58 protein-coding genes (1 of these 58 running past the window's edge) are annotated in these 57,671 nt (G+C 32.9%); 40 read left to right on the forward strand and 18 right to left on the reverse strand.

Features of this window, described 5'->3' with window-relative positions; genetic code table 11:
- Positions 1-585: 585 nt before the first annotated feature.
- The 18 genes from IR213_RS05165 (at position 586) to istB (ending at position 15,275) form a co-directional block, all read left to right on the forward strand.
- Complete coding sequence (locus tag IR213_RS05165; protein WP_194311249.1) at positions 586-1,695, forward strand: helix-turn-helix domain-containing protein; 1,110 nt, start codon at positions 586-588, stop codon at positions 1,693-1,695.
- A 132-nt stretch (positions 1,696-1,827) separates the two neighbouring features.
- On the forward strand, positions 1,828-2,619 hold the full coding sequence (locus tag IR213_RS05170; protein WP_194311250.1) for an SDR family NAD(P)-dependent oxidoreductase: 792 nt from the start codon (positions 1,828-1,830) through the stop codon (positions 2,617-2,619).
- A gap of 1 nt (position 2,620) precedes the next feature.
- Positions 2,621-3,589: an NAD-dependent epimerase/dehydratase family protein gene (locus tag IR213_RS05175; RefSeq protein ID WP_194311251.1), complete on the forward strand. Its 969-nt coding sequence runs from the start codon at positions 2,621-2,623 to the stop codon at positions 3,587-3,589.
- 28 nt (positions 3,590-3,617) lie between these two features.
- Positions 3,618-4,274 (forward strand): DUF6134 family protein, encoded by a 657-nt coding sequence (locus IR213_RS05180; protein WP_194311252.1) that lies wholly within the window; start codon positions 3,618-3,620, stop codon positions 4,272-4,274.
- A gap of 362 nt (positions 4,275-4,636) precedes the next feature.
- A complete protein-coding gene (locus IR213_RS05185; protein ID WP_194311253.1) occupies positions 4,637-5,131 on the forward strand; it encodes a GNAT family N-acetyltransferase in 495 nt (164 codons plus the stop codon).
- A gap of 69 nt (positions 5,132-5,200) precedes the next feature.
- Positions 5,201-5,461 (forward strand): MarR family winged helix-turn-helix transcriptional regulator, encoded by a 261-nt coding sequence (locus IR213_RS16245; protein ID WP_228479095.1) that lies wholly within the window; start codon positions 5,201-5,203, stop codon positions 5,459-5,461.
- A 434-nt stretch (positions 5,462-5,895) separates the two neighbouring features.
- Entirely contained in the window at positions 5,896-6,675 is a 780-nt protein-coding gene (locus IR213_RS05195) for a DUF3108 domain-containing protein (protein ID WP_194311254.1), read from the forward strand.
- Between the two features lie 86 nt (positions 6,676-6,761).
- A complete protein-coding gene (locus IR213_RS05200; RefSeq protein ID WP_194311255.1) occupies positions 6,762-7,181 on the forward strand; it encodes an SRPBCC family protein in 420 nt (139 codons plus the stop codon).
- Positions 7,178-7,633, forward strand: coding sequence for a MarR family winged helix-turn-helix transcriptional regulator (locus IR213_RS05205; RefSeq protein ID WP_194311256.1), 456 nt, complete (start codon positions 7,178-7,180; stop codon positions 7,631-7,633). Before IR213_RS05200 ends, IR213_RS05205 begins: the two co-directional genes overlap by 4 nt.
- A 2-nt stretch (positions 7,634-7,635) precedes the next feature.
- Entirely contained in the window at positions 7,636-8,517 is an 882-nt protein-coding gene (locus IR213_RS05210) for a PhzF family phenazine biosynthesis protein (protein WP_194311257.1), read from the forward strand.
- A gap of 74 nt (positions 8,518-8,591) precedes the next feature.
- On the forward strand, positions 8,592-9,698 hold the full coding sequence (locus tag IR213_RS05215) for a serine hydrolase domain-containing protein (RefSeq protein ID WP_194311258.1): 1,107 nt from the start codon (positions 8,592-8,594) through the stop codon (positions 9,696-9,698).
- A gap of 25 nt (positions 9,699-9,723) precedes the next feature.
- Positions 9,724-10,140 carry an ester cyclase gene (locus IR213_RS05220; RefSeq protein ID WP_194311259.1) on the forward strand — a complete coding sequence of 139 codons (417 nt, stop codon included), beginning with the start codon at positions 9,724-9,726 and terminating at the stop codon, positions 10,138-10,140.
- A 301-nt stretch (positions 10,141-10,441) separates the two neighbouring features.
- Positions 10,442-10,897: an ester cyclase gene (locus IR213_RS05225; RefSeq protein WP_194311260.1), complete on the forward strand. Its 456-nt coding sequence runs from the start codon at positions 10,442-10,444 to the stop codon at positions 10,895-10,897.
- 191 nt (positions 10,898-11,088) lie between these two features.
- Positions 11,089-11,313, forward strand: a complete 225-nt coding sequence (locus IR213_RS16250; RefSeq protein ID WP_228479096.1) for a hypothetical protein — start codon at positions 11,089-11,091, stop codon at positions 11,311-11,313.
- 23 nt (positions 11,314-11,336) lie between these two features.
- The gene (locus IR213_RS05230) at positions 11,337-12,131 is read left to right on the forward strand and encodes a serine hydrolase domain-containing protein (protein WP_228479097.1); all 795 of its coding nucleotides are present in this window, start codon (positions 11,337-11,339) and stop codon (positions 12,129-12,131) included.
- Between the two features lie 119 nt (positions 12,132-12,250).
- Positions 12,251-12,820 (forward strand): gamma carbonic anhydrase family protein, encoded by a 570-nt coding sequence (locus IR213_RS05235; protein WP_194311261.1) that lies wholly within the window; start codon positions 12,251-12,253, stop codon positions 12,818-12,820.
- 152 nt (positions 12,821-12,972) lie between these two features.
- Positions 12,973-14,520: an IS21 family transposase gene (gene istA / locus IR213_RS05240; protein ID WP_194311262.1), complete on the forward strand. Its 1,548-nt coding sequence runs from the start codon at positions 12,973-12,975 to the stop codon at positions 14,518-14,520.
- Positions 14,521-14,537: 17 nt separating this feature from the next.
- Entirely contained in the window at positions 14,538-15,275 is a 738-nt protein-coding gene (istB, locus tag IR213_RS05245) for an IS21-like element helper ATPase IstB (RefSeq protein ID WP_194311263.1), read from the forward strand.
- A gap of 73 nt (positions 15,276-15,348) precedes the next feature.
- Here the strand turns inward: istB and IR213_RS05250 are convergent, their stop codons facing one another.
- A complete protein-coding gene (locus IR213_RS05250) occupies positions 15,349-16,089 on the reverse strand; it encodes a DUF4372 domain-containing protein (RefSeq protein ID WP_228479098.1) in 741 nt (246 codons plus the stop codon).
- A 387-nt stretch (positions 16,090-16,476) separates the two neighbouring features.
- Between IR213_RS05250 and IR213_RS05255 the strand changes: the two genes are divergently transcribed.
- The 7 genes from IR213_RS05255 (at position 16,477) to IR213_RS05285 (ending at position 21,872) form a co-directional block, all read left to right on the forward strand.
- Positions 16,477-16,695, forward strand: a complete 219-nt coding sequence (locus IR213_RS05255; RefSeq protein ID WP_194311340.1) for a helix-turn-helix domain-containing protein — start codon at positions 16,477-16,479, stop codon at positions 16,693-16,695.
- Positions 16,696-16,700: 5 nt separating this feature from the next.
- Positions 16,701-17,033: a HipA N-terminal domain-containing protein gene (locus tag IR213_RS05260; protein ID WP_194311264.1), complete on the forward strand. Its 333-nt coding sequence runs from the start codon at positions 16,701-16,703 to the stop codon at positions 17,031-17,033.
- Positions 17,026-17,979: a HipA domain-containing protein gene (locus tag IR213_RS05265; protein WP_194311265.1), complete on the forward strand. Its 954-nt coding sequence runs from the start codon at positions 17,026-17,028 to the stop codon at positions 17,977-17,979. Before IR213_RS05260 ends, IR213_RS05265 begins: the two co-directional genes overlap by 8 nt.
- A 209-nt stretch (positions 17,980-18,188) precedes the next feature.
- Positions 18,189-18,785 (forward strand): hypothetical protein, encoded by a 597-nt coding sequence (locus IR213_RS05270; protein WP_194311266.1) that lies wholly within the window; start codon positions 18,189-18,191, stop codon positions 18,783-18,785.
- 41 nt (positions 18,786-18,826) lie between these two features.
- Positions 18,827-19,438, forward strand: coding sequence for a hypothetical protein (locus IR213_RS05275; RefSeq protein ID WP_194311267.1), 612 nt, complete (start codon positions 18,827-18,829; stop codon positions 19,436-19,438).
- Positions 19,439-20,044: 606 nt separating this feature from the next.
- Complete coding sequence (locus IR213_RS05280; protein WP_194311268.1) at positions 20,045-21,046, forward strand: type IV toxin-antitoxin system AbiEi family antitoxin; 1,002 nt, start codon at positions 20,045-20,047, stop codon at positions 21,044-21,046.
- The gene (locus tag IR213_RS05285; protein ID WP_194311269.1) at positions 21,021-21,872 is read left to right on the forward strand and encodes a hypothetical protein; all 852 of its coding nucleotides are present in this window, start codon (positions 21,021-21,023) and stop codon (positions 21,870-21,872) included. Before IR213_RS05280 ends, IR213_RS05285 begins: the two co-directional genes overlap by 26 nt.
- A gap of 119 nt (positions 21,873-21,991) precedes the next feature.
- Here IR213_RS05285 and IR213_RS05290 read toward each other — a convergent pair whose 3' ends face one another.
- Together IR213_RS05290 and IR213_RS05295 are read right to left on the reverse strand one after the other, a co-directional pair.
- The gene (locus tag IR213_RS05290; RefSeq protein WP_194311270.1) at positions 21,992-22,432 is read right to left on the reverse strand and encodes a helix-turn-helix domain-containing protein; all 441 of its coding nucleotides are present in this window, start codon (positions 22,430-22,432) and stop codon (positions 21,992-21,994) included.
- A gap of 88 nt (positions 22,433-22,520) precedes the next feature.
- A complete protein-coding gene (locus IR213_RS05295) occupies positions 22,521-23,783 on the reverse strand; it encodes an aminotransferase class I/II-fold pyridoxal phosphate-dependent enzyme (RefSeq protein ID WP_194311271.1) in 1,263 nt (420 codons plus the stop codon).
- A 276-nt stretch (positions 23,784-24,059) separates the two neighbouring features.
- On the opposite strand from IR213_RS05295, the gene IR213_RS05300 reads away from it, so the two are divergent.
- The gene (locus IR213_RS05300) at positions 24,060-24,836 is read left to right on the forward strand and encodes an NYN domain-containing protein (RefSeq protein ID WP_194311272.1); all 777 of its coding nucleotides are present in this window, start codon (positions 24,060-24,062) and stop codon (positions 24,834-24,836) included.
- A 1,016-nt stretch (positions 24,837-25,852) separates the two neighbouring features.
- On the opposite strand, the gene IR213_RS05305 is transcribed toward IR213_RS05300, so the two are convergent.
- Complete coding sequence (locus IR213_RS05305; RefSeq protein ID WP_194311273.1) at positions 25,853-26,296, reverse strand: hypothetical protein; 444 nt, start codon at positions 26,294-26,296, stop codon at positions 25,853-25,855.
- A 239-nt stretch (positions 26,297-26,535) separates the two neighbouring features.
- Between IR213_RS05305 and IR213_RS05310 the strand changes: the two genes are divergently transcribed.
- The 4 genes from IR213_RS05310 (at position 26,536) to IR213_RS05325 (ending at position 30,923) form a co-directional block, all read left to right on the forward strand.
- Positions 26,536-27,108 carry a non-canonical purine NTP diphosphatase gene (locus tag IR213_RS05310; protein WP_194311274.1) on the forward strand — a complete coding sequence of 191 codons (573 nt, stop codon included), beginning with the start codon at positions 26,536-26,538 and terminating at the stop codon, positions 27,106-27,108.
- Positions 27,109-27,208: 100 nt separating this feature from the next.
- Entirely contained in the window at positions 27,209-29,170 is a 1,962-nt protein-coding gene (locus IR213_RS05315) for a DEAD/DEAH box helicase (RefSeq protein ID WP_194311275.1), read from the forward strand.
- 142 nt (positions 29,171-29,312) lie between these two features.
- On the forward strand, positions 29,313-30,080 hold the full coding sequence (locus tag IR213_RS05320) for a carboxypeptidase-like regulatory domain-containing protein (RefSeq protein ID WP_194311276.1): 768 nt from the start codon (positions 29,313-29,315) through the stop codon (positions 30,078-30,080).
- Between the two features lie 465 nt (positions 30,081-30,545).
- Positions 30,546-30,923, forward strand: a complete 378-nt coding sequence (locus tag IR213_RS05325; protein ID WP_194311277.1) for a DoxX family protein — start codon at positions 30,546-30,548, stop codon at positions 30,921-30,923.
- A 46-nt stretch (positions 30,924-30,969) separates the two neighbouring features.
- On the opposite strand, the gene IR213_RS05330 is transcribed toward IR213_RS05325, so the two are convergent.
- Both IR213_RS05330 and IR213_RS05335 read right to left on the reverse strand, forming a co-directional pair.
- Positions 30,970-31,356 (reverse strand): hypothetical protein, encoded by a 387-nt coding sequence (locus IR213_RS05330; RefSeq protein WP_194311278.1) that lies wholly within the window; start codon positions 31,354-31,356, stop codon positions 30,970-30,972.
- Positions 31,357-31,501: 145 nt separating this feature from the next.
- Positions 31,502-32,158, reverse strand: a complete 657-nt coding sequence (locus tag IR213_RS05335) for a TrmH family RNA methyltransferase (protein WP_194311279.1) — start codon at positions 32,156-32,158, stop codon at positions 31,502-31,504.
- Between the two features lie 85 nt (positions 32,159-32,243).
- Here IR213_RS05335 and IR213_RS05340 point away from each other — a divergent pair, with 85 nt between their 5' ends.
- The 3 genes from IR213_RS05340 (at position 32,244) to IR213_RS05350 (ending at position 35,303) form a co-directional block, all read left to right on the forward strand.
- Positions 32,244-32,990, forward strand: coding sequence for an SIR2 family NAD-dependent protein deacylase (locus IR213_RS05340; RefSeq protein ID WP_194311280.1), 747 nt, complete (start codon positions 32,244-32,246; stop codon positions 32,988-32,990).
- 162 nt (positions 32,991-33,152) lie between these two features.
- On the forward strand, positions 33,153-34,499 hold the full coding sequence (purB, locus tag IR213_RS05345) for an adenylosuccinate lyase (protein WP_194311281.1): 1,347 nt from the start codon (positions 33,153-33,155) through the stop codon (positions 34,497-34,499).
- A 30-nt stretch (positions 34,500-34,529) separates the two neighbouring features.
- Positions 34,530-35,303: a polysaccharide deacetylase family protein gene (locus IR213_RS05350; RefSeq protein WP_194311282.1), complete on the forward strand. Its 774-nt coding sequence runs from the start codon at positions 34,530-34,532 to the stop codon at positions 35,301-35,303.
- 70 nt (positions 35,304-35,373) lie between these two features.
- Here the strand turns inward: IR213_RS05350 and guaB are convergent, their stop codons facing one another.
- A complete protein-coding gene (guaB, locus tag IR213_RS05355; RefSeq protein WP_194311283.1) occupies positions 35,374-36,846 on the reverse strand; it encodes an IMP dehydrogenase in 1,473 nt (490 codons plus the stop codon).
- A gap of 165 nt (positions 36,847-37,011) precedes the next feature.
- Here guaB and IR213_RS05360 point away from each other — a divergent pair, with 165 nt between their 5' ends.
- Positions 37,012-39,507: a cation-translocating P-type ATPase gene (locus tag IR213_RS05360; RefSeq protein WP_194311284.1), complete on the forward strand. Its 2,496-nt coding sequence runs from the start codon at positions 37,012-37,014 to the stop codon at positions 39,505-39,507.
- A 9-nt stretch (positions 39,508-39,516) separates the two neighbouring features.
- On the opposite strand, the gene IR213_RS05365 is transcribed toward IR213_RS05360, so the two are convergent.
- Positions 39,517-40,902, reverse strand: coding sequence for a DUF5723 family protein (locus IR213_RS05365; RefSeq protein WP_194311285.1), 1,386 nt, complete (start codon positions 40,900-40,902; stop codon positions 39,517-39,519).
- Positions 40,899-41,429 (reverse strand): hypothetical protein, encoded by a 531-nt coding sequence (locus IR213_RS05370; protein WP_194311286.1) that lies wholly within the window; start codon positions 41,427-41,429, stop codon positions 40,899-40,901. The genes IR213_RS05365 and IR213_RS05370 overlap by 4 nt, the downstream gene beginning before the upstream one ends.
- A 131-nt stretch (positions 41,430-41,560) precedes the next feature.
- Here IR213_RS05370 and IR213_RS05375 point away from each other — a divergent pair, with 131 nt between their 5' ends.
- From IR213_RS05375 to IR213_RS05390, 4 genes are read left to right on the forward strand one after another with little or no spacing between them, the layout of a single operon-like run.
- Complete coding sequence (locus IR213_RS05375) at positions 41,561-43,489, forward strand: vWA domain-containing protein (protein WP_194311287.1); 1,929 nt, start codon at positions 41,561-41,563, stop codon at positions 43,487-43,489.
- Positions 43,490-43,518: 29 nt separating this feature from the next.
- Positions 43,519-44,772, forward strand: a complete 1,254-nt coding sequence (locus IR213_RS05380; RefSeq protein ID WP_194311288.1) for a dihydroorotase — start codon at positions 43,519-43,521, stop codon at positions 44,770-44,772.
- A gap of 45 nt (positions 44,773-44,817) precedes the next feature.
- Positions 44,818-45,144 (forward strand): hypothetical protein, encoded by a 327-nt coding sequence (locus IR213_RS05385; RefSeq protein ID WP_194311289.1) that lies wholly within the window; start codon positions 44,818-44,820, stop codon positions 45,142-45,144.
- Positions 45,145-45,148: 4 nt separating this feature from the next.
- Positions 45,149-45,790 carry an alpha/beta hydrolase gene (locus tag IR213_RS05390; protein WP_194311290.1) on the forward strand — a complete coding sequence of 214 codons (642 nt, stop codon included), beginning with the start codon at positions 45,149-45,151 and terminating at the stop codon, positions 45,788-45,790.
- 145 nt (positions 45,791-45,935) lie between these two features.
- Here IR213_RS05390 and IR213_RS05395 read toward each other — a convergent pair whose 3' ends face one another.
- Both IR213_RS05395 and IR213_RS05400 read right to left on the reverse strand, forming a co-directional pair.
- Positions 45,936-46,436 (reverse strand): hypothetical protein, encoded by a 501-nt coding sequence (locus IR213_RS05395; RefSeq protein WP_194311291.1) that lies wholly within the window; start codon positions 46,434-46,436, stop codon positions 45,936-45,938.
- A gap of 12 nt (positions 46,437-46,448) precedes the next feature.
- Positions 46,449-47,213: an MBL fold metallo-hydrolase gene (locus tag IR213_RS05400; RefSeq protein ID WP_194311292.1), complete on the reverse strand. Its 765-nt coding sequence runs from the start codon at positions 47,211-47,213 to the stop codon at positions 46,449-46,451.
- A 98-nt stretch (positions 47,214-47,311) separates the two neighbouring features.
- On the opposite strand from IR213_RS05400, the gene IR213_RS05405 reads away from it, so the two are divergent.
- Positions 47,312-48,778: a TonB-dependent receptor gene (locus tag IR213_RS05405; protein WP_194311293.1), complete on the forward strand. Its 1,467-nt coding sequence runs from the start codon at positions 47,312-47,314 to the stop codon at positions 48,776-48,778.
- A 146-nt stretch (positions 48,779-48,924) separates the two neighbouring features.
- Here IR213_RS05405 and bcp read toward each other — a convergent pair whose 3' ends face one another.
- Complete coding sequence (bcp, locus tag IR213_RS05410; protein WP_194311294.1) at positions 48,925-49,377, reverse strand: thioredoxin-dependent thiol peroxidase; 453 nt, start codon at positions 49,375-49,377, stop codon at positions 48,925-48,927.
- Positions 49,378-49,602: 225 nt separating this feature from the next.
- Between bcp and IR213_RS05415 the strand changes: the two genes are divergently transcribed.
- A complete protein-coding gene (locus IR213_RS05415) occupies positions 49,603-50,262 on the forward strand; it encodes an endonuclease III domain-containing protein (protein WP_194311341.1) in 660 nt (219 codons plus the stop codon).
- A 16-nt stretch (positions 50,263-50,278) separates the two neighbouring features.
- Here the strand turns inward: IR213_RS05415 and IR213_RS05420 are convergent, their stop codons facing one another.
- From IR213_RS05420 to IR213_RS05445, 6 genes are all read right to left on the reverse strand, one after another.
- Positions 50,279-50,422, reverse strand: coding sequence for a hypothetical protein (locus IR213_RS05420; RefSeq protein WP_194311295.1), 144 nt, complete (start codon positions 50,420-50,422; stop codon positions 50,279-50,281).
- Between the two features lie 54 nt (positions 50,423-50,476).
- The gene (locus IR213_RS05425) at positions 50,477-51,061 is read right to left on the reverse strand and encodes an RNA polymerase sigma factor (RefSeq protein ID WP_194311296.1); all 585 of its coding nucleotides are present in this window, start codon (positions 51,059-51,061) and stop codon (positions 50,477-50,479) included.
- 239 nt (positions 51,062-51,300) lie between these two features.
- Positions 51,301-54,753 (reverse strand): hypothetical protein, encoded by a 3,453-nt coding sequence (locus IR213_RS05430; protein ID WP_194311297.1) that lies wholly within the window; start codon positions 54,751-54,753, stop codon positions 51,301-51,303.
- Between the two features lie 205 nt (positions 54,754-54,958).
- Positions 54,959-56,662 carry a family 16 glycosylhydrolase gene (locus IR213_RS05435; RefSeq protein ID WP_194311298.1) on the reverse strand — a complete coding sequence of 568 codons (1,704 nt, stop codon included), beginning with the start codon at positions 56,660-56,662 and terminating at the stop codon, positions 54,959-54,961.
- 57 nt (positions 56,663-56,719) lie between these two features.
- Entirely contained in the window at positions 56,720-57,652 is a 933-nt protein-coding gene (locus IR213_RS05440; protein ID WP_194311299.1) for a glycoside hydrolase family 17 protein, read from the reverse strand.
- On the reverse strand, positions 57,652-57,671 hold the 3' portion of the coding sequence (locus IR213_RS05445) for a glycoside hydrolase family 17 protein (RefSeq protein ID WP_194311300.1). It continues 904 nt past the right edge of the window; only the last 20 of its 924 coding nucleotides appear in the window; its start codon lies beyond the right edge, outside the window — the gene reads right to left on this strand; its stop codon occupies positions 57,652-57,654. The genes IR213_RS05440 and IR213_RS05445 overlap by 1 nt, the downstream gene beginning before the upstream one ends.

The raw sequence follows: 57,671 nt of genomic DNA on the forward strand, positions 1-57,671 counted from the left end.
AAAAAAAGTTATATAAAGAAAAAAGCTTATAACGGATGTTTAAAATCCTGTTACAAGCGTTTTTTATCGTCTAAAAAACGACGCTAATCAAAATAAGCGATGTTTTTCAGCGCCCTCTTATTTTCAAGCTGCTGTTTTTTTTAGTGCTGTGAAGTGTCTGTGGAATGGAAGGAGGCACGACTGACTGGAACAGCCGAACGAAACAAAGGGAACGACCGAAGAGAGACCGCTTGATTACTCGTGTTGTTATTAACCAAAATGATTTTAATTAACGAGGCTAAAAGAGGCTTTATTGTTGATTAATAAGATAACTAATTAAATTTTGCTTGAAGTAATTCTTTATTGTAAGTCAAGATATTTATATCACTAACTAAAAAATCACCATCATTTGTAATACAAATTAATTCATTTTCCTTTGAGTATTCTTTACAAGTTAAATAAAAGTTTCTGATTTTAATTAGTTCTTTTTTGAGTGAAGCATACAAATCACCAGATAAAATAGATTTATTAATCTCAAAAAAAATAGATTTGAAATATAGCTTAGTCCTAAATAAGTATCTTTGACACATTATAAAAATTAAAATAATGTATCAAAATATTCTTGATCCCATAATAATAATTCTTATTTGTGGCTCTCTAATTTTACTGTCATTTCTCGAAATTACTAATCCATTAAAGGTAAATAGGAGAGCAAATTTATGGTTTGGTCTTTTTTTATTATTATGGTCCACATTTTGGATGGATGAACTTTTAGAAATAATTAATTTAAAATTTTTATCTGGTACTTTCTTTTTTATAGATTTCATTCAATTTTTAACTCCAATAGCATTCTATTTGAGTGTTATTAATTTTATATCTCCAAATTTTAAATTTCAAATTAAAGATTTTAAATTTTTAATTTTACCTTTTACCTTTATAACATTTTTAATACTTCAATATAACGCATCGTATGATAATATAAATAAGTACAAGCTCGTTTTAACAGGGCTTATGGTTTTTCAAGCTCTTTTATATACAATTATTTCTTATCGTAAAATTATAATACATCAAAAAAAAATATTACTATTTTCATCCGATACTACTGATATTAATTTGAATTGGCTAGAATACATTATCATATTAATTTTATTGATATGTATCATAATAACTTCTTACACTTTGTTTGTAAACCCATTAGAGCAAAATATTTATATAAATATAATTTTTCTACTAGCGATTTATGCTATTGCATATTATTCTCTAAAACAAAAAGAAATTTTTCCTTTAAATAAAAAACAAAGGAGCGAAATAACTTTTATCAGCGAAGAGGACGTCAATGATATAAAGAAAAAAATTGTCTCTGATGAGGATTTGGTTCAAATCAAAGCCAAACTTCATTTGTTAATGCTGGATCAAAAACCTTATTTAGATAGTGATTTAAATTTAATAAAATTAGCAGAATTAATAAATACTACTCCACACCAACTTTCTTATGTTATAAATAGTGGCTTTAATGAAAATTTCTTTCTATTTGTAAATAAATATAGAATCGAAAAAGCAAAAAAATTACTCTTAGAATATGATTTTAATAACTTGTCTATTTTAGGCATTGCTTTTGAATCTGGATTTAATTCTAAAACGACTTTTAATTCAACTTTTAAAAAAATCACCAATCAAACTCCTTCTGATTTTAAAAAAAGAAGTACTACTTTATAATTTAGTAATATTTTCTAAAATACAGGGCTTATTTTCAAGTATTTAAATCAATTATAAAACTAGTACGTATTTATAAAGTCGAGCATAACGGAATTGCTTTGCTTTTACTTTTGCTTCATAAATAATTGATTTATGGTAGTAGAAAAAAATAGTGCACATCAATTTGCAGTGATAACAGGAGCCAGCCAAGGTTTAGGAAAAGCATTTGCAGAAGAGTTGGCTCAAAGAAAAATAAATATTGTTTTGGTAAGTCTTCCGAATGAAAACATTTCAAATTTGTCTAATGAAATTGCATTCAAGTACGGTGTAAAAACGGTCTACTATGAAACTGATCTGGCAATCTCGAAAAATGTAGTAGCACTATCCGACTGGCTTAATAAAAACTTTAGTGTCTATATTCTAATTAATAATGCAGGAGTTGGAGGTACCAAAAAATTTATTGATGCAGATGTTAACTATATAAATACAATATTGCAAGTTAACGTAGTTGCAACGTCAATACTTACGCATCAACTCTTACCAAATCTGATGCTTCAAAAACAATCATACATTCTTAATGTTTCAAGTATGGCAGCATTTTCGCCCATAGGATATAAAACTGTTTATCCCGCTTCTAAAAGTTTTATTCATTCCTTTTCTAGAGGATTATCAGAAGAATTAAAGAAATCAAATGTATTTGTAAGTGTAGTTAACCCTGGAGCTATGAAAACGAATAATGAAGTAAAAGCTAGAATAAAAAAACAAGGTTTTTTGGGGAAATTAACGCTATTAGATCCAAAAAAAGTCTCAAAGTATTGCATTCAACAACTATTTAGAAAAGACACACTAATTATGGTAAACCCAATTAGTTATGCCATTTTAAAAATTTTACCAATATGGATAAGATTGCCTTTAATGACAAATGCAATTAAAAGAGAAATTTAATATGGAAAAAATATTCATAACAGGAATTAATGGTCTACTTGGAACGAACCTAACATTTGATTTGTTAGAAAAAGGATATTCAGTAAAAGGATTGATACGTAACAAATCAAAGTTCGAAGGAAAAAATCATCCGAATTTAGAATTGATAGAAGGAAATTTATTCGATGATTTAACCCAAATTTTAAAAGAGATAGATACGGTCATTCATATTGCAGCAGAAACAAGTCAAAATATAATTAACTATTACGATTATTGGAAAATTAATTGCAATGCTACAAATCAATTACTGAATTCGGCTATTTTATGCAAAGTAAAAAAATTTGTTTTTGTCAGTAGTGTAAACACTTTAGGCTATGGAACATTGAATAATTTAGGTACAGAAAAAGATGAAATAAAATCACCACTCAAATCTTCTTTTTATGCACTAAGCAAATTAGAAGCGGAAAATATTTTATTGAAGGATAAGGACAAAATAAAAGTGATAATTATCAATCCAAGCTTTATGATAGGCGCTTATGATACAAAACCAAGTTCAGGTAAAATTATATTAATGGGATTGAAAAAGAAAATAATATTTTATCCACCCGGGGGGAAAAATTTTGTTGACGTAAAAGATGTATCTAGAGGCATTATTTCAAGCTTAAACAAAGGGAAAAATGGTGAAAAATACATTATTGCCAACGAGAATATAAGTTATGTTGGCTTTTTTGAAAAATTAAATAAGCTTGAAAATCAATTTCCAATAATGATTCGGGTACCTAAAGCTATTTTAATTGCAATAGGTTATTTAGGTGACGGTTTGCGTTTTTTCCAATTAAAAACCAATTTAAGTTCTACAAATATGAGAATACTTTGTATCGATAATTTCTATAATAATCAAAAATCAATATCCGATTTAGAAATGGAATATTTGCCAATAGAAGCTGCAATTAAAGATTCTATAGAGTATTTCAAAAAGAAATTTAAATAACTTTTTTAACTGATGAAAATTTAATCTAATGAATAATGAAACACTTATTAAATTTCTTGTAATTCCATTTACTTTTTTTAAAATTTACCTTACAGTTTTTAGTACATTGATTATTGAAAAACCCTTGTTAAAAACAAATTTCCTAACCTATAACATAATAAAAGATGAGAAATCTATTGGCACTATTAATATTGAAATGATCACAAAAAATGAAATTACTAAATATTCCTTTGAATCTAATGCTAAAATAAAAATTTTATTTTACAATTTGCAAATCTATGATAAGATGGACGTTACTTTTAAACAAAACAATTTACAAGAAGCAAAATTATACCGCACAAGGAACGAGAGAGTAGAAGTTAATAATACTACAACTTGGCACGGAAATTATTATAGTTTAAGAAATAAAACTGGAGACAATGGCACTATTAAAGAAGTCATACCAATTACCACCGCTAGTTTATATTTCACTGAACCCATAAATGTAAAAACTGTATTTTCAGAAAAATTTCAAAAAATAATTCCTATAAGAAACATTGGGAACAAAAAGTACAAAATGTCATTGCCTAATGGAAATTCTGTTATTTATAATTATCAAAATGGAATATGCAATTTAATAGAAGCTGAGACAGAGTTTGCATCCATAAAATTTATTTTGAATACTAATAATTTAATAGTGAAGTAAATGGTTATTATACTCTTAATTAGAATTATCTACTCGATGACAAAAAGTCAAATCACAATTATAAAACAAAAAAATAATGAACAATCTAATAAAAAAAATTACAAGTACCTTTAAAATACTCTTAAAAGTAATAGTTAACGCTTAAAGAAAAGACGCTTTAGGTATTAGACCTGAAAATTTGGTTTTCAAGAACATAAAAACTGGTAATACTTTATATGTAGTCCATAACAAAAAAAACGAAAGAGAGCCCATCAGAGCCCATACCTTTTAATTAAAATTAATATTGAATCAATGTTAATAATAATACACGTTACATCAGCATAACTAATAAATAAAATAAAATTTGAAGATAAATTAAAACTATGAAAAATATAATCACAATTGAAGAATTGAATAATTCACATTCAGAAAGTATTCTTGGGCTTATTTTGCCAATTCAGCAAATCGAATTTAATGTAGCAGTCACTTTAGAAGGACAGCCGGATTTGCTCGACATTGAAAAATATTATATAAAAGAAGGAGGAGGTTTTTGGGGGGCTTTTTTAAATGGAAATCTGGTAGGCACAATTGCACTAATTAATACGGGTCATAAAGCAGGTGCTATTAGAAAAATGTTCGTTAAAAAAGAATTTCGAGGGAAGGATCTTTTAATATCCCAACAACTTCTAAAAGCACTAAAAAATTACTGTATTTATAAACAAATAGATGATTTATATTTAGGAACTATTGATGTCTTGAAGGCAGCACACCGGTTTTATGAGAAAAATGGTTTCGAGCGATTGACAAAAGCACAATTGCCAAATTATTTCCCTACCATGATGGCCGAAAATGTGTATTATCACTTTAAAATAAAATAATATGAGTATAATTGATAAAGCAGGAATTTTGGCTATAACTAGGAGATTACAACGACAAAGCGATAACATTTGAAAAGATGGTTTGGCAATTTACAAGGCTTTGAATTAAATTTTGAACCAAAATGGTTTCCTATTATATATACACTAAATGTAAGAAAATCGGTAAATGTTGTTGAACTTGCAAATGAAATTCGATATACTCATCCTTCTACTATACTTTTATTGAAAGAATTTGAAAAAAATAAGCTAATAAAGTCTCAAAAAGGCAAAGTTGACCAAAGAAAATGCATTATTACACTTTCAGCAAAAGGAAAAGATTTACTAGACTAACCCATTCAGCAGCAGATAATACTAGCTATGAATGAAGCAACTGATACTGAAAACAATTTAATGAAAGCTATTTCAGAAGTAGAACTGGAACTGGAAAAATCCAGTTTTATTCAACGAGTAACAAGACTAAAATCACAATATTAATATGAGCTGTCTCTGTTTTAAATGATTGATTTTGAAAATTTAATTCGAGATAAATTAAAAATTAGAAGTTAATAATACTGCAATTGGGAATGAAAATTATTATAGTTTAAGAAATAAAAATGCCGAGAATACCATTATTAAACAATTCATTCTCATTACTACTTCTAGTCTATGATTTCACTGAACCTAAAGTTTAAAAACTGTATTTTTAAAAAAAATTCAAAAAATAATCTATATAAAAAGCATTTGCAAAAAAAAGTCTAAAACACAATTTGTAAACAAAAAAAATAATGAACAATTTAATAAAAAAAATTACAAGTACCTTTATAATACTCTTAACAGTAATGGTTAACGCTCAAAGAAAAGACACTTTATGTATTAGACCTGAAAATTTGGTTTTCAAGAACATAAAAACTGGTAATACTTCATATGTAGTCTATAACAAAAAAACGAAAGAGAGCCCATCTGAACGAATAACTTTAATTAAAATAAATGTTGCTTCAATAACTCATAATAATACACCCGCCATAGCGATATTACAACAATGGGATCGTGATACAATACTTCACACTTCAAAAACAATTTTTAAGTTAAGTGATTTTTCTACACTTGATCAAAAATCTTATTGGAAAAGATTAGGATATGCTTCGGACTTTAATTTTGAAACTAAAAGCATAAACTACGAAGGAAAAATTCCTGATTCTGTAAAAGTTAAATCATTTGAAATTTTTGATAAATCATTCGAAAAATACAATCTAAATTGGCATTCAGACTTGGTGATTTTTACTCTTTTACCTTATAAAGAAAACAGGACTTTTAAAATAAATTTTTATGATCCAGGATTTGGCAAACCTGAGGAAGTTTTTTATGCAATTACAAATGTTGAATCTCTTTTAAATCCTTATGGGAAAAAAGTAAAATGCTGGGTAATGGAACACAAAATTGGTTTAAAAAATGACTATCAAAAATTTTGGATATCACAAGAATCAAATGAAATTGTAAAAGAAGAAGACTACTTTAACGGGAGCTATCGTTATAAATTGAAAGTAATGTTTTCAGAATTTGATTAATTTCTAAATAATAAACTTGCATATAATAAGTGAACGTACTATGTTTGCACTTATATTATTTATTTAACCATTTAATTCGAGAAAATATGTGGACAAAAAGTCATTCAATCCTAACAACAGAAGTTTCAAAAGAACAAATGTGGAAACTCTTTGCAGATGTAAACAATTGGCATACTTGGGATGAAGGTATTGAATTTGCAAAATTAGAAGGCAAATTCGAAAAAGGAAACTACTTTACATTAAGACCAAAAGGCGGACCAAATGTAAAAGTAGAATTGTTGGAAACAATAGAAAATAAATTGTTTCTTGATGTTACAAAATTCCCATTAGCCAAAATGTATGACGAGCATAATTTTGAAGAAACAGCACAAGGTTTAAAAATCACTAATACTATAACTGTAACAGGAATTTTAGGTTTTGTATGGCGTAAAATTGTAGCTCAAAAAATTGTTGATTCCTTGCCAGTAGATATGCTACAACAAATCCAAACTGCTAAAAATCTATGAAATCCAGCGACAATACTTTTAGTGTAGAGAAAGCAGAGGACAGTTCTGGTTTTTTATTATGGCAAGTAACAAATCTTTGGCAAAGAGAAATTAAAAAAGCATTAGAGCCTTATGATTTAACACATTCTCAGTTTGTTTTAATGGCAAGTATTCATTGGCTGACATTACATAAACAAGATGTAACACAAATTCTATTATCATCACACACAAAAATTGACCCAATGACAACTTCTACTGTTTTAAGAACTTTACAATCGAAAGGTCTATTACAACGGCAAGAGCATACTACCGACACGAGGGCTAAAACAGTTGGACTAACTGAAAATGGAAAGAAAATTATCAAGCAAGCAGTAAAGACTGTTGAAACATTTGACAAGACTTTCTTTGCTGTACTAGGAAATACAACTCAAAAATTTAATGAACAGCTAGTTATATTACTTAAAAAAAAATAACTATGGACGGATCTCTAAAAATCAAAATAAAAATACTCAATGCTTTTAGTGACAATGATAAAGGCGGAAACCCAGCAGGAGTAGTTTTAAATGCTGACAATTTAACAAATGATCAAAAATTAAAGATTGCTTCAAAAGTTGGCCTATCAGAAACTGCTTTTGTTTCAAAATCAAAATTAGCAGATTTCAAGCTGGATTTTTTTACACCAACCCGACAAATAGCACATTGTGGTCACGCTACAATTGCAACTTTTTCCTATTTATCACAGTTAGGCTTAATAAAACACAAGTTCTCTTCAAAAGAAACAATTGATGGGATAAGAGAAATTTCAATTCAAGGTGAATTGGCATTTATGGAGCAAAAACCACCTGTTTACACTGAAGTGAAAGAAAGCAATGAAGTAATTTTAAAATCATTAAATATAACAAATGAAGATCTTCTTATAAATGCATCCATATTAAAAGTAAACACCGGAAATTCTTTTATAATAATTCCTGTAAAAGATGTAGCCACTATAAAGAACATTGAACCAAATTTTGATTTAATTACTAATCTTAGTGAAAAATATGACTTAATAGGTTTCTATGTTTTTTGTACTCAAACAGTAGACCCAAATCGAGACGTAAATACCAGGATGTTTGCACCAAGTTATGGCATTGAGGAAGAAGCTGGTACAGGAATGGCGGCAGGCCCACTTGCTTGTTACCTGTTTGACATTCTTAATCTTAAAAAAGATAGATTTCTTATTCAACAAGGATGGTTTATGAATCCACCGTCGCAAAGTTTAATTATTGTTGATTTATCAATAGAAAACGAAAAGATTATAAAGCTTATGGCTGGTGGAAAAGGAATTCAAAAAAAATCAATTATAGTAGAAATTTAGAGAATTTTAAATACCTAAAATTCCTTTTAGAGTTCATAACAAAACGCGCATAATTACAAATAGAAACAATTATTATGAAAAAGTATATTTTATTAAACATCCTCATTTTTTTAACATCAATTTCTTTCGGGCAATCTAAAGATCAATCTAAAATTTTTATTGACAGCATAGCGAACCAACTTATAAAAAAATCAGAAATCAAATCGTTATCTATCGGTATCGTAAAAAACAACAAAACCCAAGTATATTATTATGGTGATACCGGTAATGGTAACAAACCAAATAATTCAAATTATTATGAAATAGCTTCATTAACCAAGACTTTTACAGGTCTACTTTTGGCTCAAGCGGTTAATGACAAAAAACTAACTATCGATGATGATGTAAGAAAATATTTGAAAGGAAACTACAAGAATCTTGAATACAATGGGAAACCAATTACATTCAGATCTATTTTAACACATAAAAGTGGCTTGCCATATACCTTTCCGAACAAACCAGAAATTTTTATTAATCCCGACTATGACAAGCTACCTTTTATACTTGATAGCCTGGAAAGAAATTTCACCAAGGATAAATTCTTTCAGGAATTGGCAAAAGTAAAACTTGACACCTTGCCTGGAACTAAGTTTCAATATTCGAACGTTGGACCAAACCTTACTGCTTATATTCTTGAAGACGTTTACAAAATGGATTACCAAAAACTATTAGAAAAATATATTTTCAAATCGGCAAAAATGAAATCAACGAAATTGACATTAGCAGAAAATGAAAATAAGTACTTGGTACAAGGATACAGTACTAAAAGAATTAAAATGCCTTTTAATGGCCCTAGTATCAGAGCAGCAGGAGCTTTAAAATCAACTTTGCCTGATATGTTGAACTATATTATCTTTCAACTAAACGAAAAAAATGAAGCTGTTAAATTATCACATAGTCCAATTTGGAAAGAACAGAATGGAACTTATATGAAAGGCTATTTTTGGCAAATGGATAGTGAAAACGGTAACGACAAGATTTTCCAGAATGGAGGTTCTTTTGGAACTTCAAGTTGGCTTGAATTTTATCCAAAAGAAAAAATTGGCCTCATAATAATTACAAATGTGAGCGGGCAAGATGTTCATGATAAGCTAAGTGCTTTAACTACAAATATTTACAATAAAATAAAAGATAATAATTAAGATTCTTAAAACATCTAATAAGCAAATGAATAACGAGATAATTTTGAGAGAATTTATGAATAGTGTCTGGAACGATAAAAACTTTGCTGATATCCAAAAATATTTGTGTCAGGAATATACTATACATTTAGATAATGCTGATCCTTGGGAAGGAAAGACAATAAATCACACCGAATTTGAAACACGATTAAATTATACATTTAATTCATTCCCCGACATACACTTTGACATTAAAACAGCTGTATCAGACGGAAATTTAGTATCTATTACTTGGATTATGACAGGAACAAACACAGGAAATATAGGTGAAATTCCAGCTACAAATAAGACAATAAAAGTTAATGGAGCTACTATTTATCATTTTCTAGATGGAAAAATAAATGGTCATACACAAGTATTCGATAGGGCTGCTATTATGAAGCAATTAGGGTTTATTAAATAACTGTAATATTTAAGAAATATAAGAAATCTACAGGCCTAAAGCTATAGTTTCGTAAATATTCTTTTTAAATATGCAGTCATTGATTAAGTAACATAGCAATGTAGCTTCTCAATTTTAGATCATACATAAACTTCATAATACTTTTTTAATCTGGATAATTAATTTAGAATATTCCCCAAAGTCGAAAATAAAAATTGACTAAATGACAAAAAAACAACTTTAAAAATTAACGACCAGTTTGAATTGATGCCAAATAGTAAAACTTAATTAAATAAATATTATTAACACTAAAAATTAAAATATGATGAATAAATCTAATAGTTCGTTGACACATACGCCCGAAAAACTTGTTTTGGAGTTTTTTAACAGAGTATGGCATAGTCCACACGAACTGGACGCAATTGATGAATTAATGACCACAGATTATAGTATTACAACAGCTGGAAAAGTAGTAAAAGGAAGAAATGAGTTTAAAAACTGGGTAGGTGAATTTCAAAAACTACTTCTCGATGCTAAAACCGAAAGTATAGATGTATTCTATAACAAAAAGGAAAATAAAGTAGTTTCGAGATGGGATTGCTCTGGAAGGAATAATGGCCTTTTCGGACTTAAAGCTGACAACCGGTTTATATCGTTTACTGGAATTGCAATCTGGGCTGTAAAAGACGGTAGACTTGCCGAATGTTGGGTCGAAAGAAGCGCATATGAATTGTATCAAAATTTAATTTCTGGCGAAAAAGAGACTGATTTTGTTTAATTAGAAAGGTATCATAATTATTGGAAAATCCATAAATAATTTGCTTGATTTCTAAAACTTACCAAAATATTTACAGTAATAAAATTCTAAAACAATCGATTACTATCACAAAGAAACTAAATATCTAGAAAACTATTTACTGAATAAATGCAACCTTTTAATAATGAAAGAAACAATTTAAAAAGAAATAAATGAAGAAATCTATTAAATTAAAAAGGGCAATAATAGTATCTTTTTTATTATTTAACTGTCTATCTTTTGGACAAAAAAATGATAATTATTCCTCTAAAATTGACAGCTTAATAAAAACAACTAATGTAAGACAATTCAATGGAGTGATATTAATTACTCAAAATGGAGTAACTAAATATGCCAAAGCTTATGGGTATTCAAATTTTGAAAAAAAACAATTTTAAACATTAATAATCAATTTGAAATAATGTCAAACAGTAAACAGATAGCTGCTGTTTTAATTCTGAAAGAAGTCGAAAAAGGAAAAATAGATTTGCAATCACCAATAAAAAAATATTTGCCATTTTTAAGGCAAATATGGGCTGATACTGTTACGGTACATCAACTTTTAAACCATACTCACGGCATTGATGCTATAGATAAACCGCTAATGTTTATACCTGGATCAAATTTTAATTATGGGAATTTATCGTACATACTTTTAGGAAAAATTGTTGAGTTTTCATCTCATAAAAAGTATTCTGAAATGGCCAATGAACTTTTTAAAAAATTGGATATGAAAAATACTTTTACTTACTCTTCAAGTAAAACACATAATCTTGTTTTAGGTCATATAAATAATCAAAATAAATTTAGTGTAATAAATTCCACCCAAATTAATGAAAAATCTATTTCTGCAGACGGGATAATAACTACTGCAAAAGATCTAACAATTTGGAACAATAAGCTCCATAAAGGAAAAATATTAACTCCAAAAACTTATAAATTGATGACAACATCAAAAGTCCTTGCACAACACAATCTTTTCGGAAAAGAAAAAATACCTTATGGATATGGTATCAGAATTTACGAAAATGATTTCATAAAATACATTGGGCATACTGGATTAGGTGATGGATTTCTTTCAATCAATTTATATTTCCCAAACAAGGATATTAGTATCATAGTATTAGAAAATCAAATGAATGAAAATAAGGACTTGTCTTATTTTTTTGAAATTGAAATAAAAAAAATAGTAACGAATAGCCGCCTTTTTAATTAAAAAAACTAAATGTACAAAAGTATTGGTAGAATCTTTTGATAACAAAATATTCCATTTATTCTACTTGAAGACAAACTATTAACTAATTAAAACAAATAGTAAATTCAATAACTAATATCATGAAAAATATACAAACAATTCATCAAACGGTTACGATAATGGAAGGAGCTGTAATTAGTGGTGCCGTAACAATTGGTGCTAACACTTATATTGGTTCAGGAGCAATTATTTCTTCAAACGGTGGTACAATTGAAATTGGTGACAATACAGTCATTATGGAAGGAGCAATTATAAGAAGCAGCAAAAAATTTGGATGTTCTATAGGTAATCATGTAATTATTGGACCAAAAGCAACAATTACTGGATCTATTATAGATGATTATTGTTTTATTGCAACCAATGGCACCATCTTTCATGGTTCTAAATTAAAATCAGGAACTATTTTGGCAATAAATGGCATCATTCATATTGATACTTTTTGCCCTGAAGATACTTTTATTCCAATCAACCATATAGCATTTGGAAATCCTGCTAAAATTTATGCTCCTTCAGAGATAGGTGATTTTCATCAGGCCTTAAAACAAATTGGATTTGTAAAGTATGTTTACGATATTGACACTAGTGGCCTTTCCAATTCAGAGATTTATAAAAAAATGACCGCAAAATTTTTAGCCAATCTAGATAAATAGCCATTTTATGAGGTAAAATGGAAAAAACGGTCAAATTGACCACCTGATTCCAGAGCAAATTGACCACCAGTTTCGGAGCAAACTGACCACCAAAAAACTCCTGCTTTTTTTCATGCTGTTAGACCATAAATTCGTTAAAAAAACCACGAATTATGGCAAACAAAATAACAGACATGAGTAAGATTAGAAAAGTAATAAAATTTCATTGTAATGGTAAGAGTAAGCTGTTTATTAGCAATTACTTATCCCTTTCCAGAAATACAGTAAAGAAGTATATTTCCTTATTTGAAGCATTAGGATTAACTTTTGAGATTATCAATCAAAAAACAGATGCTGAACTTGAATTATTGTTTTCGCATAATGTGGTGGAAACAATCCCTGTAAAATTGCAAAAGCTGTATGCTTTTTTTCCGCAGATGGAACGGGAACTGAAAAAAGTTGGGGTTACCGTACGGCACCAGTGGGAACTGTATATTGCGGTGAATCCCGATGGATTCAAGAGTTCACAATTCAGGCATTATTACAAGATATGGGGCAATAAGGTCAATCCGGTAATGCATATGAATCACAAAGCGGGTGATAAAATGTATGTGGACTATGCCGGAAAAACACTTTCTATTATTGACAAAGACACTGGAGAAATCAAAGAAGTACAGTTTTTTGTAGCCATATTAGGAGCCAGCCAATACACTTATGCAGAAGCTTCGATGAGCCAACAAAAAGAAGATTTTGTAGCCTCGGTAGAGAATGCAATGCGTTTTTTTGAAGGAACTCCCGCTGCAATTGTTCCGGATAATTTAAAGTCAGCCGTAATTAAAAGCAGTCGTTTTGAGCCTACAATCAACGAAACATTAGCGGATTTAGCAGAACATTACGAAACCACTATCTTGCCTGCCAGGGCATACAAACCAAGGGATAAATCATTGGTAAAAGGAGCTGTAAAGATATTGTATAGAAGGATTTATGTGAATCTAAAAGAAGAAAAATTCTTTGATATTGATCAGCTGAACCAACAGATTTTGGATTTACTCGACTCCCATAACAACCGAAAACTCACAGGACGACCATACTCTAGGTACGAACTGTTTTTAGAAGACGAGAAACAAAAACTACGTCCGCTACCGCAAGAACGCTTTGAAATTAAATATCAATCCTTTGCAACCGTGATGCAAAACGGACACGTTCAATTAAGTCAGGACAAGAATTATTACAGCGTTCCCTACCAATACGTAAAGAAAAAAGCGAAGCTATTATATACCAAATCAACGGTCGAAATATACCACAAATACAATCGTATAGCCACACATATAAGGAATTATAAGCCTTATGTCTATACCACAAACCCGGAACATTTGGCTAGTACACATCAATTTGTGGCCGAGTGGAGCGCTTCCCGTTTCATTGAATGGGGAAATAGTATCGATACGGCAGTGGGAGACTATATCGTAAAAATAATTGAAAGCAGAAATCATCCCGAACAAGCCTATAAAAGCTGTTTAGGAATACTCTCTTACGAAAAAAAGGTATCCAAAGAACGATTAATAAATGCCTGCAAACGGGCACTTGATTATAAAATTTACAACTTTAAAACCATACAGAACATTTTAGAAAACAACTTGGACACCATTGATTTTGAACACGAGCAAGAGCAAGACCTTCCCACCCACGGCAACATCAGGGGAAAACATTATTTTAACTAATTTTAAATCCAATAAATATGAATGAATCCACAGTAACCAAAATGAAACAAATGAAGCTTTATGGAATGCATAATGCTTTTAAAACCGCTATCGAAAGCGGTAAAACAGACCATTACACACTCGATCAGTTTGTGTCAATGATTATCGATGCCGAATGGGATGAAAGGCACAACAGGCGCATTGAGCGAAGCATCAAGAACGCCCGATTCCATTACAAGTCAAACATCGAAAACATAAGCTTTGATTCTTCTCGAAATCTGGAACGAACCTTAGTGTTACGCCTTGCCGAATGTGAGTTTGTAGAAAAAAATGAAAACATTTTAATTACAGGAAGCACAGGTGTAGGCAAGAGTTATTTAGGAACCGCATTAGGTTATCAAGCCTGCATACAGGGTTTTAAAGTGAGTTATTTTAACACTTCAAAATTATTTGCCAAATTAAAAATGGCTAAAGCCGATGGTTCCTATTTACGAGAACTTGCCAAAATAGAACGGCAAGATGTTATTATTCTTGATGATTTTGGTCTCCAAGCTCTTGATAGTCATAACCGAATTACACTTTTAGAAATCATCGAGGACAGGCATAATAACGGTTCAATTATCGTTACTTCTCAAATCCCGGTACAGGGTTGGTACGACATAATTGGCGAAAAAACCATAGCCGATGCCATTTTGGACAGACTCATACATCAATCGCATAGAATTGAACTTCTCGGAGAATCGATGCGGAAGAAAAAAAGTCTAAACAAGGTATAATTTTTGAGTATATTTGAATATTAATCGACAGATGAAAAAAAGTAGTTTTTAATGGAAAACAGGGGTGGTCAATTTACTCCGAAATTGGGTGCTCATTTTGAATTGGAATCAGGTGGTCAATATCACTGGAATTTGCAATTCGAGTTACAAATCCTGTTTCTTTGTCTGTAAAATGCTTGAAAGCCTTGTAATCATTATAACCCTTATCAAAAACATAAATGGTATTGTCATCGCATTTTAGCTTTTCTAAAAAATTATGGTCGTGAGTACTCGCTGGGCTAAACCACACTAAACTTGGCACTTTTTCATCTGCATTAATTACCGTATGAACTTTAATTCCGCCTTTTCTTTTACCCTCTTTTGACTTTCTTCCAACACTACTCAAAATATCTTTAAACAAACTAATTGTTGTGCTATCGACTATTTTAACCTGCTTTTTTAGAACATCTTGAATTCGGCTGTCCGACAAAACCGAACCATACTCGAACAACAACTTATTATAGATATCTTCAAAAAAATCAATCTTTCTATTCTTGTTTGCATCTGATAAAGTGCTTCGTTTTGGAATATGACTCAACTGAAAACTTTCTGTTTTACCAGACAATCCAAGCATTGCTCCAGATACTTCTCGAAGTGAATTACACTTGGCAAAAGAACAAAATAGCATACTTATCAGATGGTCTTTACTCTTAAAACGCTTTACATATCTATCTGAATCGCTCTTTTTGACCGCATCTTTTATAATTTTATCGTCAATTAAAGAAATCAGCTGTCCGAAAACAGATTTACTGGAAAAATAATTACTTTTACTCATCGTTTTTTGTCTTTTGCAAAACCAAATTACGATTTTAATTGAGAAGCCATTTTTATGGCTTCTTTTTTATTTACTTTTATCGGACAACAATGATTAAAAAATAATAAATGTTTCAAATTTCCTCAATCATCATCCTGTTGCAACACCTTTCGATTGAATTCCAGACAAAGATTACACTTAAACTAATCATTTAAAACAAGCTACTGTTCCGTATGTCTTACAATGGTATAAATGGCATTTATAAACATAAATGTCACTCTGTATCGGAAATAGAACTAAAGAATATCTATATGCTTTTACATATAAATGTATTTTATTTAAACAAATTATATGCTTTTACATATAATTTACTATATTTGCTTAAAATCAATGCAAAAGCATATAACGATGAAGACATTAGCCGATTTTGTAAAAGAGAAAAGAAACGAAGTAAAACTCACCCAGGAAGCCTTTGCAGAACGTGCCGGAGTAGCACTTACTGTCATTCGAAAAATAGAACAAGGCAAGGAAAACCTTAACCTTGAGAAGGTAAATCAGGTACTCAAAATGTTTGGGCATACCTTGGCTCCGATGAATGCGAGAGAATTATCCAAAAATGACGATTAAATAAAATGAGAAAAGCAGCTGTATATTATAAAGAATTTCTGGCGGGCATCCTCACGGAAACGGACGACGGGGAATACACCTTCGAATACGATAAAAAGTATGTGATGGAACATCCCAAAGAAAGCATCAGCTTGACGATGCCGGTACGATCAAATACCTATACCGAAAAACGATTATTTTCTTTTTTTGAAGGCTTGATTCCGGAAGGATGGCTATTGGATATTGCGTCCAAAAACTGGAAAATAAATCCTAGCGACCGAATGGGCTTGCTCCTGGCCTGCTGCCAAAATTGCATCGGAGCAGTTAGTGTACAACCAATACCAAACGAAAATGAGTAAGTGTCTATATTGCTATGAACCATTGGAGGACAATAGTGCTGGTGACTTCCACGAGCAGTGCAGCCTAGAGTTTTTTGGTACCAAACAACCACCGGTATTCGAACATTCACTAAAACAAATGGCGGAATTGGCCAAAAATGTGGTGGAACGAAGTGTGGCAGTTCCAGGCGTACAACCCAAACTATCCCTTTCCATCGTGAATGACTCTCTGCAGGACGGAAACAAAGGGCGTCTTACCGTTGTGGGAGCCTTGGGAGGAAATTATATTTTCAAACCACCATCCGACCAGTTTCCGGAAATGCCCGAAAACGAGCACTTAACTATGCGCATTGCCGAAGCTTTCGGAATCAATACCGTAAAGTCAAGCTTGATCCGATTGCAATCGGGCGAACTGTCCTACATCACCAAACGCATCGACCGAACAGATACCGGAGAGAAAATCCACATGCTCGATATGTTCCAGATTACGGAAGCCTTTGATAAATACAAAAGCTCAATGGAAAAGGTCGGCAAAGCCATAAATGAATATTCGGATAACACCCTGTTAGACAAATTGTATTTTCTGGAATTGGGTGTTTTCAGTTTCCTCACCGGAAACAATGATATGCACCTGAAAAACTTCTCAATGATCTATTCCGGCGATATCTGGACATTGGCTCCAGCCTATGATTTATTAAACGTAGCCATAGTAAACCCGGATGACACCGAGGAACTGGCCCTAACATTAGAAGGCAAAAAGAAAAAACTACAATGGGAAAATTTTGAAAAATTAGGCATCAACCTTGGACTTAACGAAAAACAAATAAAAGGAATTGCGAAGCGGTTCCAAAAAAGTAAACCCGTAGCCATCAAATGGATCAATAATTCATTCTTATCGGAAGAGTACAAAGAGAAATACAAAACCCTGATGGAAGAAAGATACCACACCTTGTTCCAGCGGGAATAAACGCATCCTTTTTTTGGTTAATTTTACTCCACGAAAGTTGGGGCAACAGTACTTTACAGTACCTCAAATCCTACCCAAAGCCATAGATAGTGTATGAAAATCGAAAACAAGAGGTTGTGTATCTACCCAAGTCCACACCCTAAAGTCTTAGAATAAGTTAAAAATTCAAGCCCGAAAAATTTAAAGGAATAAAAAAAGAAAAGTAAATTATGGAAGATAAATTTATACAAAAAACGTTAGTGTTTGACGCCGAAAACAGCACAGGGAAAATAAAAGTTGAAAAACTTTGTGAATTGATATCCGACCATCCTTATAGATCAGAAATCTATAAAGTTTTTGATTTTGAAAATGTCAAAGACGAAATAATTTCTATTGACAATATTGACACGTTATTCAACCGTGTAGCATACTTTAACAAAAACTATAAAAGGCATAATATCTTGGCACAGAGTAAAGATGTCAATGTTTTTCAGAGTGAAAAAGCAATTGAAGGTAAAAATGAAAAGTCAATAAATTTTCATTTTGATGAATATGTTGTAATTGATGAGCTGAAGAAAGGAATGAGTGCTATTGCCATTTATGACTCGAAAAACACCTTTCTAGATGAATATGTTATGACAAAATACGCAAACAACTTATTTAAAATTGGATTGGCTGATTTGGCAAGACAAAATGTTGAATATTTTAAAGAATTGGCAAACAGCTCAGATAATTACAACAAACATAGAAGTTACAGATTGGTTGAAAATGAAGGATTAAATTATCTGAGAGGTATAACATTAATAAATATTTTGAATACGGTGTAGATTTTACTTTTGTGGTATCAATGTTAATTTTTCATAACAATATGAAAAAAAATAAAGGTACTGAGTACAAAATTAAAAGTGCGTCACTTAATGAATCTAAATTAGAAATAATTGTTGCAGAAAAATTTTTAAAGGATGCAGGATCGTTTGGAAAAGTTTCGATTGCTGCGAAAGTCACCACTAATGATTTGGGACAAGGTTCTTTAAATTTTGTAAACATCATTAATGTGGGACAAATTGAGAAACAAGGTTTTTATTTATTTCCAAAATCATCAAAATTTGAAAACCCTAAACTTATAATCTCGCACACCACAAAGCCTGAAAATGTTTTTACAAGTTTATTAGGAGTTAATAATATTCTAAACACAAGTGATAATTTCATAAAAGAATTATATGATGTAAAGTCGATTAAAACGCCTGATGAATTGAGGATGAAAATAAAAGCTAAAATAGACCATCCCCGAAGTGCATTTACAGTAATCAAAAAACTATCAGACATTTTTAAACCAAAAATTGACAATGACATTAATCATTTTTCACAACTTTTGGAAATGTGTAATAAAGCCGAGGAATTGGATATCGACTATGACCTAAAAGATAAGTTGAGGTACTTGATTTCAGATATAATTCTTTACGGATCCCCACAATCTTAAAAATAATAGGGGATTTTTTGAAACGTGATAAATAACGATTTTAAAAAGGTAAATAATTATATTCTGTTAAACAAATGCAAGTAACTGGCTTAGATGACAATAAACTAAAATCTGCATAATAAAGCTATCAAGTTTATTATGCAGATTTTTGGTTTATCAAAAAAACCTGCTAATTTAACCATATACTTTTTGTAACAAATTTTTACTCTTTTTGTTACAATTAAAGCAATTCTTTTGTCGCAAATATCTCCTATTTTTGCGACAAAATAGCAGAAATTATTCAAGTCCACATATTGAAAACAAAGCGTTTACAAAAACAAAAAAAGCCAGCAGGGGTTCGCAAAAAATGGTGTTACTAATAAATACGGAAAAAACAAAAAGGTAACCCTTGGGTAGAAATATTTTTCAATTATTAAACTAAATACATAATATACAATACATTGCACTTGGAGTTATAATATGAATTATTGCATTCAGTAAAAAAATTGAATGTAACATATTTTGCAACTTTATAACATATTTTGCAACTTTAGTAATATAATATATTACTTTTGTTCACAAATAAAACCTGTTCACGTTTCCGTGAACGTTAAAAATAAGTGAACAATGAACCCGCAAGAGATAATTCACAACGCATTAAATAACATCCAAACAAAAGCAAATATCATTGGAAAATGGAAGGATGCGGTAGGTCAAGACAGGATTGATGGGGAACTCAAACTAGAAATAGAGAACCATACAATCCGCCTTTTTACGGATATAAAAACCGAAATAAGAACTATTCATCTCGAGAAAATAGAAGAACTAGCCAAAGAATATCATCCGTTTATTGTGGTGGCGCAAAGAATATTCCCTAAAATAAAAGAGGAACTCCGCAATAGAAATATTGCCTATTTAGAAGCGAATGGAAATATTTACCTAAAAGAGGAAGGGTTATTTTTATGGATAGAAGCTAATAATCCCATTGAAATCAAAGATAAAACAACTAATAGGGCCTTTACAAAAACAGGTTTAAAAGTGGTGTATCAATTCCTGATAAACGAAGAGTGGATTAATTATACCTACAGACAAATTGCTGAAGAAACCAATACCGGAATTGGGAATGTAAATAACATCTTTACTGGTTTGAAACAAGAAGGATACCTATTACAGCTAAACAAAGAGCACTATAAATTGGAGAATAAAAAGAAGCTGCTAGAAAAATGGATAATGGAATATGAAAAACGCCTAAAACCAACACTAACAATTGGAACATTTCGTTTTCTAAAAGAAGATGATTTCTACAATTGGAAAAAGCTGCAACTACAAAACGGTAAAACTTGCTGGGGAGGAGAACCAGCAGGTGATGTATTTACAAATTATTTACGCCCTGAAGAGTTGACAATCTATACAACAGAAACCAGAGGGGATTTAATGAAAAATTATCGTCTAGTTCCTGACATCAATGGAAATGTAAAAATTTTTAAAAAGTTCTGGGAAAATGAAGATGTAAATAATAATGTAGTTCATCCATTATTGGCATATACAGATTTAATAAATAAAGGTGATAGAAGATGCACCGAAACAGCACAAAAAATATACGATGAGTACCTACAAGATAAATTTTAAACAGTTACGCCAGCAACCTCAACTTTCTGAAATGCTTTCAGCATTGGAAAGAGGTTTAAACAAATTTGATATTGACTTCTATTTGGTTGGTGCAGTAGCTCGAGATCTTTGGATGAGTGCCATTAATGATATTCCACCTAGCAGAATCACGGGAGATATTGATTTTGCTGTTTTTATTGATGACAAAGGAACCTATGATAATTTGAAAAAGTACTTAATCGAAGTGGAAGGTTTTTCACCATATAAGGGGAATGCTTTTGTCTTGGTTTGGAAAGGTTTCATACAAGTGGATTTGCTTCCGTTCGGTGAAATTGAAGACAAGAATGCGGGGGTTACCATTGAAGGTAGTGGGTTGACAAGTCTCAATATGCCCGGATTCAAAGAAATCTATGATGAGGGTTTGCCAGTAGTGGAACTGGAAGAAATACACAAATTCAAATTCTGTACACTTCCAGGAATAGTGATTTTAAAATTAGTTGCTTGGCAAGACCGACCTGAAATCAGAAGGGATGACATAAAAGATGTGAGTAATATCTTAAAACATTTTTTCGATATGTACGCAGAGGAAATCTTTGAGAACCACAATGACCTTTTTGGCGAAAATGCTTTCGAATTACATTTAATCGCCGCTAGAGTAATGGGAAGAGAGATTAACAAAATTGCTAAACGCAATGAAATACTGCACAATAGATTGAAGGATTTATTGGAAGTCAGTACAAATAATAAGGACATTGAAATAGCCAAAATTATGGCTGAATTTTATGAAAATACTATCGAAGATAATTTAGTCCTATTAGAACAGATAAAAACTGGATATTTAGAATAAACCATTCCGTTATAAACATCAAGGGCAATCCTTTAGTTTTGTCAAAGCAATAAATTTGTAATTTTAAATCAACAACCCAACCGATGAAGTGAACCTACGCGGCAATAAAAGTTAACGACTTATCGCTTGATTAGGACTTCATCGGTTTTTACTGAAAAAGCATCAGAGTAGTAATTCAGGCATAATGGCCTATTATCAAGGTTTCGATAGTTTTCAGTAGTTAGTAAGCCTACTAAACCAAAATTAGCAAAATCTTTCTTCCATTTAACAATAATACCAGAATCAGGGATATTAAATTTTATACTTGAATCTCTCAAAGACAGCAAGTCTTTATCAATTGCCTTTAATACTTTCAATATAAAATTAACAGAATAGCTTTGGTTCTTTCTTGGCAACAAACCAATATCGCCATATTGCCTATAAAATCCCACACATTTACGAATGTTAGATTCATTTAGGCCTTTTTGTGTTGAAACATAATTACAAGAATAATGTTTCTCTAAAACTAATTTTACGCATTCAAGCTTAAATGCATAATCATACTTGACTTTTCTTTCCATAAAAATACCCCCAAATAGTGTCTAACTTTTTGGGGGCAGTCTAAAAAATGAATGGATTTTTTTATAGTGACGAACTGAATCCTAAAAATTAAGCATCCAAATCAACTTTAGTTCTACTGGCAATTTCTTTATAAGTCCCGTTTTCCAGTTTCTCGCGAATAGCTTCAAAAGCCGTTAGCGTTTCATCAATATCAGCTAATGTATGAGGAGCGGTTGGGATAACGCGTAATAAAATCATCCCTTTTGGAATTACAGGATAGATAACTATTGAAAGAAAAATTCCATAATTCTCTCTCAAATCATTTACCATAATCATAGCTTCCGGCACACTTCCTTCAAGATAAACTGGTGTAACACAAGTATTTGTATCTCCAATATTAAATCCTTTACTTCTCAAACCACCTTGCAAAGCATTTACATTCTCCCATAATTTATCTTTCAATCCCGGGTTATCACGCAATAATTCCAAACGCTTCAAAGAACCAATGGTTTGAATCATTGGCAACGCTTTGGCAAACATTTGCGAACGCAAGTTGTATTTTAAATAATCGATAATTGCTGTATCGGCAGCCACAAAAGCTCCGATATTCGCCATCGATTTTGCAAACGTAGAAAAATAAACATCAATATCATCTTGAACACCTTGCTCCTCGCCTGCTCCGGCACCTGTTTTCCCAAGTGTCCCAAAACCGTGCGCATCATCAACCAAAAGACGGAAATTGTATTTCTTTTTCATTTCTACGATTTCTTTCAACTTACCTTGTTGACCACGCATCCCAAAAACACCTTCGGTAATAAAAAGAATACCTCCGCCAAGTTCAGTAGCAAGTTTTGTAGCACGTTGCAGGTTTTTCTCCATACTTGCAATGTCGTTGTGCTTGTACGTAAAACGTTTTCCGCTATGCAAACGAACGCCATCAATAATACAAGCGTGCGCATCCACATCATAAACGATTACATCATTTCTGGTAACCAAAGCATCAATGATAGACACCATTCCCTGATAGCCAAAATTCAACAAATAAGCAGATTCTTTCATGACAAAAGCAGCTAATTCTTGTTCTAATTGTTCGTGATATTTTGTATGACCAGACATCATTCTCGCACCCATTGGGTAAGCAGCACCATAAGCAATAGCTGCTTCAGCATCGGCTTTACGTACCTCCGGATGATTTGCCAAACCTAAATAATCGTTCAAACTCCAGTTCAAAATGTCTTTCCCCTGAAACTGCATTCTTGGTCCTAATTCACCTTCCAACTTTGGAAAAACAAAATAACCTTCAGCCTGTGAAGCCCATTTCCCTAATGGCCCCTTATTGTTTTGAATTCTTTCAAATAAATCTTTTACCATAATATAAATCAAGTGCTACTATTAATTTTAAGAAGTTGCAAAATTAAATATTTTATCTGTCTTATCAAATCTTTTTTAGGAGCAATTTCCAGCTCTCCATTTAATCTTTTTTCATAAAATCTTTTTTTCCAAGACTTTGCAGGAACTTCCTTTAGTCGTTCAGCAAAGTCAGGAAAAAATAGCTTTTTTCAAAAAAAGGATTTCCATTTCTATCTGGGCTAGACAATTGATTTCACAATAAACTTTGTATATTTGAAAGAATATTAGAATTTAAATATGTCACAAGATACCCAAGAATTAAAACTCGCCGTCCTTATTGATGCAGATAACGTTCCTTATAGTAATGTAAAAGGAATGATGGAGGAAATAGCAAAATATGGAACACCAACCACAAAACGTATTTATGCCGATTGGACTAAACCAAATGCCGGGGGTTGGAAAAGTGTTTTATTGGAACACGCAATAACGCCCATTCAACAATACAGCTATACTGTTGGTAAAAACTCTTCCGATTCCGCGATGATAATCGATGCGATGGATTTGTTGTATTCTGATAAAGTTGATGGATTTTGTATCGTTTCTAGCGACAGTGATTTCACACGATTGGCCATCCGACTGAGAGAATCCGGAATGAAAGTCATTGGCATTGGCGAAAAGAAAACACCCAATTCCTTTATTGTTGCCTGCGACAGATTCATTTATATAGAAGTTCTGGACGGCGCCATCAAAAAGAAATTACCAAAACGCACTATAACTCCTGCCACAGATTCTAAAAAACCAGTTGAAAAGGAAGTTGTAAACAAAATTGACAATCAAACCATAGAACTTATAGAAGACACATTAGAAGCAATTGGCGATGAAGATGGCTGGGCTTTTCTTGGCGACGTAGGAAACCTTATTGTAAAGAAAAAACCCGAATTCGACCCTCGAAATTACGGCTTTTCAAAATTGACGCCAATGCTAAAATCGCTATCTGATATTCTAGAAATCGACGAAAGAGAATCAGACAAAAAAGGAATCAAACACGTTTTTGTGAGGCTACGTTATAGTTAGAAATAAGTTAAAAATAAAAAAAGGAGGCCTTTTTACAGACCTCCAATCGTAGATTTTGATTTACCATTATCAACTTCACACCTTACGGCAGCTGACTATTGAATAACCTTTCTTATGCAGATTGTATACTCAAGTAATTAATCAAAACCACACTCAAATGTACAATTTATTTTTATTCAATCATTTATATTTCAACACTTTAACAACGTATTAACACTACTGTTTTATGAATTACGAATAATGTATTTGAACCATTGAAATTCAAATTATTTTATTTATAATAGGCTTTTTAATTCGAATAGAAAAAACCAAAAAATTTCTGAACGCTACTTCCAAATTACAAGTTATATATAAACAAAAAAGGAGGCCTTTTTACAGACCTCCAATCGTAAATTCTGATTTACCATTATTGACTCATACCGTTACTGATATGGCCGATTATGAGTTGCACTATTCCAATATGAAATAGACATTCTCAAGTAATTAATCAAAACCACATTCAAATGTACAAATTATTTTTACATAACTAACTTAAATTAAATGCTTTAACAACACATTAACGCTGCTATTTTTAGAATTATAAATAATGCATTTGAACCAGTGAAATTCAAAATATTTTATAAAAAAATAAGTGCTTCATTTAAAATATAAAAATAATAATTACATCATTCAACTATCTAATCAACAGCCACCTAAAAAAAAAGGAGGCCGTTTATAGGCCTCCAATTGTAGATTTTGATTTACCATTATCAACTTCTACCTTACGGTACCGCTGACTATTGAATAACCTTCTCTGTTCAGATTGATATACTCAAGTAATTAATCAAAACCACATTCAAATGTACAAATATTTTTATTGTAAAATAAACAATATCAATACTTTAACAATAAATTATGAAATTTTATTTATCTCCTTTAAAACTATTTCTTTTTGGAATAACTATATTGTATGCGATAAGTCAATACCCATGCAATTTGCCGCAGGTTTAATAAAAAACAATCCGCTTCCTAAATTATCATCTTGTAAAATACAGATTAAATGTACCTGATTTTCCTCCGTATGTTCCATCAATTTTTAATATTAATTCGGTAGTATTCAGGCTTGCAACATTAAAAGTTCCATTAAAACTAGAACTGGTGACATTAATTGTTACGGTATTTCCGCTTTGTGTCCAAGTCCCATCCCTTCCATTAAATACACAATTCAATGAATAGTCACCGTATTTCACAGCACCTCCAGTTAAAAAATCAATATAGTCTTTATTACATCCATCCTCATTTTTAAAATAAGATGTTGAGTAAGGAATTGTAATCCCAATGGAAGTTGCTGTTGATTTGTTAAAAACCCATTTCCCACCAATTAAATTCAGATCCACAGATCCGCTATCATCTTTAGTGCAAGAAGTAAAAATCATTACTAAAGTTAATGCCGAAACAAATAGTATACTTATTTTTTTCATTATTTTGAATATTGGTTAGCGTACAATAATAAGCAAAAAATTCATAAACAAAAACTACGTCTGCTTATCTACTCACAACACTGATGAATAATAAGTTAAAACTTAAAATTTTAATTAAATCCCGAAAGAAATCTCATTCCTAAGAGAAACATCTTGATAATTTTTCAATTAAAAATCACATATAACGCTCTATTTTTAAAAGAGTGTATCTTTGTCATTCATCAATTCTGAAACAAAAAATGAAACTCGTTTTTGCCACCAACAACAAAAATAAAATACTCGAAGTCCAACATATGCTCCCTTCAACTATTGAGATTATCAGTTTGGAAAGCATCGGTTGTTTCGAAGAAATTCCGGAAACGGCAGCTACTATCGAAGAAAATGCCATCATGAAAGCCAATTATGTCACTTACAACTACGGCTACGATTGCTTTGCTGATGACACCGGGCTGGAAGTGGAAGCCTTAAACGGCGAACCAGGCGTATACTCAGCTCGATATGCCGGCGAACAGCGCAGTTCTGAAGACAATATGAATAAATTATTAAATGCTTTATCTAATGAACCCAACAGAAATGCCCAATTCAAGACCGTAATCGCCTTAAACCTAAACGGGAAACAGTATCTTTTTACAGGAATTGCAAAAGGTAAAATCACATTGGAAAAAACAGGAAATCAAGGTTTTGGATACGATCCCATCTTCAAACCTGAGGGTTACGAGGTTACTTTTGCGCAACTTTCACTCGAAGAAAAAGGGAGAATTAGCCATCGAGGTAAGGCAACGGAACAACTAATTGCATTCTTAAAAAACTAACTAATTGATTTTCAAATAACAATAAAATATTAAATCTGAATTTTCCATTAGATTATCTCGTTTATTAGCAGTATTTTTGCACCAAATTTTAAAAACATATATGAATAAATTTGAACAATTAGGATTGAGTGAATCGCTACAACGTGCGATTATCGATCTAGGATTTGAGAATCCGACCGAAGTACAGGAGAAAGCGATTCCCCTATTATTGGAACAAGACATTGATTTAGTTGCGTTGGCTCAGACAGGGACAGGGAAAACGGCAGCTTTTGGTTTTCCAGTCATTCAAAAAATTGATGCCAACAACAGAAATACACAGGCGTTAATTTTATCACCTACCCGCGAACTATGTTTGCAGATTACAAACGAGATTAAAAACTACTCAAAATACGAAAAAGGTATTAATGTAGTGGCAGTTTATGGTGGTGCGAGTATTACAGAACAGGCTAGAGACATCAAAAGAGGCGCACAAATCATTGTGGCTACTCCAGGTAGAATGCAGGACATGATTAACCGAGGATTGGTAAACATTACCCAGATTAATTATTGTATCCTTGACGAAGCAGATGAAATGTTGAATATGGGTTTCTACGAAGACATCGTAAATATCCTTTCAACAACTCCGGACGAAAAAAGCACTTGGTTATTCTCGGCTACAATGCCGGCAGAAGTTGCCCGAATTGCGAAACAATTTATGCACAATCCGTTAGAAATAACTGTTGGCGCTAAGAACTCAGGTTCAGCAACGGTTTCACACGAATTTTACTTAGTAAATGCCCGTGACCGTTACGAAGCTTTAAAACGATTGGCCGATGCTAATCCAGACATTTTCTCAGTAGTTTTTTGTAGAACGAAACGTGATACACAAGCTGTTGCCGAAAAATTAATTGAAGATGGTTACAGCGCTGCCGCTTTGCACGGAGATTTATCTCAGGCACAGCGCGATGGTGTAATGAAATCTTTTAGAGGTCGCCAAATCCAAATGCTTGTCGCTACTGATGTGGCTGCTCGTGGAATTGACGTTGATAATATTACTCACGTAGTAAACTATCAGTTACCTGACGAAATAGAAACTTACAATCACCGTTCAGGCCGTACTGGTCGTGCTGGAAAATTGGGTACTTCTATCGTCATTGTAACCAAAAGTGAAATTCGTAAGATCTCTTCTATCGAAAGAATTATCAAACAGAAATTCGAAGAAAAAACAATTCCATCCGGAATCGAAATCTGCGAGATCCAATTGTTGCACTTAGCGAACAAGATTAAAGATACTGAAGTTGATCACGAAATTGACAACTACCTTCCTGCTATCAACAATGTATTAGAAGGATTATCGAAAGAAGAATTGATTAAGAAAATGGTTTCTGTTGAATTTAACCGTTTCATCAATTACTACAAAAAAACTAGAGACCTTTCTTCTCAATCTTCAGGTTCTGAAAGAAGAGAGCGTGATGACAGAGATGGTGCCCCAAGAGAAAATAACAATGGTGGTGCCACAAGATACTTTGTGAACATTGGTTCCAGAGACAACTTCGACTGGATGACCTTGAAAGATTATTTGAAAGAAACATTAGACTTAGGTCGTGATGACGTTTTCAAAGTAGATGTAAAAGAAGGTTTCTCTTTCTTTAACACAGACCCAGAACATACTGATAAAGTAATGGAAATATTAAACAACGTACAATTAGAAGGACGTCGTATCAATGTGGAAATTTCTAAAAATGACGGTGGCGGAAGACGCGACCATAACGGAAGAAGTTCCGGTGGTTTTGGCGGAGGTCGTTCAGGTGGTGACAGAGGTTCAGCCCCAAGAAGAGAAGGAAACTTTGCCCCAAGACGTGAAGGTTCTGGCGGAGGATTTAGAAGCGACAGAAGTTCTGCTCCACGTGAAGGTGGTTTTGGACCAAGAAGCGCATCAGCTCCAAGAACTGGCGGTTTCTCTGATAGAGCTCCAAGATCCTCAGAAGCTCCAAGACGTGACGGTGGTTCTTCAGAAAGACCAGCAAGACGTTCTGAAAGTTTTGGTGACGCACCAAGAGAAAGAAGACCAAGAAGAAGTTAAATCCTCACCCTAGCCCCCCTCTCCAAACGAGGGGGGAATTATGGTATTGAAAATTAATTCATTTGTTAATTTTCTTATAATTATATTGAAACTACAAAATATTTAATCCCGTTTTATTACTTTTAAAGTTTTAAATCAGTTTATGAAATATTTTGTAGTTTTCTTTTTTTTAATACTCTCCTCAACAGCTTTTTCGCAAGTCATTGAACCAGGTCAAACCGTAACCGGTACTATTCTTAATGACAACACGAAATTTCCATTGCCAAATGTAAATATCATCAACATTAATAAAGTTAGAGGTACAACTACGGATGATAGAGGTAATTTTGAACTTGCTGTTTCCGTAAATGATACTTTGCATATTAGTTGTATTGGATTTCAATCCCTAAAAATTAAGGTTACCAATGACTGGGTAAAAACCAAAACCACTACAATTCAACTTACCGAAAAAGCCTATGCGCTCGAAGAAGTAATCGTAGGACGATACAACTTAACCGGCTATATCGAAGTGGATTCTAAATTGATTCCAGTAAAAGAAAATTATCGCTACAGCATTTCAGGTTTGACCGAAGGTTATGAAGCTGGTGAATATTCGCCAAATGCTTTCGGAAAAGTGATGGGTTCCATTTTTAATCCTGCTGATGCACTATATAATTTCTTTGGAAAAAAACCTACTGAACTTAAAAGGTTGAAAGAAATGAAAAAAGACGATACCGTTCGAAATCTTTTGGAAACCAAGTATGATCGTGAAACCATTGCCGTATTGCTGGGTGTGGACAAAAAGGAAATTCCTGAAATTCTCGAACGTTGTAATTACTCCGAATCGTTTGTAAAAACCGCCAATGACCTGCAAATTCTGGATGCTATCAGCTCCTGTTATGAAGAATATAAAATCCTGAAACGGAAATAATAATCCGATAAAAACAAGTGTAATCCTTGATTGTGCAAACGGTCAGGGATTTTTTACGCTAAAAACAGTTATAGATTACCAGAGATACTAATTCGTTTTTCTTAATCCCATTTGAAAGACACAGATCTAAAAAAAGATGAACTCAAAAACAAAACCACTTAAATCAATAATCAAATAGTAGCGTTTGCAAAGCGTTCTTTCTCTGAAGATTGTAATTTTAGAAAATAATTTTCAATCAACATAAACAAAGGTTTACCTAATAGCTTTATCTTACCGTGCGATGACCAAATTCTTTTTAGCGATTTACATAACCACTTATAACAACGGTTTTAAAAAATTGCTAGGGAATTGCTAGGGGAAAATATAATTTTCATAACTTCGTTTTGTTCTAATGTAAAAAGAAGCGTTTCAAAAGTTGCACCTTTTTAAAGCACTAGAACATTAACAATTTAAAAACATAAGACTATGAAACAGAAAATTATTTTTGTCATAAGCCTACTTTTTGGACTTATGTTTATCAACTCAGGACTAAACAAGTTCTTTAACTACATTCCTGCTCCAGCAGACCTTCCGGAAAAATTGGTCAAAACTATGAAAGCCTTTATGGAAATTGGCTGGCTATTTCCGCTTGTAGCAGTTGCTGAAATCCTTGGTGGTATTCTTTTTATAATTCCAAAGTTCAGAGCACTTGGAGCCGTTGTCATTTTTCCTATAATGATTGGAATCCTTTTAACTCATATCCTAACAGCACCTTCTGGATTACCTATTGCATTAGTGCTGTTTGCTATAAACTTATGGGTGATTTATGAGAATAGAGATAAATACCTTCCAATGGTGAAGTGACAATCTATTTATTGCCATTCATAAAATTAAACACGACTAATAAAGTTTAATCTATTTCAATTCCAATTTCTTCCAGAATTTCAAAAAGATAGACACTTTGACTTGGATCATATTTCTCAACCCCACTTTGATACCACTTCGAAATTATATTCAGTTGAAATAAAGTATAATCATCTGTATCTTCTATACTTAGTCCAAGCAAACCTGCAAGAAGAAATTCTTCTAAAACTTTAATGGTAACCGTACGTTGAGGGATTCCTTTTGAAATTTGTCCGTTCATTTCCTCATAATCCATCCTCCCGGAATTAAATCCCGAAATAAAAGCGATACTGTTTTTTTTACTGTCAATTTGCAAAAAAGGATCCTGACCATTTGAATATCCTTGAAAATAATCTTGTCTATAGGTAGTACTAAATATCTTTTTCGTTCCCATGAAATGAACTGTTTAAAAATTTCTAACCAAACATATAAACAATATCTTATTAATAATATTAAAATCGTTAAAAGGGAAAAATACCCTTTAAATAACAAGGGCAATGCAGTTTGTCGATAAAAAAACAGGAAGAATAATGATTTTTCTATAATTCAGAAAAATACCTTTCTTCGATTCTTTTGATGTCTTTTATGGAATTTTTGGCCCAAGCCAATCTTTTTACCAAGATTTCTTCTTCGGATAAATGCCAATCAATATCTGAATTTCGCAGTCGGTTCATCAGATTCTGGATAATAATTGCTGCCGAAACCGAAATATTCAAACTTTCAGTAAAACCAACCATTGGAATTTTAAGAAAACCATCAGCTTTTTGTAAAATCTCCTCCGACAATCCATCTCGTTCCGTTCCAAAAAACAAGGCACTGGGTTTCGAAATATCAAAATCATCCAGCAAACAATCATTCTCGTGTGGTGTTGTCGCAATGATTTGGTAGCCTTGACTTTTCAAAGTATCGATGCAATTTGTAACATTGTCAAATTTATTAATGTCAACCCATTTTTGGGCACCCATCGCAATTTCTTTGTCGATGCTCTTGCCGTAACGCTGTTCGATCACGTTCAATTCCTGAATACCAAAAATCTCGCAACTGCGCATCACCGCACTGGCATTATGCATTTGAAAAATATCTTCCACGGCAATTGTAAAATGCTTGGTTCTGTTTTCCAATACTTTCAGAAACTTGCTTTTTCGGTTTTCGGTCAGGATGTTTTCGAGAAAAGTGAGGTAATTGAGATCAATCATATTACGGAATTATTTTTGGTAAAAATAGTAAAAAAGAGTAATTTTAAATATCTAATTTTGTCATTATAAAGAAAAGAGGAATAGCATGAAAAAGAAACTAGTCGTACTAACCGGAGCCGGAATTAGTGCCGAGAGTGGCATCAAAACCTTTCGCGACGCCGGAGGACTTTGGGAAGGACACAATGTTATGGATGTGGCAACACCGGAAGGTTGGCATAAAAACCCAAAATTAGTGATGGATTTTTACAACCAAAGACGCCAACAATTACATGAAGTGCAACCCAATTTAGGACACGAAATTTTAGCCGAATTAGAACAAGATTTCGAGGTTTTCATCATTACCCAAAATGTGGATAACCTTCACGAAAAATCAGGAAGTTCAAATGTGTTGCATCTTCACGGCGAATTGTTAAAAGTTAGAAGCACAGTAAACAGCAACTACATCCTGGATTGGCAAGGCGATTTAAATTTTGGCGATGTCGATGACAACGGAAATCAATTGCGGCCACATATCGTCTGGTTTGGTGAGGAAGTTCCAGCCTTGGAAGAAGCCGTGACAATTGTCGGAAATGCTGATATTCTGGTCATCATTGGCACTTCCTTGCAAGTTTATCCGGCTGCAGGTCTTATGAATTTTGCTAAAACAACAATTCCGGTTTTTTATATTGATCCAAAACCTGCAGAAATTTACAATTTACAAAATGACATCAAAGTGATTGCAACTACAGGCTCAAAAGGAATGGAAATCGTTCAAAAAGAGCTTAAAAAATTACATTATCAAAGTAGAACAGGCCTATTTGTCATTTCGCCGAAGGAGACTCGAACGAAGTGAACAGGGGAACAAATCTCATCACGAGAGAACTAATGCGATTTACTTCGCCTGTTCTGGCATAGCTCTCGGGTCTCCTTCGTCGAAATGACAAAAAATATCCAACACATAACTCAAAACTTATAACTTATAACTATTTTTGCGCTTTCTAACAACACAACAACAATGACTACATTAAACGAATTAAACGCCGTATCGCCAATCGACGGTAGATACAGAAGCAAAACAAGTTCACTTTCAAAATTCTTTTCTGAAGAAGCTTTAATCAAATACCGCGTATTGGTAGAAATTGAATATTTTATTGCGCTTTGCGAAATCCCATTACCTCAACTTGCAGACGTAAACCCAAATTTATTCGAAAGTTTGCGCAACATCTATAAAAACTTCTCTACCGAAGACGCTCTTTGGATAAAAGAAACCGAAAAAGTGACCAACCACGATGTAAAAGCCGTGGAATATTTTATAAAAGACGCATTCGAAAAACTGGGATTGTCTCAATATAAAGAGTTCATCCACTTTGGACTTACTTCACAAGACATCAACAATACCGCAATTCCACTTTCGACAAAAGAAGCTTTCGAGAGAGTATATATGCCGTCGTTGATTTCTTTGACGTCCAAATTGAAAGATTTAAGCATTGAATGGAAGGACATTCCAATGCTCGCTAAAACACATGGACAGCCGGCTTCACCAACCCGATTGGGAAAGGAAATTGGTGTTTTTGTAGAACGTTTAGAAGAGCAAATGCGTTTGTTGTTTAATGTTCCCTTTGCAGCAAAATTTGGTGGTGCAACCGGAAATTACAATGCGCATCACGTGGCATATCCACAAATTAACTGGAGAAAATTCGGAGGGGATTTTGTTGAGGAAAAACTGGGTTTACACCACTCTTTCCCGACTACACAAATCGAACATTACGATCACTTTGCAGCTTTCTTTGATGCATTAAAAAGAATAAATACTATCGTAATTGACTTGGATCGAGATATTTGGACGTATGTTTCAATGGAATATTTCAAACAAAAAATCAAGGAGGGAGAAATTGGTTCATCGGCAATGCCACACAAAGTAAACCCGATAGATTTTGAAAATTCCGAAGGAAATCTGGGAATGGCAAATGCAATTTTCGAACATCTTTCTGCCAAATTACCATTATCAAGATTGCAACGCGATTTGACAGACAGTACCGTTTTAAGAAACATTGGAGTACCTATTGGACATACTTTAATCGCTTTTGAAGCTACTTTGAAAGGTTTGAATAAATTACTTTTGAACGAACCGAAATTCCACGAAGATTTAGAAAAAAACTGGGCGGTGGTTGCCGAAGCGATTCAAACTATTTTGCGTCGCGAAGGGTATCCAAATCCTTATGAAGCCCTGAAAGGACTGACCAGAACCAACGAAGCGATTGATAAAAAAGCAATTCATAATTTTATTGCAACCTTGGAAGTTTCTGCTGAAATAAAAGCAGAATTAATGCAAATCACACCAAGTAATTTCTTGGGGATTTAATACTAAAAACCATTTTTAAAGTACAAAGTAATGACGAAGAATTGGATTCTAAAAACTGTATTACTTTGTACTTTATTTATTTTATTTTCCTGCCAAAAGGAAAAAGCCAAGCCAGAAATCAAGACTTACAGAGCCGGAGTGATTTTGTCTTTTGACGATGCTTACGTAGATGAATGGTTTGATACAGATCAAAAACTGAAACAGTATTCCTGGAAAGCCACTTTTTGCGTTTGCAAAATAAATACCTTGCGCCATTACGAAATCAAGAAACTCCTCGAATTCCAAAAAGAAGGGCACGAAATAGCAGGACACGGCCTTCATCACTATCACGCTGAAAAATTTGTCAAAAAATACGGAATCAAGGATTATTTTAAGCAGGAAATAAATCCAATGCTCCGTTTAATGAGTTTTTATGGTTTAAAAATTACATCCTTTGTTTATCCCTATGGAGGAAGAAATCCAAAATTGGATGCTGCATTATTGAACGTATTCAAGATTATAAGAGGACGAGCATTTTGCGAAGAAGATGCCTCAAAACAAGGCTGTTATTTCAATCATTCGAAAATAGTATACAGCTTCAGTATCGATGACACACACAATCACTTTAATATTCCCCACCTGATGAAATTATTGGATTATGCAAAGAAAAATGATGAAATTTTGATTCTGAATAGCCATAAGACAGTAGAAAATGTAACTGCAGATTATCAGACGAAAAATGCAACATTAGAACTAATTTGCAAATACATCAGGTGCAATAATATGAAGTTTTATACTTTATCTGACTTGGATAATATACAATAATATAGCCCTAAACAAATAAAGGTGCAAGAACTAAATCTTGCACCCTTTTTATTAAAAACTTGAATTAAAATTATCTTGAATAATTTGGAGCTTCTTTGGTAATCGTCACATTATGTGGATGACTTTCGGTGATTCCACTTGCGGTAATACGCACAAAACGTCCTGTTTCCTGTAATGTAGGAACATCTTTAGAACCACAATAGCCCATTCCGGCACGAAGTCCGCCAATGAATTGTTGCATACTTTCTTCCAATTCTCCTTTGTAAGGTACACGACCCACGATTCCTTCTGGAACCAGTTTCTTGACATCGTCTTCCACATCTTGGAAATAACGGTCTTTTGATCCGCCTTCCATTGCTTCTACAGAGCCCATTCCTCTGTAAGATTTAAATTTTCTTCCTTCGAAAATAATAGTTTCTCCAGGAGATTCTTTTGTACCGGCAAGAAGTGACCCTAACATTACACAATCAGCACCAGCAGCAATTGCTTTAGGAATATCTCCTGTGTACCGAATTCCACCATCGGCAATAACAGGAACTCCTGTTCCTTTTAAAGCTGCAGCAACTTCAAGTACAGCAGAAAACTGAGGAAAACCAACCCCTGCAATAACACGAGTGGTGCAAATAGAACCCGGTCCAATTCCCACTTTTACCCCATCAGCACCGTTTTCAACAAGAAATTTGGCTGCTTCTGGTGTAGCAATATTTCCTACTATAACATCAATTTTTGGAAACTTGGCTTTTATATCTTTCAACACATTGACAACACCTTGGGTATGTCCGTGAGCAGTATCAATAATTATGGCATCGACACCCGCTTGAATCAAAGCTGTGGCTCTTTCTAGCGCATCGGCTGTAACGCCAATGGCTGCCGCAACACACAACCGACCATAAACATCTTTATTGGCATTGGGCTTTTGGGTTAATTTGGTAATATCTCTAAAAGTGATTAACCCAACTAGTTTATTTTGGGCATTCACTACCGGAAGTTTCTCAATTTTGTATCCTTGGAGAACCACCTCGGCTTGACCAAGAGAAGTTCCTTCGGCAACAGTAACAAGGTTTTCACTTGTCATTACTTCGATAATGGGTCTGGCATTGTTGGTTTCGAAACGCAAATCACGGTTGGTAACAATTCCTTTTAGGACTCTATTTTCGTCCACAATTGGAATACCGCCAATCCCGAATTCTTTCATTGCTTTTTTGGCATCGGCAACAATCGAATTTAAGGGTAAAGTGACCGGATCGATAATCATTCCGGATTCGGCACGTTTTACTTTTCGAACCTTGGCAGCTTGTTGCTCAATAGTCATATTCTTGTGCAAAACGCCAATTCCTCCTTCTTGTGCCATTGCAATTGCCATAGCACTTTCCGTAACGGTATCCATAGCGGCAGATACAATGGGAACATTAAGTGTTATGTTTCTGGAGAATTTTGATTTGATACTTACATCGCGAGGGAGTACGTTGGAAAAATTGGGTACTAATAATACATCATCGTAAGTTAATCCTTCACCGATAATCTTTGAGTTATGTGCTATCATTGCAATTTGAAGTTGTAGTTAAATTGCGTGCAAATATAGACAATCTTAAGCAAAACAACACTATAATTCAATTATAAATGATTATATTGCAGTGTAAAAACCATTTTTGGATTTTTAAGTTTATTTATTCATTTTTTATATTGAAAAAATTTCAGAAAACTTCCAATGACACCATCAAACCATTCATTACAAGGACTTTCTGACGAGGAAGTAGTTCAATCAAGAAAGAAATACGGTTCAAATTCTCTTGAACATCAGGACAAAAACCATTTTCTTGCTTCATTAATTGAAATGGTCAAGGAACCCATGTTTTTATTGTTATTATTGGCCACGAGCATCTATTTTTTTACAGGTAAATATGCTGACGGAATTTTTATGACGGCAGCAATTATATTAGTCTCCACCATTTCGCTTTATCAGGAATCCAGAAGCAGAAATGCCATTGAATTGCTTAAAAAATTATCACAACCCAAAAACAAAGTCATCCGAAACGGGAAAATCATAGAAATCCCCAGTGAAGAAATTGTTCTGGGTGATTTTATCCAAACCGAAGAAGGCACTTTTATTCCAGCCGATGGAATTATCATTCAATCCAATGATTTTTCAGTAAATGAATCTATTTTAACAGGTGAATCGCTTGCTGTTTTTAAAAATGAAAAATCCGAAATCAATCAAATATTTCAGGGAACGATAGCCGCCAGTGGATTGGCTATTTGCAAAGTTACCGCCATTGGCAATCAAACCCAACTGGGAAAAATCGGCAACAGTTTAGAATCCATTGCAGAAGAAAAAACACCTTTACAGTTACAAATCGGAAATTTTGTGAAGAAAATGTCCATAGTTGGTTTAGTGATTTTTAGTATCGTCTGGGGAATCAATTTTTATAATTCCGGAATATTTCTAGACAGTTTATTAAAAGCACTAACACTGGCGATGAGCATTATTCCGGAGGAAATTCCGGTGGCTTTCACCACATTTATGGCTTTGGGAGCTTGGCGATTGATGAAAATGGGAATAATCGTTAAGCAAACAAAAACCGTTGAAACCCTTGGAAGCGCTACCGTAATTTGTACTGATAAAACTGGAACAATTACTGAAAACAAAATGAGTTTGGCCCAATTATACCTGTTTTCGTCTAATGAAATAGCAAACCCAAAAGAACAATATAGTGCGGATGAAAAGGAATTGCTGACTATTTCTATGTGGGCCAGCGAACCCATTCCGTTTGATGGTATGGAAGTCGCACTTCACGATGCTTATTCGAAATTGGATATTGATGATGACCGACCCCATTTTAAATTAATTCACGAATATCCTTTGGGCGGAAATCCTCCAATGATGACGCATATTTTTGCAAACCAAAAAGGAACCAAAATTATCGCTGCCAAAGGCGCACCGGAAGCAATAATTGCACATTCTAATTTATCCAAACCAGAAATACAAAAGATTAACGATGCTATTGAATCCATGTCCAAAAAAGGATTCAGGGTTTTGGGAGTTGGCATTTCCGAATTTTCAGGACAGAATTACCCAAAAACACAACAGGAATTCTCTTTTAAATTTAAGGGATTAGTTGCCTTTTATGATCCGCCAAAAGAGAACATCAATAAAGTATTCGACACTTTTTACAAGGCTGGTATTCAGGTAAAAATAATAACGGGAGACAACGCCACAACTACCTCAACCATTGCCAGACAAATTGGTTTTAGAAATCCTGAAAACACCTTGAATGGAGATAAATTGATGACAATGGACGAAGCTACGTTGAAAGAAAAAGTGATGGAAACCACCATTTTTACCAGAATGTTTCCCGAAGCCAAACTAAAAATCATCCAAGCTTTGAAAGCCAATAATCAAATTGTGGCCATGACAGGTGATGGCGTAAATGATGGACCCGCTTTAAAATCGGCACACATTGGGATTGCAATGGGCAAAAAAGGAACCGAAATTGCTAAACAAGCGGCAAACCTTATCCTGATTGAAGATGATTTAGCTAAAATGACTGATGCTATTGCGATGGGACGAAAAATCTACATTAACCTAAAAAAAGCGATACAATACATCATTTCCATTCATATTCCAATTGTTATGATAGTCTTTATTCCATTGGTTTTGGGATGGATTTATCCAAATATCTTTTCGCCTGTACACATTATTTTTTTGGAGATAATTATGGGACCTACCTGTTCCATAATTTATGAAAACGAACCTATGGAATCCAATTTGATGATACAGAAACCACGCCCATTTACCAATACTTTTTTCAACCTTAAAGAAATAACAATCAGTATTGTTCAAGGATTGATAATCACGCTAGGACTTTTAATTGTCTACCAATATTGCCTTAGAGAAAATTGCACGGAAAGCGTTACCCGAACAGTCGTATTCCTGACTTTAATCACTTCAAATATCTTCTTAACATTAGCCAATCGTTCCTTTTATTATTCGATATTTACAACCATTAGATACAAAAACAATTTGGTTTTGTTTATTATAGGAATCACGGTTTTAATCACAAGTTTACTGCTGTTTATCCCTGTTTTCTCCCATTTCTTTATGTTTCAAGCCGTTTCGACTATGCAAATAGGAATGAGTATTTTAGTGGGATTTGTTTCGGTATTTTGGATAGAAATTTATAAAGCAGTCAAACGAAGAAAATAAAATCTTGATTTAATCAGGCGTGTTTTTATCAGGAAAAATAATATTGAGTCCCAATTGAAAAGACAAACTATTGGCTTTGGAAACATCCTTATATTCCAATAGATTGTCCGCAAGAATGTAAAAATTAACTTTGCCAAGGGTTGTTGACAATCCTAAACCAATATTTTTAGAAGAAAAGGAATCAATGGTATACGTTGCTTTCATTTCCAATGAATCAAAAATTTGTCGTTTGTAATAAGCGGTCAAAGCGGTCAAAGGCAATCGTGGCGTTGACATCACAAACAATTGGGCTCCAACGGAATTTTTGTATTTAATTTCATTGCCTTCGCAACTACACTCCGAATTTCTTCCATCACCAAAAGAATATTGTATAGAAGAATTGAACTTTAGAGGTCTCCAGGTTTTATATTTCACACTCAAAGTATCTAAAGGTATCGCATCCTGGAATTTTTGTGATAGATTAGAATTTCCGGCAATGAAATCAGGTGTCAGACCTACATATCTGTAATACCCTTTAAAACTGTAATTTCTTACTTCTCTGGTATGATTTATAAAACCAATGTCAATTAAACTAGCTGTAAATTGAAGGTTTTTTTGAGGATAATAAGTAAGTCCCAAATCTAAACCTAAGCCTAAATTTCCTCCAAAAAAGGTCTTTTTGATTATATCACTTCCTGCATTTCCAGAATAATTATCAGTATAGTTTGTAAAACCTGAAGTATTGATCAAAATATTGGATGAAATAACCTGATCATAAATAGAATTAGCACCTGGAATGGTGTAAGAATACCCTGAATTTTTAGTTGAAGAAATATTAAAAATACTGGAATAAATCTTTCCGCGAACACCAAGAATTAAATTTTCATTAACATTTTTATGATATCCAAGATGAAAAACCGAAAGCAATTCGCCTCTGGCATTCAAATCACCCAAATCAAAAACTTTACCCAAATAATCCTTGTTTCCGTCCAAAGCCAAAATTGCAAAATCTTTGGGTATATAAGTTAAAACATCCAGTTCCTGGTAAATTCCAAAAGAGATATATGAGTTTTCCTGCCAATCACCAAGCTTGAAACCACCGCTGAAAATTTCTAGTTGTTCATTTATGGAAACCTTGTCGTTTCTTGATGTTGAAAATACTACATTTCGTAATTTGGTATTAAAATCGACACCATTATTGGCAAATAAATCATATACAGAAAAGCCGCTGGAACCTAAATTTGCTGAAAAACCGGATAACAGAGGAATGCCAACAAACCATTTGTATTTGACATCAGTACCCGGATTACTCAACATTGACTGTGGCACTGAAGTGAAGTTGTATAAAATTTGCTTATTTTGAGAAAAGCAAGTAATGGATACCGAAAAAATAAAAACCAATAGTAATTTTCTCATTCCAATACTAAATAAATGGTGGCTTTGGAACGCAGTTTTAAACTTCCCAAACTATTTTCGGTTAAAAAAGGAACGCCAGGCGGTAATTTAATAACAAAACCAATTTTAGCTGTTCTTTTTAATAAGTCTAATTTAGAGTTTTGAAATATTTCGGTCTTTGTAATACCAGATGCATTAGCCGGAACATCAAAAGGAATGGAATAAAGCGGTAAATTATTGGCATCGAAAAAAACCAAATTAATCTTGAATGCCCTGTTTATAGTATTGTTAATTTCAAAAAAGAAATCAGCTCTTGTAAGGGCATTGGTAAAATATGTATCCCTAAAAACATCAAAATCTAAAAAATCTCCAGATGCAGTTTGCTCTACACCACCAATAACAAATTGATTTGCCTGGACATCAAAAGTCGCTAAATTACCAATAAAAACAGGCTCTAACTTCAGATTATTGACCTGATTAAAATCTAAATCACTCGAGCATGATAAAGATAAAATGGAGAGGATAAATATCCCTAAAAGTTTATTCATAATATTCAATGACTTGGGGAGTTAAAGAAACAACGAAGATATTAGTATTTTATTATTTTTTAATCAAAAATATGACAATATGAACTTACAATTATCTACAAATTTGTATTTTTGACAAACCCAACGAAACAATGCAAATCAAACATCCAGAAATCCTCTATTTCCTCTTCTTGTTGGTCATTCCAATTCTGGTTCATCTGTTTCAATTGCGACGTTTTAAAAAGGAATATTTTACCAATGTCCGTTTCCTAAAAGAGCTTTCCATCCAAACCAGAAAGAGTTCCAAAATCAAAAAATGGCTGCTTTTAGCTACACGTTTACTCTTGTTAACTTGCATCATTATTGCTTTTGCCCAACCTTTTTTTAAAGCCAAAGACAGCAAAAATAGTTCTAACGAAATGTACATCGTTTTGGACAATTCCTTCTCGATGCAAGCCAAAGGTCAAAAAGGAGAATTGCTGAAAAGAGCTGTACAGGAATTGCTCGAGAACACTCCCGAAAACCAAACTTTTTCCTTGATTACCAATTCGGAAACTTTTTGGAATACCGACATCAAATCCATCCAAAAAGAATTACAAAACCTGAAATATAGTGCATTGCCTTTCCAACTTGAAAGCGCTATGGCGAAAATAAAATCTCGAAAATCAGCTTTTAACAAAGATGTTGTTGTAATTACGGATGCAGTTGGTTTGAAATCCAAACAATTAAAAAGTATCGACAGCGATTTTAATACTTATTTCATTATTCCCAAAGCGGAACACGAAAACAACATTTCGATTGACAGCGTTTTTATTCATCAAACCTTGGACGATTTTTATGAAATTGGTTTAAAATTGTCTGCTTTTGAAGAAAAGGATAAGCAAATTCCGGTGGCTTTATACAATCAAAACAAACTAATTGCAAAGACTTTGACGAAATTTGAAGTCAAGGAAAAAACAATCTATTTTACTATTCCGAAAAAAGATTTCCATGGTTTTGCTTCCATTATCGACAACGGATTGGAATACGACAACATTTTGTTTTTCAGTATTTCAAACCCTAAAAAAAATAATGTAATCAGCATTGGACAGCCTGAAAAAGCTAACTTTTTATCTAGAATTTACACTAATGACGAATTCAATTTCAACAATTTTGCGATTGGAACTTTGGATTACAATTTGCTCGAAAAGCAGGACGCCATTGTTTTGAACGAACTAGACGAAATTCCGCAAGCTCTTCAAACTACCTTGAAATCTTTTGCAGAAAAAGGCGGAAACCTTGTTCTTATTCCATCGGCTAAAGCTTCTACAATAAATTTGAATACGTTTTTGAGAAATTTTGGAAACATCCAATTCAAAACTTTGGAAAACAAAGAAAAATTAATCACTAAAATCAACTTCAGTCACCCTTTGTACGCTGGAGTTTTCGAAAATAAAATCAACAATTTCCAATATCCAAAAACAAAAAATTCCTTTGGAATTGTGGGTTCCAATCCGTCAGCTTTGTATTATGAAGACCAAACAGCATTTTTGACTTCCATCAGCAATCCAATTTCTTCGGTATATGTTTTTGCTGCGCCAATTAATCCCGAGAATTCTAATTTTCAACAATCACCTTTGATTGTTCCCACTTTTTACAAAATGGCACTGAATAATCAAAACACCGGCGTAAATGCTATTACAATTGGCAACAACAACTCATTTTTAGTTGATGCCAATTTATCAAAAGATGCTATTTTGAATATCAAAAACGACAACGAAAACTTTATTCCCGTTCAACAAAATCTGAACGATAAAGTAAAATTGACATTTAACGATTATCCAGAACAAGCAGGAAATTATGGGATTTACAACCAAAAAGAATATTTAAAGAATATTAGTTTCAATTATAACAGAACCGAAAGTGATTTGGCTCAAGCCAATGAAAATTTGCTTTCAGAATATAAAATAATAGATTCTATCTCGACAGTTTTCGATACCTTACAAACAGACAGATCCGACAATCAAATTTGGAAATGGTTTATTATCTTTGCATTGCTTTTACTGGTGACAGAAATGGCAATTATACGATTCGTAAAGTAAAACGAAATTCAAATAATTAAATAAATACTATGAAAATAATCATCAGGGAGGCAAAAATTATCGACTCCAAAAGTCCTTTTCACAATAAGACTGCAGATATTTTAATTGTTGATGGTATTATCAAAAAAATAGGCGCATCGCTTCCCAATTCAGAAAATGCAGACGAAATTAAACACGATAATTTGCATATTTCTCAAGGTTGGTTCGATAGCAGCGTTTCCCTTGGAGAACCTGGTTTTGAAGACCGTGAAACTATTTCAAACGGTTTGACTATTGCAGCAAGAAGTGGATTCACAGCAATTGCTTTGCAACCCAACTCCTACCCGATTATCGACAATCAATCCCAAATTAATTTTGTAAAAAGTAAAGCTAATGGATTTGCCACGCAACTTTTTCCTATTGGTGCTTTAACCAAAGGAAGTGAAGGCAAAGATATGAGCGAATTATTCGATATGAAAAATGCTGGTGCGGTCGCCTTTGGAGATTATAACAAGAGTTTAGACAACGCCAATTTGTTGAAAATAGCCTTGCAATATGTTCAGGATTTTGACGGATTGGTCATTGCTTTCGCCCAAGATTCGAATATAAAAGGAAATGGAGTTGCCAATGAAGGAATTGCTTCGACTCGATTAGGATTGAAAGGGATTCCAAATCTGGCCGAAGAATTGCAAATCGCCAGAAACTTATTTCTGCTCGAATATACTGGTGGAAAACTACACATTCCGACAATTTCTACAGCAAAATCGGTACAATTAATCAAGGAAGCCAAAGCCAAGGGCTTGAAAGTAAGCTGCAGTGTTGCTGTACATCATTTAGTATTAACCGATTCAACATTGGAAGGTTTTGACACCAGATATAAAGTATCACCACCATTGAGAACAGAAACCGACAGAAAAGCATTGCTTGCGGGAATTCTTGACAATACAATCGATATGATTACTTCTGACCACAATCCGATTGACATTGAGCACAAAAAAATGGAATTTGATTTGGCTAAAGACGGAACGATTGGTTTAGAAAGTGCTTTTGGCGCCCTATTAACTGTATTGCCTTTGGAAAAAGTAATCGAGAAGTTAACTGCCGGAAAAACCACTTTCGGAATTGAAAAACAAAGCATTGATGAAGGTCAAAAAGCAAACTTAAGCTTATTCAATCCTGAAGGGAAAAGCATTTTTACAAAAGAAACTATTTTTTCAAAATCAAAAAACTCCGCTTTTCTGGGAATAGAAATGAAGGGAAAAGTATATGGAATTTACAATCAGGGAAAACTAATTTTAAACTAAAAAAATATACAGACATTAAAAACCTGTCACGCATAAAATCTATATATGAACAACAGCATCGAAAAAGGAAAAACAGCCGCCATAACAAGCTATATTTTAATCATTGGAGTCTTCATCGCAATGTCAATGAATTCTGAAAACAAAAATTCATTTGCTTCTTTTCATATTCGACAAGCATTGGGTTTATCGATTACTTTTATATCTTTAGGATTAATCATCAGTAATTTTGACAGTCCCATGATTTCCATTTCAATGTGGGTTTTCCTCTCTGTTTTGTGGACTTATGGAATTTTTAGTGCCATCAATGGGGAAACAAAACCAATTCCATTGTTAGGGAATTATTTTCAAAAATGGTTTTCAAATATATCTTAGAAAAATGAAATTATCCCTAGAATATCTGGTTAAAGAACCAAAAACAAAGTTGGCCAAAAATCCGCTTTTACTATTACTTCACGGTTACGGCAGCAACGAGGAAGATTTATTCTCATTTGCGGCAGAACTTCCTGACGAATATTATATTGTTTCGGCTCGCGCTCCATACAATCTACAACATGGAAGTTATGCGTGGTATGCCATCAATTTTGATGCCGATGAAAAAAAATTTTCTGACAATAAACAGGCAAGAATTTCAAGAGATTTAATTGCCCAATTCATTGATGAATTAGAAGCTAATTATCCTATTGATGTTAAAAATGTGACCTTAATTGGCTTCAGCCAAGGTACGATTTTGAGTTATGCCGTGGCGCTTTCCCACCCTGAAAAAGTACAAAGAGTTGTTGCAATGAGTGGCTATATCAATCCCGAAATACTGGAAGAAAATTATTTAAAAAATTCGTTTTCCAATCTGAAAATATTTGCTTCTCACGGCACAGTTGACCAAGTAATTCCGGTGGAATGGGGACGAAAAGCAAAACCTTTTTTGGAGAATTTAGGAATACCTATAACTTATAAAGAATACCCAATTGGACACGGAGTTTCACCGCAAAATTTCTATGACTTCAAGAATTGGCTACTTTAAGGAAGTAGACAGGTAGCAGGTAGCAGGTAGCAGTTAGCAAAAAAACGGAAACATCATGAGAAATAAGAAATTTTTGTTTTATTTTGACATAGATGCTTAACAATCTTAATCTGAAATCTGAAATCTGAAATCTGAAATCTGAACACTATTTTTGGTATAACAAAGATTGAAATGTTTCGAAAGAAACTGTTTCGTCATCATTGACAAAATACTTTATTAAAACTTCGCCCCAATATTCTCCATCGCTAAAATCGGCGATAATCCATCTGTGATTCAAAATTTTTACTTTATTGATGATGAATTTATTGGCTCCAATCTGATCTTGACCAACAAAAGGATTTCCCTTGGGATTGGAATTCAAATCCATTAATTTTTCGGTTACAAAAGGGATTAATTTTTTGATTTGAATAGTTTTTGTTGCTGTATCGGGATTAAAATAATTTTGGGCATTTTCATTATTTTCCAAAGAAAAGTAATTGGCATCCGTCAGTTTATTAGTGATAGAATTCAAATTATTATTCAACTTTTTTTCTTTATTTGTGAACTGATTTTGTTCAAAAGCCAACTCCTTAGTGAAATACATATAAGTAAAAAGATTCAAAAGCAGCACAAGAATAAAAAGATAAAGCAAGAAGGATTTTTTCATTATTAAGTAATTTTAAATGGTGATTTCTAAATTATCATAAGCCAAATAAACGTTTTCCGGAAGTTTTTGTTGTACTTCTTCATGGAAACCCATAATATGGCTAATGTGAGTTAGATAGGCTCTTTCAGGTTTAATTAAAGCTATAAAATCTAAAGCTTCCTGCAAATTAAAATGGGTATTATGATGTTCTTCACGCAAAGCATTTACAACCAAAACTTTCAGATTTTTCAATTTGGTAATTTCGCTTTTTTCGACTGTTTTAACGTCAGTCAAATAGGCAAAATCATCAATTCTATAACCAAAGACCTGAAGATTTCCGTGCATCACATTTATGGGAATTGCTATTTTATTTCCTATAGGGAAAGGATGATTATTAACCACTTCAATAGTTTTCACTGAAGGTGCACCAGGATATTTGTTTTCGGTTTCAAAAATATAATCAAATCGTTTTTTTAGATTATCAATAACTCGTTGATGTGCATAAATGGGCATGGAACCTTGCTTGAAATTAAACGGACGAATATCATCCAAGCCAGCAGTATGATCTGAATGTTCATGAGTATATAAAATTCCGTCCACTTTTTGACAATTTGAGACTAACATTTGTTGCCTGAAGTCAGGTCCACAATCGATTACATAGGAATAATCTTCCCATGAAATCCAAGCTGAAACCCGAAGTCTTCTATCTTTAAAATCAGTGCTTTTACAAACAGAATGAATACTCCCAATTACAGGAATTCCTTGTGAAGTGCCAGTTCCTAAAAAATATACATTCATCAACCATGGTTTTTGCTAATTATTTTACAAAAATAGCAATAAATCTCTTTAATTAGAAAGCTATTTTACTAACTTTGCACCAAATTAGCACTATTTCAATGAAAAAGGACACAGAAATAAAATTGAAAGGTGACAAAGTCATCGAACAAATTCCTTCTATAAAAGACAAAGCCCTTCGTATTAATTTGAACGAAAATATTTATGGGATTTTTGCCGAAATTGGTGCTGGACAAGAAACTGTAAGACATTTTTTTAGAGCTGGTGGTTCTTCAGGGACGATTGCAAAAGCAATGTCTGCTTATGATAAAGATTTTAGTGATGCCATATACGGAGTTGAAGAAGATGGGCGTTATGTAACGGAAAGCCGTCTCAAAAAAATGCTTTCACATGAAGCCGGTCTAATCGAAAACCGATTAAGCAGGAAGACACATCCCAATAAAATATTTTTTACTTATGCCAATACCGTTGCTACCATTGACTTTGCAAAACAATTTAAAGGACATGGATGGGTTGGCATCAGATATCAAATCGAACCTGACGAAGATTATAACGAAATCGTCATACACATTCGTTTTAAGGAAACTGATGTTCGTTTGCAACAAGAAACACTTGGTGTCCTTGGGGTAAATCTTATTTATGGCGCCTACTATAAATACAATGACCCTAAAAGAATGTTGCGTTATTTATATGATCATCTCGACAAAGACCAACTTGAAATAGACACCATCAATTTCTCAGGACCTCGTTTTGCGAATGTTGACAATCGTTTAATGAGTTTGCAATTGGTAAAGAACGGAATGACTGATGCCGTAATTTTTGATCCAGAAGGCAGAAACATACTTCCGGCAGCGATATTATACAAAAAAAATATTCTTGCTTTAAGAGGAAGTTTTCGTCCTGTGACAAAGGTAAATATGGATATGTATGAGGAATCGTTAAAAATGTTTCTGGATGAGCACAAAGTTAATGCCGAAAACACTTTGGTCATTTTTGAAATCACATTATCTAACCTCCGTTCTGATGGTGAAATTGACGAAAGAGACTTTATGGATCGAGCCCAATTACTTTGCTCTCTTGGACAAACGGTAATGATTTCAAATTTTCAGGAATATTATAAAGTGGTTGAATATTTTTCGAAATATACCAAAGCCAGAATGGGCTTAGCAATGGGTGTGAATAATTTAGTTGACATTTTTGACGAAAAATACTATCGCCATTTAAGTGGTGGAATTCTGGAAGCTTTCGGGAAATTATTCTACAGAGACATGAAAGTATATCTGTATCCAATGATTGACGAAAACGGAGAAATTATGAATTCCGAAACCTTGAAAGTTCATCCACGAATGAAGGAATTGTATAAATTCTTCAAATTCAACGGAAAAGTGGTTGACATTGATAACTACAATCCGGAAAATCTTGAAGTTTTCTCTCGCGAGGTGTTAAAAATGATTAGTGAGAATAAACCCGGATGGGAATCAATGTTGCCATCAGGTGTAGCCGAAATAATCAAAAAACAAGAACTATTTGGATACAAAGCAAATCAACTACTTGAGAAAAGTAATTAGATAACAGATAGCAGACGGCAGGTTTCAGATGGCAAATAATAGTTATCTTTAATGAATATTTTTAATCGAAAAATCCAAGAAGTAATATTATTACTTTCTTGGATTTTTTATTTAAGACTGAAATCTGCTGTCTGCTATCTGAAACCTTATTTCAATATCTGAGCAGCGTGAGCCTTCGTTTTTACTTCCGAAATTACTTCATCTATAACTCCATTTTCATCAATCACAAAAGTAGTTCTGTGAATGCCGTCATATTCTTTTCCCATAAACTTTTTAGGTCCCCAAACTCCAAAAGCCTGTATTACGGATTTATCCTCATCAGCCAATAAAGGAAAAGGAAAATTGTATTTTTCCTTGAATTTGGCTTGTGCTTTTGCAGCATCGGCACTTACTCCTAAAAGGGCATAATTATTAGCTTGAAAACGCTCAAAATTATCTCTTAAATCACAAGCTTCGGCGGTGCAACCTGGCGTGTTTGCTTTTGGGTAAAAGAAAACTACTAATTTTTTCCCTTTATAATCGGCTAATTTATGTGAATTTCCGTCTTGGTCCAGTCCTGAAAAATTGGGTGCTTTATCCCCTTTTTTTAATGTTGTCATAATTGGGTGTTAGGTTTTGGGTTTTAGTTATTAAGTTTGCCCCAGATTAGAGTGAAAAACCCCGCAGTTTTTGAAGCTGTTTTTTTCTTGAAATAGCAAAGCGACCAAAGGAAGCTCTTGCTATTGCTTAGAAAAAAAGCTTGAAAAAACGAGGAGTTGAAACGGAAAGCTGGATTAGGCACATAATAAAAATTAGATTAATTTTACAACTCAAATTTAATGAAAATGACCAAACCGGAACGTGCAACATTTGTTATAAATACGTTAAAAGAATTATATCCTACTATTCCAATTCCTTTAAATCATAAAGATCCTTATACTTTGCTGATTGCGGTTTTGCTTTCGGCACAGTGTACGGATGTTCGCGTCAATCAAATTACGCCCTTACTTTTTGCCAAAGCTGATAATCCTTATGATATGATAAAAATGTCGGTCGAGGAAATAAAAGAAATCATTCGTCCTTGTGGTTTATCGCCAATGAAGTCAAAAGGAATTTATGGTTTATCCCATATTTTGATTGACAAACACGGCGGAAAAGTTCCTCAGAGTTTTGAAAGTCTGGAAGAATTACCTGCTGTAGGACATAAAACAGCGAGTGTTGTAATGTCACAAGCTTTTGGATTTCCCGCTTTCCCTGTGGATACGCACATCCACAGATTGATGTACCGATGGAATTTATCTAGTGGGAAAAATGTAGTGGAAACAGAAAAAGATGCTAAACGCATTTTTCCAATAGAAACTTGGAATGATTTGCATCTTCAAATGATTTGGTACGGTCGAGAATATTCTCCGGCCAGAGGTTGGGATTTAGAGAAAGACATTATTACGAAAACCATTGGCAGGAAAACTGTTTTGGAAGAGTATCAAACAAAAACATCCCGATGATTTTCGGGATGTTTTTCTAATTAGCCATAACTTCGAAACTCATAGTTTTACCTTTTATTATACTCAATGCTTTTGAGTAATTTAATAAAAAAGAAATAGTCTCTTTTTTTGGTTTCATTGTAGGAATTGCTAATGCTTTTTTAGAGTAAATTTTTGCCATAAAGTAATAAAATTTGTGTTTATTTATTACAACGCAATAATTTACAATAAAGTATTAATTCGTTAAAATAATTTGATGTTTATCAATAACTTTTCTTATATTCATCAGTGCATAACGCATTCTTCCTAAGGCTGTATTGATGCTAACGCCTGTTATTTCTGAAATTTCCTTGAAACTCATATCTTGATACATTCGCATAATCAATACTTCTTTTTGATCAGCAGGAAGTTCTTCAATTAGTTTTTTTAAGTCAATTTCAACTTGTTCTCGAATGATTTTATTTTCTATTGTAAGGGAATCATCAGACATAATTGAAAAAATGGAGAATTCTTCTGTTTCTCTGAACATAGGCATTTTTTTGTTTTTACGATAATGGTCAATAATAAGATTATGGGCAATTCGCATTACCCAAGGCAAGAATTTTCCTTCCTCATTATAGGATTTTGATTTTAAAGTTTTGATTACTTTAATAAAAGTGTCTTGAAATATATCATTCGAAATGTCTCTGTCAGAAATTTTCGAATAAATAAAACCAAATATTTTTGATTGATGTCTATTGATTAATACTGTCAAAGCATTTTCGTCGCCTTCAACATAATTTTTCACCAATAAAGCGTCTGGAAGTTGAATATCAGCCATAGTTATACCTTTTAGTTTTTTAATGAAATTGGATCAATTTTCTCTAAAAAGTAGTTTTATATAATAGGCTAAAATTTTTTTGTGGTTTATTATTTGTCAAATTTAACAAATATTTATCTAAAGAAGCAAGTAAAAAGGTTAAAATTTAACAAACTTAAATTAAAAGATAAAAAATAAGGCTTCTCTTTTAATAGAAAAGAAGCCTTTAATTTAATTGCAATAAAATTTTCTTAACCTAGCTATGCTAATCGAGGTACAAGATAAACATCTACTTGTTTAATACTATTTGTTCTTTCAAATATTTCTTTACTGCTGTGCTCATCAATTGTGAGTCCTTCTAATTTAGATAATGATCCGTCAGTATTTGTTACTGTAATTCTATTTTTTTCTGAAATATGATACACGAAAGGAACTTGACAGAAAGTAAATACCAGATTATTTTCTTTTAAATTAATTGATTCTTTATGGTTTTGAATAGAAAAATACTCAAAATTATCAGCAGTCATTAAAAATTCTGATTTTCTTAACAAACCAGGATTGAAAACAATTTTTCCATCTTGCACATTAATTCCTAATTCTCCAAAGCGAGAAATTATATCTTCTTTTACTTGCCCAGTCATTCCGGGTTGTTTAGCACCGCCATTTCCGGGAGTGTGTGAATAGGCGTCTGTAGGGAAAGCACCAAATAATTCTGGTGATTTATTAAATCCTATTCCAGCCCTTACATCATAATAATGCTTAACTAATCTGCCAAGTTGAATCTCATCAGTAGTGTTTTGTAATGCCAAGAAATAGTTTTCGCTAATTGCTAACAATAATTTAGAAACCATGTGCCAATAAATACACCCTAATCCTTCGAATCCATAAAATGTTCCTGATCGACCTGTAAACGACTGATGATCAAAAACTTTTTCGAAAATTTGTAAAACCGATTCTTTTTCCTGCTCCAAATTATTCTGTGCCGGCAACAAATTTAATGCGCTTTTTAAATCGGCACCATTTCTAAAACTACTATTAAAATGATACACCCCATCAATATCTTTGTAAATTATATCGCTATTGCTTTCTGAAATAAGTTGAGAAAGCAATTTACTGTTTTGAACTAAATCTGACGGAATATTATTTTTTTCTGTAAACCTAGGTAACTGTCTATCAGGATAAAGCATGTAGCTGAATTGATCTTTCCTGAACATAGCGCTCCCTTTTAAAGCATCAAGTACCTGATTAACTTCTTCGGTATTTAAAACACTAGCACTCAATATAGCTACTTGTCCTTCCAACATTTCATAAAGATGACGAATAGAAATACTTTTTTCTTTAAATGAAATTAGATTATAGGAATGATACAAATTATCTTCTCTTTTGTTTTTTCTAATTGAATGATCAAAATGTTTAATCGTTAATTCGAAAAACGCTACTAATTCTGAAACATTAATAGTTTCTTTATTGCCTGAAAATCCTTTACGATAAATTTTTTCACGATAATTACTTCCTGCATAGCCTAAACCATCAGCAATTAATCGTCTATTAGAGTCTGAAATATCTGTTATCAATAAATCTTTGTATTGCTCAAAAATCTTAAAAATGGAATCAAAAAATACTGCCATCTCCTCTGAAACTTCAATTTTTTCTATAGAGGTTCCTTTAAATAATTCAAGACAAAAAGACTGCAATCTTCGAATATGGTATAATGTTACCATAGAAACACCATTTCCAACTAAAGCATTGTTAGCGTCATTCCATTCTGGCCTTTGTGTATTTAACCAAATTCCTGCTTCTGGAATAAAATTAGAAAGTTTAGCCAGCAACATTGCAAGTAATTTTTCTGTAAAATTTACTTGAAGTACATTTCCGTTAGATTCTAAAATAAGTTTTCCGTCGCTACCAATATTTTCAACTCTTTCTAAAGCTATTTTCTCTGCTTCAAAGTCAAATTCAATCGTGTCAAAAGGATTTTTTACCAAATCTTCGTAGGACTTAATTCTGTAAGGTACATTGGCGTAAGCAAAAATACTTTCAGTCAACATACTGTTTAAAACTCCCGGATGGTATTTTTTAGATATTTCTAAAAATTTCTGTAGATATATAATCTGGTGGTCACCCCAATAACCAATATTTGCCCAAGGATCATGAGGATCTGGTGATTCCCAATCTATTCCGTCTCTTGTGATTCGATATGGATTGTAACCATCCGCAGTAGAGGCATTTAAAAACTTAGAAATCATTCCTTCTATGAATGAAGGATACGATAATCCAAGAGCTTCCCAATTTTGAAAAATATCTCTCCAATTTCCTTGGAAATTTAGGTTTTTTGAACCGTCTCCTTTTTTTATTTCAATTGCAAAGCGATTCCACGGACGTGATGGATCACCATGTCTTCTACTGAAAGTTAATGGCAAATATTCATACAGCAAACGGATTAATTGTTTGTCGTCATGACTTGCCACTTTTTTTAGTAAAATAGAATAATCTTCTTTTTGATTTAAATTTTGAAGGAATACTAAATTATTTTTATAAACAGTATTATTAGCACCTTCAATAAATTCCAGTAAATCTTTTTTACCAATAGAATAATTATCATCAAAAATACCTCCACGCATTACATTAAACAACACATTCGATAGGTGTCTATTAACGCCTAATTTATCCCCTGTTAGTTGTAAACCATCTGCAGATGCCAATATTCTCACTAAATCTTTTGTACAATCATTTACATCATCAAGCAACTGTTGGGCACAATTTTTATTATCTGATAAAAAATGTTTTAAAGTAGCGATATAACCCGAATTTTTGTTGATGTCTGCAACAATGTGCCACTCTCTTTTCTCATTAAATGAAAGTTCTATTTCAGCATTAATAAAATAGGCTCCTCTGGTGGCTCTTATATCTTTTTCTTCTTCAATAGGAAGTCCTTTTCGGAAATTTTTTAATTGACTAGAAGATAATAAAATCTTAGCATCACTTAATCCTTCTGACCAAACTACAGTAGAACTCAAAGCTTCGCTAGGCTCAGCTTTGTCAACTATTACTGAACTTAACATATATAGTCCAATATTTGTATTAGTGACCAATTCGCTTTTTTTGTAAGCATCCACTAAATTGCTCAATGAATTTTGGAGTTGCTGGTTGATTTCAGCTGGCAAAATATTTTGGATTCCATCAAGAACAGAAACCGAACAAGGTGATTCAAGATTATTAATAAGCATTGATTTTTTGATAAAACCAAATTTTTCGCTATTCATCCATTGATAGGAGAAAGTGATTCCTAAATCTTCGTTAATTTCTTCGAATAGTATTTTGTTTCCATAAACGTTTTTGTAAATGTTACGTTGTATTTTATAAACACCATTGTACTTATCCGAAAAGACTTCCCACAATGAAGTTTTACTACCTCGTGTGACTAACAAAATGGTTTTGCTTCCCGAAATTTCGGCAGAATCTTGTATTTTATCTACTGTATAATAAGGAAATAAAGCTAAATCAGGATTTTTTCTACCGGCTGATAATCCTCCGTTACTGGAGATAAACATCCAATGGTCAGAGTTGCTAACGATAGTCATAAAAAAAGGATCCATCTTATCATAATTAGCTATTTTGTAAAATGATTCACCATCAAAATCTACAAATTCCCCTGTGATAGTTTTATTTTCATTGTTTAAATTATAATTCCCAAGTAGAATTTCATTTTTCATAATATTTGTATTAATGCGTTGCGTATTTTTTATTAATTTGTATTTATATTGTTACAGTTGCAAATAATTATAAGATTACTACTGCCCATCTATGTTCTATTTTAAAAGTTGAAATTTTGATTCAAGAAATTTAATTACAAGAGGTATAAAGAAACTTTCGTAACTTTATTTTCAATTGATTTTGTTGTGACCTTAGAGTTAACAACTATTTTTTTATAATTTTTACATTTTGAACACCGTGCAAGTTTTTTACTTTTAAAAAGTAAATTCCTGATTTAAGACCACTCATATCCAAATTGTGTGATGACTTTACTACATCTTCAAATATTTTTTGCCCTAATATATCTGTTAAAATGATTTGATTTTGTTCATCTAGCAACTGCAAATATAATATATTTTCTACAGGATTAGGATAGTAAAACTGTTTCAATTCAGATGAAGTTTCTACCCTCAATGAACAACTACTGCCCACCACATAAGAAATATATTTCGTGACAGACAATCCTCCACCCGCATAAGCAAATTTACAGGCATAGTTAATGGTTGAACCAATGGTTTGTCCTGTAATGGTTTTAGTAAAAACCTGTCCAGAAACATTCGACATTTGTGTTTCAGTGGACGGGGAACTTTGATTTCGCAAAAACGCCACTAATCCGACTTTGTTATCCAACAATTCAAATGTAATTTTAACATCATTTCCAATGGTTTCGAAAGCATAATTGTATCCTAATGTAAAAGCACCTTGCTGAGCCTGTGTATCAGTACCGGAACATTGCGAAATTACCGTTGTTTTAGCGTTAAGTACAATTGGATTATTAACAGCGGCATTTCCTGTTGCATCAGTTGCCGAAACTGAAAAAGTATAATTAGTATTAGGAGACAAATTGGATATGATTAATGATTTTTGAACACCGGAAAGGCTATATGTCGAACTCGTTCCAGATCCATAATCAACATTGTAGGTGACATTTCCTGAGTTGTCCGTAGCATTTAGCAATAATTCAACAGATGATCCTGAAATTGCCCCAACAGAAGCTGCAAAATTAACAGGTGGCTGGGTATCAATAGTAGTATTTTGATAGACTCTTACATAATCAATATCCATAGAAGCTTGTGTAAAACTTGGCGCAATTGTTCCAGCTATCCCTCCCAAAGCAATATTCAATAATAAATATTGTTCTTTATCAAATGGCCAAGTACTGGCGTCTTTAACCGCTGGATTGTATGTATAAAAAGCAACACCATCAAGAAGAAATGATATTTGGTTTGGCGACCAATTCATAGAATAAATATGGTAGTTATTTGCTAAATCAGAAGCTATTGTTCCACCATTGTTTACTGAATTCCCATGGGAAGAAGGTGTATGCATAGTGCTTTGAATGTAATTGATAGACTGTGATGAAAAAATTCCATGCTCCATAATATCAGTTTCTCCACATGCCGGCCAATCTGTAGTTCCATAAGTTGAAGCAAAATAACCTCCAGGTTCATTTACGTTTTTGCCCAACATCCAAATTGCAGGCCAAGTTCCTGAATCAATTGGCAATTTTGCACGGACATCTACACGTCCGTATCTAAAGGCAAATTTAGAATTTAATCGGGCTGATGTATACTCTTTAGTTACACCCTGATCGGTAAAAGATTCTTTTTTTGCAACAATATGTAATAGACCTGTATCAACAAAAGAATTAGTCGTGAGATTAGTATAATGTTGCACTTCGCCATTAAACCAGCTTCCACCGGCAGGCAATTGAGTTTGATGAAACCAGTTGTTGGAATCTACAGCTCCATTAACAGTAAATTCATCAGACCAAACTAAATCATTATAAACAACATCAACCTGTGCAAGACAGCATTGTCCAATTAGAAAAACCAAAAAGAACAATTGAAGTGAAGTATTTTTTTTCATGATATTTTTTTTAAAATTTAAAAATAGTTTAATAAAAGATAGTTATTAAATTATTTATTATAAAATTTTTTGTCGGTCCATAGCTAATTTTGGGGTTCTATCAATTTTAAAAAGCCCCCAATGTTTTTCGGGTTCTAAAGGTTCATTAGACCCTTTCCAAGATTCATCAAATGCTTCGAATACAAAGGTTAGAATACCATCAGAATCTGTCCAATTGACTAAATCTTGATAATAAATTTCTTGATTATCTTCACTAACATTATGTGCTTCTATTCCTCTGCCGTTAGAATTGGTTGCCCAACCTGCTTCCGTAATTACTACCGGTTTATCAGGATACATATTGGCAACCGCAAAGTAATTTTCTTTGGTATAATCTAATGCTTCGTGTATATTCTTATATTCCCAAACCGGGTAAGTATGAATCGAAATAAAATCAACCACATCTACTAGAGGTTTGAGTTTGCTTAACCAAGGCACATAATTTTCGCAAAAAGTAACAGGTTGTTTCGCTTCTTTTTTAATACTGTTCACGTATTCTATGACACTAGAAACTGATACATAATGGTCTGTCCAATCGACACAAGCTTCATTTCCTGCTGATAAAGTGCATATTATTGTTGGATATTGATTGGCTAAATCAATGAGTTTTTGAATTTGGTTTCGGTTTTTAATGTGGTTTTCGTCCAGTTCTTTTTCAGTATATACGCCACCACCCCAAGGACAGCCAAAATTATTCATTTCGGCCACAATATAAGCACCAAGCATTACTTGAAAAGGCAGTTTTTCTTGTTCAATTACTTTTAAAACGGTTTCAGCATGTACATCACAATCGTATAAACGAAGGTATTTCCAGTGACTTTTAAGTATCAATAAATCTTCTTTAACCTCTTCATAACTTGGGCATATACCTCCAGGCTGCTGACCTTCACGAAAACCAGAATAACATATTGCTCTTCCTGGAGATAAATTTAATGCTTTAAAACTATTCATTAATATTTTAATTTTTCAT

This window comes from Flavobacterium soyangense (genome assembly GCF_015277675.1).
GTDB lineage: Bacteria > Bacteroidota > Bacteroidia > Flavobacteriales > Flavobacteriaceae > Flavobacterium > Flavobacterium soyangense.

Coding starts and splice junctions, on each gene's coding strand:
- IR213_RS05165 (WP_194311249.1), top strand. CDS start 586: ATGTATCAAAATATTCTTGATCCCATAATAATAATTCTTATTTGTGGC.
- IR213_RS05170 (WP_194311250.1), top strand. CDS start 1,828: ATGGTAGTAGAAAAAAATAGTGCACATCAATTTGCAGTGATAACAGGA.
- IR213_RS05175 (WP_194311251.1), top strand. CDS start 2,621: ATGGAAAAAATATTCATAACAGGAATTAATGGTCTACTTGGAACGAAC.
- IR213_RS05180 (WP_194311252.1), top strand. CDS start 3,618: ATGAATAATGAAACACTTATTAAATTTCTTGTAATTCCATTTACTTTT.
- IR213_RS05185 (WP_194311253.1), top strand. CDS start 4,637: ATGAAAAATATAATCACAATTGAAGAATTGAATAATTCACATTCAGAA.
- IR213_RS05195 (WP_194311254.1), top strand. CDS start 5,896: ATGAACAATTTAATAAAAAAAATTACAAGTACCTTTATAATACTCTTA.
- IR213_RS05200 (WP_194311255.1), top strand. CDS start 6,762: ATGTGGACAAAAAGTCATTCAATCCTAACAACAGAAGTTTCAAAAGAA.
- IR213_RS05205 (WP_194311256.1), top strand. CDS start 7,178: ATGAAATCCAGCGACAATACTTTTAGTGTAGAGAAAGCAGAGGACAGT.
- IR213_RS05210 (WP_194311257.1), top strand. CDS start 7,636: ATGGACGGATCTCTAAAAATCAAAATAAAAATACTCAATGCTTTTAGT.
- IR213_RS05215 (WP_194311258.1), top strand. CDS start 8,592: ATGAAAAAGTATATTTTATTAAACATCCTCATTTTTTTAACATCAATT.
- IR213_RS05220 (WP_194311259.1), top strand. CDS start 9,724: ATGAATAACGAGATAATTTTGAGAGAATTTATGAATAGTGTCTGGAAC.
- IR213_RS05225 (WP_194311260.1), top strand. CDS start 10,442: ATGATGAATAAATCTAATAGTTCGTTGACACATACGCCCGAAAAACTT.
- IR213_RS16250 (WP_228479096.1), top strand. CDS start 11,089: ATGAAGAAATCTATTAAATTAAAAAGGGCAATAATAGTATCTTTTTTA.
- IR213_RS05230 (WP_228479097.1), top strand. CDS start 11,337: ATGTCAAACAGTAAACAGATAGCTGCTGTTTTAATTCTGAAAGAAGTC.
- IR213_RS05235 (WP_194311261.1), top strand. CDS start 12,251: ATGAAAAATATACAAACAATTCATCAAACGGTTACGATAATGGAAGGA.
- istA (WP_194311262.1), top strand. CDS start 12,973: ATGGCAAACAAAATAACAGACATGAGTAAGATTAGAAAAGTAATAAAA.
- istB (WP_194311263.1), top strand. CDS start 14,538: ATGAATGAATCCACAGTAACCAAAATGAAACAAATGAAGCTTTATGGA.
- IR213_RS05250 (WP_228479098.1), bottom strand. CDS start 16,089: ATGAGTAAAAGTAATTATTTTTCCAGTAAATCTGTTTTCGGACAGCTG.
- IR213_RS05255 (WP_194311340.1), top strand. CDS start 16,477: ATGAAGACATTAGCCGATTTTGTAAAAGAGAAAAGAAACGAAGTAAAA.
- IR213_RS05260 (WP_194311264.1), top strand. CDS start 16,701: ATGAGAAAAGCAGCTGTATATTATAAAGAATTTCTGGCGGGCATCCTC.
- IR213_RS05265 (WP_194311265.1), top strand. CDS start 17,026: ATGAGTAAGTGTCTATATTGCTATGAACCATTGGAGGACAATAGTGCT.
- IR213_RS05270 (WP_194311266.1), top strand. CDS start 18,189: ATGGAAGATAAATTTATACAAAAAACGTTAGTGTTTGACGCCGAAAAC.
- IR213_RS05275 (WP_194311267.1), top strand. CDS start 18,827: ATGAAAAAAAATAAAGGTACTGAGTACAAAATTAAAAGTGCGTCACTT.
- IR213_RS05280 (WP_194311268.1), top strand. CDS start 20,045: ATGAACCCGCAAGAGATAATTCACAACGCATTAAATAACATCCAAACA.
- IR213_RS05285 (WP_194311269.1), top strand. CDS start 21,021: ATGAGTACCTACAAGATAAATTTTAAACAGTTACGCCAGCAACCTCAA.
- IR213_RS05290 (WP_194311270.1), bottom strand. CDS start 22,432: ATGGAAAGAAAAGTCAAGTATGATTATGCATTTAAGCTTGAATGCGTA.
- IR213_RS05295 (WP_194311271.1), bottom strand. CDS start 23,783: ATGGTAAAAGATTTATTTGAAAGAATTCAAAACAATAAGGGGCCATTA.
- IR213_RS05300 (WP_194311272.1), top strand. CDS start 24,060: ATGTCACAAGATACCCAAGAATTAAAACTCGCCGTCCTTATTGATGCA.
- IR213_RS05305 (WP_194311273.1), bottom strand. CDS start 26,296: ATGAAAAAAATAAGTATACTATTTGTTTCGGCATTAACTTTAGTAATG.
- IR213_RS05310 (WP_194311274.1), top strand. CDS start 26,536: ATGAAACTCGTTTTTGCCACCAACAACAAAAATAAAATACTCGAAGTC.
- IR213_RS05315 (WP_194311275.1), top strand. CDS start 27,209: ATGAATAAATTTGAACAATTAGGATTGAGTGAATCGCTACAACGTGCG.
- IR213_RS05320 (WP_194311276.1), top strand. CDS start 29,313: ATGAAATATTTTGTAGTTTTCTTTTTTTTAATACTCTCCTCAACAGCT.
- IR213_RS05325 (WP_194311277.1), top strand. CDS start 30,546: ATGAAACAGAAAATTATTTTTGTCATAAGCCTACTTTTTGGACTTATG.
- IR213_RS05330 (WP_194311278.1), bottom strand. CDS start 31,356: ATGGGAACGAAAAAGATATTTAGTACTACCTATAGACAAGATTATTTT.
- IR213_RS05335 (WP_194311279.1), bottom strand. CDS start 32,158: ATGATTGATCTCAATTACCTCACTTTTCTCGAAAACATCCTGACCGAA.
- IR213_RS05340 (WP_194311280.1), top strand. CDS start 32,244: ATGAAAAAGAAACTAGTCGTACTAACCGGAGCCGGAATTAGTGCCGAG.
- purB (WP_194311281.1), top strand. CDS start 33,153: ATGACTACATTAAACGAATTAAACGCCGTATCGCCAATCGACGGTAGA.
- IR213_RS05350 (WP_194311282.1), top strand. CDS start 34,530: ATGACGAAGAATTGGATTCTAAAAACTGTATTACTTTGTACTTTATTT.
- guaB (WP_194311283.1), bottom strand. CDS start 36,846: ATGATAGCACATAACTCAAAGATTATCGGTGAAGGATTAACTTACGAT.
- IR213_RS05360 (WP_194311284.1), top strand. CDS start 37,012: ATGACACCATCAAACCATTCATTACAAGGACTTTCTGACGAGGAAGTA.
- IR213_RS05365 (WP_194311285.1), bottom strand. CDS start 40,902: ATGAGAAAATTACTATTGGTTTTTATTTTTTCGGTATCCATTACTTGC.
- IR213_RS05370 (WP_194311286.1), bottom strand. CDS start 41,429: ATGAATAAACTTTTAGGGATATTTATCCTCTCCATTTTATCTTTATCA.
- IR213_RS05375 (WP_194311287.1), top strand. CDS start 41,561: ATGCAAATCAAACATCCAGAAATCCTCTATTTCCTCTTCTTGTTGGTC.
- IR213_RS05380 (WP_194311288.1), top strand. CDS start 43,519: ATGAAAATAATCATCAGGGAGGCAAAAATTATCGACTCCAAAAGTCCT.
- IR213_RS05385 (WP_194311289.1), top strand. CDS start 44,818: ATGAACAACAGCATCGAAAAAGGAAAAACAGCCGCCATAACAAGCTAT.
- IR213_RS05390 (WP_194311290.1), top strand. CDS start 45,149: ATGAAATTATCCCTAGAATATCTGGTTAAAGAACCAAAAACAAAGTTG.
- IR213_RS05395 (WP_194311291.1), bottom strand. CDS start 46,436: ATGAAAAAATCCTTCTTGCTTTATCTTTTTATTCTTGTGCTGCTTTTG.
- IR213_RS05400 (WP_194311292.1), bottom strand. CDS start 47,213: ATGAATGTATATTTTTTAGGAACTGGCACTTCACAAGGAATTCCTGTA.
- IR213_RS05405 (WP_194311293.1), top strand. CDS start 47,312: ATGAAAAAGGACACAGAAATAAAATTGAAAGGTGACAAAGTCATCGAA.
- bcp (WP_194311294.1), bottom strand. CDS start 49,377: ATGACAACATTAAAAAAAGGGGATAAAGCACCCAATTTTTCAGGACTG.
- IR213_RS05415 (WP_194311341.1), top strand. CDS start 49,603: ATGACCAAACCGGAACGTGCAACATTTGTTATAAATACGTTAAAAGAA.
- IR213_RS05420 (WP_194311295.1), bottom strand. CDS start 50,422: ATGGCAAAAATTTACTCTAAAAAAGCATTAGCAATTCCTACAATGAAA.
- IR213_RS05425 (WP_194311296.1), bottom strand. CDS start 51,061: ATGGCTGATATTCAACTTCCAGACGCTTTATTGGTGAAAAATTATGTT.
- IR213_RS05430 (WP_194311297.1), bottom strand. CDS start 54,753: ATGAAAAATGAAATTCTACTTGGGAATTATAATTTAAACAATGAAAAT.
- IR213_RS05435 (WP_194311298.1), bottom strand. CDS start 56,662: ATGAAAAAAAATACTTCACTTCAATTGTTCTTTTTGGTTTTTCTAATT.
- IR213_RS05440 (WP_194311299.1), bottom strand. CDS start 57,652: ATGAATAGTTTTAAAGCATTAAATTTATCTCCAGGAAGAGCAATATGT.